The following is a 53933-nucleotide window of genomic DNA, read 5'->3' on the forward strand; positions in this document are numbered from 1 at the left end:
AGCCGATAGGCGCGACCCTGACGAACCTGTGGTTCTGGACCGGCATCGGCCTGGTGCTGGCCTTCTTCCTGGCCACCCTCGCGGTCGAGCGCAAGGCGGTCGGCCAGGCCGTCCTGAGCGGTCTCGACCGGGTCAGCGCTCCCCTCTGGAGCCGCTCGGACGATTTCATGCGGGCGTCCATCGGTGCCTTCTTCGTCGCGATCTTCGCGGTCGGCGGCATCTATCTCACCCCTGACCTCAAGACGGATTCCGAGCTCTTTTCGTGGGCCCAGCTTCTGATCGCGGCCTGCGTGTTCTCGCGCCGGACCATGCCCGTCGCGGCCGCCGGCATCATCACGCTCTGGATCGTCGCGCTCAGGGAGTACGATTTCTTCCACCTGCTCGACTATCTCGCCCTCGGCGTCGGCGTCGCCGCCTATCTGGTGCTCGCTTCCGTGGACGATCCGAAATGGCGCGAGCGCCGCTTCCTGGCCCTGCGCTGGGGCATCGCGATCGCCCTCATGTGGTCGAGCCTGGAGAAGTTCGCCTATCCGAACTGGTTCTACCCCCTCGTCGAGGAGAAGCCCTTCCTGACCTTCGGCATGCCCCGCGACGTGTTCATCCCCATGGCGGGTGTGTCGGAATTCACCCTGGGCTTCGGCCTGCTCTGGACCCCGCTGGTGCGTCGCCTCTCGGCTGTGGCCCTGCTCGTGATCTTCTTCACGGCGGTCTACCCCTTCGGACGCATCGACCTCGTCGGCCATGCCCTCATCATGGCGGCCCTCTTCCTGGTGGCGGCCGATCCGACCCGGGGCGTAAAGGTTCCGGCCCTCGTGAAGCTGCCGCGCACCTTGCCGAGAATGGGCAGCTTCGCTTCCGTTCCCGCCGGTCTCGCGGTCGCCCTCATCGTGCTCGTCTCCGGCTATTGGGGCCTGCACGGAGCCTTCTACGGGGCGGAATATGGGATCGAGCGGCCTGCGGAAATGACCACCCATTCCCACAGCAAGGAACATCCGCACGGGCCGCAGGCAACGGTGCCCCAACAGGGGTTGGCGCCCCACCACTAAGGGCGCCTTGCAAACATCAACGTAGAAAAAGGGGACGGGAGCGCAGGCTTCGTCCCTTCATGTCGGAAAGGAGAGGGGCATTGGCCTATTCAGCGACAAACCGGAGCATTTCGATCATCGCGCCGGCCCGGGGCGTCACGGAGGCGCTGATCCGTCGCCTCGTCGAGACATTCTATGGGCGGGTCCTGCAGGATCCTGATCTGGGGCCGATCTTCAAACAGGCCCTGTCCCATCGCTGGGACGAACACCTGGGGATCATGGTCGATTTCTGGTCCTCGATCGCGCTCCGCACCGGGCGGTATCACGGCAAGCCCCATGTGGCCCATGCCGCCTTCGATCTCACGCCGGACCTGTTCGGGCGCTGGCTCGAGCTGTTCGAGGCGACCGCGCGGGATGTCTGCGAGCCGGACGTGGCGGCGTTCTTCATCGACCGGGCGCAGCGGATCGCCGAAAGCCTGCAGATCGGCCTGGGCATCGGCCCGAAGGCTCTGAATCTCGCCCCGGCGGGAAGGTCGTGAGGCTGGGCCGCGCGACGGCTACCGCTCCCACCATTCCAGGTCGGAATCGCCCTTGGCGAACAGCGAATAGACGCTGCTGATCAGAAACGCGAAGGCGACGAGCGCCGCGAGGATGAGTTCCGCGCTCCCCAGTCCCGGCGAGACGAGGGCGGTGCCGAGGGTGCCGGCGATGTCTTCGAAGGAATCCTGCATGGATCAATTCTCCATGCAGGATTGATGCACCATCCCGACTGAACGCACGGCCAAGCCGTCGTTCAGCAATCCGTCAGTTTGCGAAGCGGAAATGCAGCACGTCGCCGTCCTGCACGGTGTATTCCTTGCCCTCCAGCCGCAGCTTGCCCGCGTCGCGGGCGCCCGCCTCGCCCTTCAGGGAGACGTAGTCCGGATAGGCGATGGTCTCGGCGCGGATGAAGCCCTTCTCGAAATCCGTATGGATGACGCCGGCCGCCTGCGGGGCGCGGGTGCCCCTGGTGATGGTCCAGGCGCGGGCCTCCTTCGGGCCGACCGTGAAGTAGGTGATGAGGCCGAGAAGCTCGTAACCAGCACGGATCACGCGGTTGAGGCCCGGTTCGGCAAGGCCGATGGCGTCGAGGTAGTCCTTCTGCTCGGCGGCGTCGAGAACGGCGATCTCGCTCTCGATCTTGGCCGAGACGACCACCGCCTTCGCGCCTTCTTCCTTGGCGCGCTGGAAGACGCGTGCCGAGAACTCGTTGCCCTGGTCGGCCGAGGCCTCCTCGACGTTGCACACGTAGAGGACGGGCTTGGAGGAGAGGAGGCCCAGCATCTGGAACAGGCGCTCTTCCTCGGGCTTGCGCTCGACCATGCGGGCGGGCTTGCCCTCGCGCAGCAGCACGAGGGAGCGATTGACGAGGTCGAGGGTCTCCTTCGCCTCCTTGTCGTTGCCCTTGGCCTTCTTTTCGAGGGCGGTGACGCGCTTCTCCAGGCTGTCGAGGTCGGCCAGCATCAGCTCGGTCTCGATGGTCTCGATATCGGCGATGGGGTCGATCTTGCCTTCGACATGGGTGATGTCCGTGTCCTCGAAGCAGCGAACCACGTGGGCGATGGCATCCACTTCGCGGATATTGGCCAGGAACTGGTTGCCGAGCCCCTCGCCCTTGGACGCGCCGCGCACCAGGCCGGCGATGTCCACGAAGGTGAGGCGGGTCGGGATGATCTGGGCCGATCCGGCGATCCCGGCCAGCGCATCCAGCCGGTTGTCCGGCACCGCCACGTCGCCCACGTTCGGCTCGATGGTGCAGAACGGATAGTTCGCCGCCTGCGCGGCCGCCGTCTGGGTCAGTGCGTTGAAGAGGGTGGACTTGCCCACGTTCGGCAGGCCGACGATGCCCATCTTGAAGCCCATGGCCTCACTCCTTGCATGGCCGGCTTCAGCCGGCGTTACTGTTGCTTTGGCCGGCCTTCTCGCCGGGCCGTTTCACGTCCGTCCAGCCCTTCGCCTCCATGGCGAGGTGGACCTTGTTCTGGAAGCTCCCGTCCTCGCCCTTGGCGAGAAGCGAGGCGTTGTCGGCGAGGATGCGGCACAGGTCGTCGACCCAAGCCTCCTCGGACTTGGCAAAATCTCCGAGCACATGGCTCTGGACCAGGGGCTTGTGGCCCGGATGGCCGATGCCGAGGCGCACGCGGCGGTAATCGTTGCCGCAATGTGCCGTGATCGAGCGCAGGCCGTTATGGCCCGCATTGCCGCCGCCGACCTTCACCCGCACCTTGGCGGGGGCTAAGTCGAGCTCGTCGTAGAAAACCGTCACGTCGGAGAGCGGGATCTTGAAGAAGCGCTGCGCTTCCGCCACTGCCCGTCCGGATTCGTTCATATAGGTCTGCGGCTTGAGGAGCAGGACCTTTTCGGAGCCGATGGTCGCCTCGGCCGTCTCGCCCTGGAAGCGGCGCCGCCAGGGGCCGGCATTGTGGGCGCGTGCGATCTCGTCCACTGCCATGAACCCGATATTGTGGCGGTTCTTGGCGTAGCGGGGGCCGGGATTTCCGAGGCCGACGAAGAGGCGCATGACAGGGGGAACTCGCTGGCTCTCTCATGAGAAACGCTCCGGCCTTGCGGTCGGAGCGTCGAAGCCGATCAATGGGCTTGACGCCCGGTGGAGCCCGATCAGGCGGTGGCCGCAGCCTCGCCCTCGGCCGAAGCCTCTGCGTCTTCCTTCATGCCCGTGGGGGCCACGACGGTGACGAGGGTCAGGTTCTCGGCGGAGGTCGCCTTGGCGCCGTTCGGCAGCTTGATGTCCTCGAGGTGGATCGACGAACCGATGTCGAGACCCTCGACCGAAGCCTCGATGTAGTCGGGGATCGCGTCGGACGGGACGAGGAGTTCCACCGAGTGCTCGACGATCTGGAGCGTGCCGCCGCGCTTCACGCCCGGGCACTTCTCCTGGCCGACCACGTGCACCGGAACCACGACCTTGATCGCCTGGCCCTCGGAGAGGCGCAGGAAGTCGATGTGGAGCGGGAAGTCCTTGACCGGATCGAGCTGGTAGTCGCGCGGGATCGCGCGGGTCTTCTTGCCGTCCACGTCGATCTCGAAGATCGTGGTGAGGAAGTGACCGGCGAAGATCAGCTGCTTGGTCTGGTTGAAGTCGAGGGCGATCGTCTGGGCCGGCTGGCCTGCGCCGTAGATGACGGCGGGAACTTGGCCTTGGCGACGAACGGCCCGGGCGGCCCCCTTGCCGGCCCGGTCGCGCGCCACGGCCTTGATTTGCTTGATATCGCTCATGGTCGTGGTCCTTTGAAATACGTTTGTAAAAACCGATGGCCGCCAAGGTCCTGAAACCGTTGGGCGGCCATGAGGCTCGCGCCCGTGCCTCCAAGGGTGTCGAGCGGGCGCGAGGCGGCTTATAGAGAATGAGAGCGGGAAATGCAACAAAAGCTGTTGCATTGGGCTTGCCCGCCGTTCCCGGCGGCGGGGGAGGAGGGTCCTCAGTCGAACAGGCTGGAGACCGAGCTTTCCGTGGCCGTGCGGCCGATGGCTTCGCCCATGAGCGAGGCGATGCTGATGACCCGGATGTTGTGGGCCACCTTCACGGCCTCGGTCGGCATGATCGAGTCGGTGATGACGAGCTCCTTGAGCTTGGAACCGGCGATGCGGGCCACCGCACCGCCGGAGAGCACCCCGTGGGTGATGTAGGCGTAGACCTCCTTGGCGCCGTTCGCCAGGAGGGCTTCGGCCGCGTTCACCAGGGTGCCGCCCGAATCCACGATATCGTCGACAAGGATGCAGGACCGGCCTTCCACGTCGCCGATGATGTTCATCACCTCCGACTCGCCCGGGCGCTCGCGGCGCTTGTCCACGATGGCGAGCTGGGCGTCGATGCGCTTGGCGAGCGCGCGGGCGCGCACCACGCCGCCCACGTCAGGCGACACCACCATGCGGTTGCCGCCGTCGAGCCGCTCCTTGATGTCGCGGGCGAGGATGGGCGCGGAGAAGAGGTTGTCGGTCGGGATGTCGAAGAAGCCCTGGATCTGGCCGGCATGGAGATCCAGCGTCAGCACGCGGTCGACGCCCGCATGGGTGATGAGGTTGGCCACCAGCTTGGCCGAGATCGGCGCGCGCGATGCGGACTTCCGATCCTGCCGGGCATAGCCGAAATAGGGGATCACCGCCGTGATGCGGCGGGCCGAGGCCCGGCGCAGCGCATCGGTGATGATGAGCAGTTCCATCAGGTGGTCGTTCGTGGGGAACGAGGTCGACTGGATGATGAACACATCCTCGCCGCGCACGTTCTCCTGGATTTCGACGAACACCTCCATGTCCGCAAAGCGCTTCACCTGGGCTTTGGCGAGCGGAACGTTGAGGTAGGCGGAGATGGCCTCCGCCAGCGGACGATTGGAATTTCCCGCGACGAGCTTCATGAAAGCAACTTTGGCTCTTCTAGTGTGACCCATGGAGCCCGCCGCGTGACGTTGTTGCCCTTGCGCGGCAAGGCGCATGGGTCTTAGCAGCGATAGGAAACCGTCACAATACTTGTGGCGCGGCGGATGTGCTGCTTTTTCAGTCTCGTCCCAGTCACTGTGCCGCGACCGCCGGCTCGTCGGCGGAGGCATCGGCGGTCTGGAACGGCTCCTCTTCCTTGGACGCGCTCAGGAATTCGGCGATCTCGTCCATGCTGGCGCCGGCGAGCTTGGCGAGGGTCTCCTTGTCGAGGTCGGTCAGGGAGCCCGAGGAGACCTGCGCCGGGCTCGAGCCCGCCAGGCGCTTGGCGCGGCGCCTCTGGGAATCGAACACGTCCCAGACATAGGCGACCTTGGTTTCGCCCCCGGTCGTTTCCGTGGAGAGATAGCCCCGCACCCGGTAGCGGGCATCCGCGCTCGCTCCCACGAGTTCGACCTTGCGGTCGGACGCGGCGGTGTTGAGCTCGTCGATGAGGGCCGTGCGCACGGGAGGCGGGGCGCCGTCGATGCTCTCGAGGGCGATCGGCACGCCTTCCGGCGATCCGCTGAAGGACGTCCCCTGGCATGCACCCAGGGAAACGGCCATCAGCGCGGCGGCGAACCACCCCGCGTGCTGTATCCAAGCCATGAAGCCCCCGTCCTCGCGTTGTTCAATTCTTCGTGTAACGATGTTTTAAGCTTAACGGGAGGTTTCGTCCAGATCAGCTCCGCCTGATGCGCAGGATTGCGGCGTCGAGGGCAAGGGCGACGAGCCCCGCCGCCAGGCCCCAGAAGGCGGAGCCGATGCCGAAGAGGGTGAGGCCGGAGGCCGTGACGGCCAGCGTCAGGACGGCGGGAAAGCGCTTGCCCTCGTCGGAGAGGGCCGATCCGAGCGCGCCCGCGAAGGCGCCCATCAGGGCAAGGCCGGCCACGGTCTTGATCAGCTCCGGCGGAAGCGCCGCGATGAGGCCGATCAGGGCGGCGCTGAAGGCGGCGAAGATCAGGTAGCTCAAGGAATAGAACGGCCCGACGAGCCAGCGCTTGGCCGGATCGGGGTGGGTGTCCGGGCCGGTGCAGATCGCCGCCGAGATCGCGGCGAGGTTGCTCGTATGCGCGCCGAAGAAGGCGCTGACCACGGACGCGAGGCCGGTGACGGCCAGGATCGGGCGCGAGGGCGGCGTGTAGCCCGAGGCGCGCAGGACGGCGAAGCCGGGCAGGTTCTGCGACGCCATGGTGACGAGAAAGAGCGGCACCCCGAGGCCGATCAGGACCGCGGGCTCCCAGGCGGGAGCGATGAAGGTCAGGGACGACAGGGACAGGTCCGAGGGCAGGGGCTGCGCGAGCCCGCCGCCGAAGGCGATGGCGAGCCCGACGAAGAGCACGGCCAGAACCGCCATTGCCGGATTCACGAGCCGCACCAGCAGGAAGACGCCCACGAGCGGCAGGACCAGGCCCGGCGCTCCCTGGGCGCTCACGAAGACCGCGGTGACGAACTGGATCAGGACCCCCGCCAGCATCGCGGCGGCGATGGAGGAGGGAATGCGCTCGATCAGGCGGCCAAACGGCTTGACCGAGGCGGCGAGAACGATGAGGCCGCCCGCCAGCAGGAAGGCCCCGACGGCGGCATGGATGGAGATGCCGCTGGAGGCGCCGATCAGCGCCGCGCCAGGGGTGGACCAGGCGGTGACGACGGGAATGCGGTATCGCACGCTCAAGAACCCGCTCGTGGCCGCCATGCTCAGGCACAACGCCGCCACCCAGGACGAGGTCTGCGCCGCATCGGCCCCCACCGCATCGGCGGCGGCGATGATGAGCGCGATCGTGCTGCCGAACCCGACCAGGGCCGCGACGACGGCGGATGTGATGATCGACAGGCGCATGATGTGGGGCTCCGGATGGGGGAGGAGCTTGGCGGTTTAGACGGACGGAGCACGGTGGTCCAGGCTCTTGCAGCACCGGTTGCATTCAAGACGCGAACATCATCTCTCACTTGCATGTTATAATATCTCGTATTATCACGCTCCCTTCATCGCTGGCCGAACGGATCGGCTCATAAAAAGAGACAGTCTGATGCCTCAAGCCCCCATCCCAGTTGAAGCGGAAACCCGCGTCATTGAAACATTGTCCGGCAGTTGGAGCTTTCCGTATGTCAGAGGCCTTGCCGGCGGGGGGTGGGTCGTCACTTGGTCCGGAAACGGCAACGGAGACGACAGGGGCGTTTTCCAGCAAGTCTACAATGCCGATGGCAGCAAGAAGGGCGGGGAAGTCCTCGTCAATACCACGGTTGCGGGCCGTCAGAGCGGTGGACATACATCGAGTCTCGCGGACGGAGGATGGATCGTAATCTGGTCGGGCAACGGTGAGAGTGCAGGCAATGAGGACGATGCAGGTGCTTTTCTGCAGGTCTACAATGCCGACGGATCGCGAAGGGGTGGAGAGATCCTCGTCAATACCACCAAGGAGGGCAGCCAAGCTGCCTATTCGGTTTCAGTGCTTGCCAACGGCGATTGGGTTGTAACTTGGACTGGACCTGATCCGGAAAGCAGCAACCCTGAGGACCGGCTAATTTTCCAGCAGCTCTTGAATCCTGACGGATCGAAGAAGGGCAATGAAATCCAGGTCAGCACGGACTCGCGCCACCAAAGCTTTCACCAGTTGGCCGCCCTATCCGATGGAGGATGGGTGGTGACTTGGTCAGGATATTCTCCTGGTGCCGACCCGCAGTACGACGTTGACGTCTTTCAGCAGGTCTTCAATGCCGATGGGTCGAGAAGAGGCGCGGAGACGCTCGTCAATACCACGACTGCGGGACAGCAGTTCGGCAGCGGATTGACTGCTCTCAGTAACGGCAAATGGGTCGTTACTTGGTACAGACTGGATTTGTTCGGGATGGATGATCCGAATGCTGTAGACCCTAAGGGAGTCTATCAGCAGGTTTATAATGCCGATGGATCGAAGAGTGGCGGTGAAATCCTGGTCAACACTACTACAGTGGGAACTCAGCAGGTTCCAAGCGTCACTGCGCTTGCCAATGGCGAATGGGTTGTAACGTGGATCGGCCCCGACTCCGGACTAACGGGAGAAGCCGGATTCAACGATCACGGAATCTATCAGCAGGTTTTCAATGCTGATGGATCGAAGAAAGGCGGCGAGATCCGAGTCAATACCACGACCGTCGGGGTTCAGACATCCCCGAGCATCGCGACGGTGTCGAGGGGAGAGTGGGTCGTTGTGTGGCAAGGAGACGGTGCTGGAGACGACACCGGCATCTTTCAGCAGCGATTCAGGCTTGAAGGTGCCACAGCTCCTGTTCCTCCGGCCGATCTCGTTCTGGTCGGCACCAAGCGGACGGACAAGCTCGTGGGCGGTGCCGGCCACGACAAGCTCTACGGCAAGAGCGGCAAGGACGTGCTGACCGGCGGCGCCGGCCAGGACATCTTCGTGTTCGACACCAAGCCGAACAAGAAGAAGAACCTGGACACAATCCGCGACTTCTCTGTGGCCGACGACACGATCTGGCTCGACAACAAGATCTTCAAGAAGCTGGGCAAGAAGGGCTCGGAAGCCAAGCCGGTCAAGCTGAACAAGAAGTTCTTCAGCCTGGAGAAGGCCAAGGGCAAGGACGACTACCTCGTCTACAGCAAGAAGAAGGGCATCCTGTATTACGATGCCGATGGATCGGGCGCCGGCAAGGCGGTCGAGATCGCCAAGATGACCAAGAAGCTCAAGCTCACCGCAAACGACTTCTTCGTCGTCTGACCGCCTGTGATATCAGGGCGGGCGGGGGCGCTTGCGCCCGCTCGTCAGGCGCGAACAGAGCGGGTTTTCGCCTCAGGCTCTTCCCCATGGAATCGCGAGACCTTAAATCTCGCTTATGAATCGCAACACCTATAACGACGTCCCTCCGGAGATCCTGACCGACGAGGATGATGACTCCGTCTCCGTCGAGAGCGGTTCCGATGTGGAGTTCGACCTCGAGGCCAATCCGGGGTCGGTCCAGCGCGGGACGGAGGTCATCCGGCGGTTCTGGACCACCCTGCCCAACGCGCCGGGCGTCTATCGCATGTTCGATGCCAAGGGCGACGTCCTCTATGTGGGCAAGGCCAAGAGCCTGAAGGCCCGCGTGGGCTCCTATGCGCGCGGGCAGGCCCATTCCAACCGCATCGCCCGGATGATCGGCGAGACCTCCTCCATGGAGTTCGTCACCACGGCGACGGAGACCGAGGCGCTGCTGCTGGAGGCCAACCTCATCAAGCAGCTCAAGCCCCGCTACAACGTGCTGATGCGGGACGACAAGTCTCTGCCCTACATCCTGCTGACGGCCGATCACGAGGCGCCGCAGCTCGTCAAGCATCGCGGGTCGCGCAAGCGCAAGGGGGATTATTACGGCCCCTTCGCCAGCGTGTGGGCGGTCAACCGCACCATCAACGCCCTGCAGCGCGCGTTCCTGCTGCGCTCCTGCAACGACAGCTATTACGAGAACCGCACGCGTCCGTGCCTGCTTTACCAAATCAAGCGCTGCTCCGGCCCCTGCACCAAGGAGATCCCGCTCGACGAATACGCCAACCTCGCGGCGGAGGCGCGCGCCTTCCTGTCCGGCAAGTCCAATGCCGTGAAGGCACGCATCACGGAAGAGATGCAGCAGGCGGCGGAGGAGCTGGAATTCGAGCGCGCCGCGCGCTGCCGCGACAGGCTCGCCGCGCTCTCGGCGATCCAGGGCGTGCAGGGCATCAACACCCAGTCGGTGGAGGAGGCGGACGTGTTCGCCCTCGATGAGCAGGCCGGGCAGTTCTGCGTCGAGGTCTTCTTCTTCCGCAACTGGCAGAACTGGGGCAACCGCGCGTATTTCCCGAAGGCGGACAAGTCCATATCGCCGGAGGAGGTCCTCACCTCCTTCCTGGCCCAGTTCTACGACGACAAGCCCGCTCCCCGCACCATCCTGCTGTCGCACGAGATCGAGGACGCGGAGCTGATGGCCGCGGCCCTCTCCACCCGGGTGGAAGCGAAGGTGGAGATCCATGCGCCCCAGCGCGGCGAGCGGCGTCAGCTGATCGAATACGCCCTGCGCAACGCCAAGGAGGCGCTGGGCCGGCGCCTCGCCGACACGGCCTCGCAGCAGAAGCTTCTCGTCTCCCTGGGCCAGGCCTTCGGCATGAGCCGGGCGCCGCGGCGCGTGGAGGTCTACGACAATTCCCACATCATGGGCACCAACGCGGTCGGGGCCATGATCGTGGCCGGTCCGAACGGCTTCATGAAGCAGCACTACCGCACCTTCAACATGAAGTCGGAGGACCTGAAGCCCGGGGACGATTACGGCATGATGCGCGAGATGCTGCAGCGCCGCTTCGCACGGCTGGTCAAGGAGGAGCCGCGGATGCCCGATGCGCCGGACGCGGAGGCGGGCCGGGGAAACGACGACAGCTTCCCCGCCTGGCCGGACCTCGTCCTGATCGACGGCGGCAAGGGACAGCTGGAGGCCGCCCGCCAGGCCCTGGCGGAGGTGGGCGTGAGCGAGCAGGACGTGGCGCTCGTCGGCATCGCCAAGGGGCGGGACCGCGACGCCGGGCGCGAGACCTTCTTCAAGCCGGGCGAGGCGCCGTTCAAGATGCCGCCGCGCGATCCCGCGCTCTATTTCGTGCAGCGCCTGCGCGACGAGGCGCACCGCTTCGCCATCGGGGCGCACCGCGCCAAGCGCAAGCGCGAGCTCGTGAAGAACCCCCTCGATGAGATTCCCGGCATCGGCCCGACCCGCAAGCGGGCGCTCCTGCACCATTTCGGGACCGTCAAGGCCATCCAGCGCGCCGCGCTCGAGGATCTCATGAAGACCCCCGGGGTGAATGCCGCCACGGCCAGGGCGGTGTTCGACTTCTTCCACGACCGGGGGTGAGGAGTGCGCCCGTCCTCACGTTTCCGTATCCCGCAGTGTCCACAACAAAGTTGCGTTGCTCCGGTTGCCGGGCCCTCGACGTCCCCCAAGTACAAGGAAGTCGGCCTGGTCAGGTTGACGGACCATCCCTCGGCATGTTTCCTGCCGAACTTATGAGCACCGCTCCCACCATGCGCCGGTCGAAGGCTTTCAATCTCGCGAATCTGCTGACCTACGGTCGGCTTGCGGCGGTTCCTGCCGTGGTGGCCCTGCTGTTCTGGCCCGAGGACCACTGGTCCCGCTGGTTCGCGCTCATCGTCTTCGCGGTTGCCGGCATCACCGACTACCTCGACGGTTACGTTGCGCGAACCTATGCGCAGCAATCCGCCCTGGGTCGCATGCTCGACCCTATCGCGGACAAGCTCCTGGTCGCGGCCTGTCTCCTGATGCTCGTGGCGGACGGGACGATCCACGGCTGGGCTCTGTGGGCGGCCATCGTCATCCTGTGCCGCGAGATCCTGGTCTCGGGCCTTCGCGAGTTCCTGGCCGAATTGAAGGTGGGCGTGCCCGTCAGCCGGGTGGCCAAGTGGAAGACCACGCTCCAGCTTCTCGCCGTCGGCTTTCTCATCGCCGGTCCTGCCGGAGAGGCGGTGATGCCGGGAACGATGCTGATCGGCATCGTCCTCCTGTGGGCCTCTGCGATCCTGACGATCTATACCGGGTGGGACTATCTCAAGACCGGCATTCATCACATGATCGACGAGGGCTGACGCCATGAAGCTCGTCTACTTCGCCTGGGTGCGCGAACGGGTCGGCAAGCCGGACGAGGACGTGGAGCTCCCCCAGGGGGTCGCGACCGTTGCCGATCTCGTGCGGTGGCTGAGGTCCCGCGGCGAGGAATACGAGCACGCCTTCGAGAACGAGGCCGTCATCCGAGCCGCCGTCGACCACGTTCACGTCAAGCCCGAGACCGTCATTGCTGGGGCGCGCGAGGTCGCCTTCTTTCCGCCGATGACCGGGGGCTGAGCCCCAGAGAGGGAGCCCGGGATCCGTGATCGTTTCCATCAGGATACAGGCCGAGAGCTTCGACGTGGCCGCTGAGACGGCCGCCCTCACGGACGGGCGTGCGGATATCGGGGCGGTCGTGGCCTTCACGGGCCTGTGCCGGGACGAGGGAGGGCGCCTGTCGGCCCTGGAGCTCGAACATTATCCCGGCATGGCCGAGGCCGAGATCGGCCGCATCGCCGTCCAGGCGGCGGAACGCTGGCCGCTCCACGGGCTCACGGTCATCCACAGGTTCGGCAAGATCCGCCCCGGGGACGAGATCGTCCTGGTCCTCACCGCCTCCTCGCACCGCCGGGCGGCCTTCGAGGCCGCGGAGTTCCTGATGGACTACCTCAAGACCCAGGCGCCGTTCTGGAAGCGCGAGCACCTCAAGGACGGGACGGCCGGCACATGGGTGGAGGCGAAAGGGATGGACGACGAGGCCGCCGGGCGGTGGGGCTGATCCCTGCTTGACCTCGGACAGTGACAGGAGGAGCATCCTTGCCGGAATGACGGACGGAGATGCAGCATGCGTGGCGTCATTGTCTTTCTCGGCCTGACGATCGCGGCGCCTGCCGGCGCCATGGACGAAGCCAGGATTCACCGGGCGCAGGGCCCGGCGCACAATCCGCTCGACTGCTACTGCCGCGCCCAGGGGCGCATCTTCGCGCCCGGCGAGCAGGTCTGCCTCAGGACAGCCGATGGGCCGAGGCTGGCTCAGTGCCGGATGGAGATCAACGTCATGTCCTGGAGCTTCACGGAAACGCCCTGTCCGGAAACATGAAAGCTGCCGTGGAATCACGACAGCTTCGAGGAATTGAGTTCTGTATGGGGATGGGGCCGTCTGCGGCCCGCGAAAAGGGCCGTTCAGAAAGCGCCGACGACAATGGCGCAGATGAAGCTCAATGAAACGCAGGCTGCGGCGATATTCAGTCCGTACATCCAGTCCAGATTCGACGTCAGGTTCATGGCAATCCCCTGTCTGAATAGAGAGGACGCTAACAAAAGGAACCCGACCTGGAAAGGCCGACTCGGCCAGAGCACGCTGCCGGGGCGACGGTCGAAATGGTTAACGATCTGTTAACCTCTTGTCCTGGCAGCGAAGAAATCGTCGGGTCCCGAGGCGAAAATTTTTTCGCCGTCGGCCGGAAGGTAGCCCCTCTTTCAGGAAAGAACCCGGTCCGCGAGGCCGGCCGGAGGCAGGGGCTCCGCCATGATTCGGCGCGGGGCCTTGCCGGAACACGCCCCGCTGCACCAGGATTTCCTTTCGCGCCTACGCATCGTGCAAAGGCGGATCCGTTCGGAGTGCAGGGCGGCGGGACTCCTCGCCGGGAAAGGTTTCATGGTTGAAGTTCTCGACGTGTTCGGCACGTTCAAGGTCCTGCCCCATTTCATCGCCCTTGCCGTGGCCTATGCCCTCGCATTTCCCGTCGGCTGGGACCGCGAGAAGGAGGAGCGCAGCGCAGGGCTCAGAACCTTTCCCCTCGTGGCGGTCGCGAGCTGCGGCTTCATCCAGGCGACCGAGCAGTTCACCCAGGGCGATGCCGATGCCATGGCCCGCATCATCGAAGGGCTCATCACCGGCATGGGCTTCATCGGCGGCGGAGCGATCCTGCGCCTCAAGGACTCGGTCAAAGGCACCGCTACCGCGGCAAGCCTGTGGGCAACGGGGGCGGTCGGCGTCTCCGTGGGGCTGGGAGCCTACGACGTGGCCGTCGTCGTCTCGGCCATGACCTTCCTGACGCTTCGCCTGCTCAAGCCGCTGAAACAGCAGGCAAGCGCTCTGGAGGACGAGGAGCCGAGACGGCGCTCCTCCTGAAGGAGCCATCCCGGCCGTTGACGGGATGTTTACGCACGGCCGGCTAGTCTGCCGCCATGCGTCATGGGTTCGTTGCGTTTTTCGCCCTATCGCTTGTCGGACTTGGGCTCACGGGGTGCGGGTTGTTCCGTTTCGAACAGCGCGAGCCCTGGCGTGCGCAGGCCGAGGAAGCGTGCCTGTCTCAGCGGATGGTTCAGCCTTCCGCCTATATGGCCCTGTCGTCCAAGATCGACGGCCCCGGCGTCTGCGGAATGGATTACCCGTTCAAGGTTTCGGCCTTCACCAACGGCTCCGTGGGGCTGAAGTCGAAGGTGACGCTGGCCTGTCCGATCATCCCCCGCATCGATGCGTGGCTGGACGAGATCGTGAAGCCTGCCGCCATGATGTATTTCGGCATTCCGCTCGCCGACCTGAAGGCGGGCTCCTATTCCTGCCGTCCGCGCAACAACCAGCGGGGCGCGAAATATTCCGAACATGCCTTCGGCAATGCCCTCGACGTGATGGGCTTCGCCCTTGCCGACGGGCGGGAGGTCACGGTGGTGAAGGGCTGGAAGGGAAGCCCGGCCGAGCAGGAGTTCCTGCGCGAGGTCTTCGTCGGCGCCTGCCGCTATTTCACGACCGTTCTCGGCCCGGGCTCGGATGCCTTCCATTACGATCACCTGCACATCGACCTCGCCCGCCACGATCCCAAGGGCCAGCGGCGCATCTGCAAACCGATCCTCAAATTCGAGCCGCGAATCGATCCCGAACAGAGCCGGCAGGTCTATCAGGCCGCGGCGCCATCCTACCTGGCTCCCATCGACATGGAGCAGGACGTGCCGCAGGAGGGATACTCCGCCGCCTCGCCCATTCCCGGAGGATATTCCGCGGATCTGCCGCCGTCCGGAGCCGGATATCCCAGGGCGCCGATGCAACAGGCTCCCGCCCAGACCTATGCGCCGCCGGGCTATGCGAGACCGCAGGCGGGCCAGCCGCTCGCCCTGACCGGCTCGGGAATCTATTAAACCAGCAAGCGGAGCCTTGACCTTGTCGCGCGCCGCCCACATGGTCGAGAATGAGGTCAACGGATCTGTTGGAGCATGGACGATGAAGTGGCTGGCGGCTTTCCTAACCTGCGCGCTGTTGAGCGCGCCCGCGCTGGCTCGTGAGGTAACGCCTGCCGAGCGGCGCGATCACCCTTTCTATGCCAGCCTACCGGCGTGCAGCGATCCTTCGGTGCTTCAGGACATTTCGTCGACCTTCGCGACCCGCGAGCGCCGGTTCTGGAATTCCAGCCTGTCGATCGTCGGTTTCGAGCGGGTGCAGCAGGTCGCTTGGCGCCCCTGGGGGCTGGACTACATTCCGCGCCGGTTCTGCTCCGGGACCGTGATCGTGTCCGACGGCTATAAGCGGCGCATCAACTACTCGATCGGCGAGCAGCTCGGGTTCATCGGCATCGGCTGGGGCACCGACTTTTGCGTCGACGGCCTCGACCGTCACTACGCCTACGCGCCGCACTGCAAGCAGGCCATGCCTTGATCCGTCGCCGGTGCCTGGCCCTGGCAGGCGCCTTGTGGCTCGCGGTGCTTCCCGCCACGGCGCAGCCGGTGCGGGAGGTGAGGGGCGCCCCGGCGGGCGCCTTCGACTTCTACGTCCTCGCCCTGTCCTGGTCGCCCGGTTTCTGCGAAACCAGCGGCAGCGCCGGCAAGCGCCGGCAATGCGACGAGGGAAGCGGCCTCGGCTTCGTGGTTCATGGCCTGTGGCCGCAGAACGAGCAGGGATATCCGAGCTTCTGCGAGCCCGGCGGGCGCTTCGCTCCTCGCGCGGCGGTCGAGGAGGCGAGCGGGCTTTTCCCTGACGACAACTTGGCCCGCTATCAGTGGCGCAAGCACGGGACCTGCACCGGGGAAAGCCCGAGCGGCTACTTCCGGGCGGTGCGGCGTGCACGGGAGCTCGTGCGGATCCCCGACAGTTTCAGCAATGTGACGTCCGGCGCCAAGGTCATGCCGGTGGAGGTCGAGCGGGCCTTTGCCGCAGCCAATCCCAACCTGCGCCCGGATATGATCGCGGTGTCGTGCGGCCGGCGCGTCCTTCAGGAGGTCCGGATCTGCCTCGACCGCGACCTGCGCGGCTTCCGCACCTGTCCCGAGGTCGACCGAAGCGGCTGCCGCGCCGGCGAGGTTACGATCCCGCCGGTCCGATAAGGCACGGGTTATGAATTACCGTCACGCATTCCACGCCGGCAATTTCGCCGACGTCATGAAACACGCTCTCCTGGTGCGGATCCTCGCCTATCTCCAGCGCAAGGAGACGCCTCTGCGCGTCGTCGACACCCATGCGGGGATCGGGCTCTACGATCTCGCGGGCGACGAGGCCGGCCGCACGGGGGAGTGGGTCGACGGAATCGGCAGGCTCGACGATCCCTTCTCCGCCGACGTGGAGGAGGTGCTGGAGCCCTACCGCAAGGTGGTGGCCGACGTGCGGGCGCGGCATGGCGAGACCGCGTATCCCGGTTCGCCCGCCATCGTCCGCGAGCTCCTGCGGCGGCAGGATCGCGGGGTCTTCGTGGAGCTTCACCCGGCGGATCACGCGGTTCTGAGCGAGGCCTTCAACGCGGTCGCGAATCTGAAGGTGATGCATCTCGACGGCTGGACCGCGCTGCACGCGCTCATCCCGCCGAAGGAGAAGCGCGGGCTCGTGCTGATCGATCCGCCCTACGAAAAGCCGAACGAGCTGGAGCGCCTGGGCACGGAACTGCTGACGGCTCTCAGGAAGTGGCCGACCGGAGTCTATGCCGGCTGGTATCCGATCAAGGCGCTGGAGCCCGTGGATGCGGTGGCCGCACGGCTCCACGCGGAAAGCCCGCGTCCGGGCCTTCGCCTCGAACTGCTCGTGGACGATCCGGCCGATCCGACCCGCCTGAACGGCAGCGGCCTCTTCGTGCTCAATCCTCCCTGGGCCCTGCAGAAGGAGGCGGAAGTTCTTCTGCCGGCTCTCGCCGAGCGCCTGTCCCGGGGGCGCTACGGCGGCTATCGCTGCGAGAACTTCGGACAGGCGGCATAAATCCGTTGCTGCCCGAGCGCCGAGCGGTCATGAAGGCATCCGTTCCTTTGGCAGGATGTCTCGCATGCTCACTCTTCGCACCTCTCCCGCATCTCCCTTCGGCCGCAAGGTCAAGATCGCGGCGTCGCTCGTCGGATTGTCGGATCGTATCGAAGCCGTCGAGGCCGACACGACCAACCCGGACGACACGCTGCGCCAGCAGAACCCCCTGGGGAAAATCCCGACGCTCGTCCTGGAGAACGGGGAGACCCTCTACGACTCGCGCGTGATCGTGGAATATATCGACCATCTTGCCGGCGGCGGGCGGATCCTGCCGACCGGTTGGGAGAGGTTCGTCGCCCTGCGCCAGCAGGCTCTCGCCGACGGAATCATGGATGCGGCGCTGCTGCAGGTCTATGAGGGCCGCTGGCGGTCCGACGACAAGCGCGAGCCGAAATGGGTCGAGCATCAGGTCGGCAAGGTCCAGCGCGGCCTCGACTATGCGGAGGAACACTTCTCGACCCCCTCCGCGAACCTTCATATCGGCCACATCGCCCTGGCCTGCGCCCTCGGCTATCTCGACCTGCGCATGGGCGGAAGCTGGCGGCAGACCTATCCCAGGCTGGTCGCCTGGCTGGCGGATTTCGAGGCGCGCGTTCCGGCCTTCAGTAAGACGAAGATGCCGGCGTAAGGCACAACAAAAAGGCCCGGGTTTCCCCGGGCCTTTCCGTTTGCCGAAACGGCAGGTCTTAGTAGGTGCCGAACTTGAAGTTCAGCTTGGCGCGCGCCACGAAGAAGTCGGCGTCGTCGTCGTTGTCGGCGCCCGGCACGAACACCGCCGTGCGGTCGGCGCCCGCGGCCGGAACGTAGCTGCCGACGAAGGTGCCGTTGTTGTCGCCGTTCAGGTTGACCCACAGACCTTCGATGCCTGCCGTCAGGTTGTTGGTGAAGGCATATTCCATGCCCGCGCCGAGCACCCAGCCGGTACGCACGTCGTTGTTGCCGTTGTTGTTGAAGAAGATGCCGTTGAACTCATCGTTGGTGTCGCCGCCGCCGTAAGCGAAACCGCCGGTGGCGTAGATGAGAGCGCGGTCGAAGGCCACACCGAGACGGGCGCGGACCGTGCCGAACCAGTCGATGCCGCCAGCCGTGCCGGCCGCGACGAAGCTCGGCGGGAAGGTGCCCGGGAAGGTGGCCAGGCCACGGTCAGCACCGAGATCGGCCCACTGCAGGTCGGCCTCGACACCGGCCACGAAGGAGCCGAACTGATAGTTGTAGCCGATCTGGCCGCCGCCGACGAAGCCGTCGCCGCTCTCGTCGCCGAACGCGACGACGCCGCTGGCGCCGGCGAAGGGCGCCGCGAAGGTGCCGGCAGGCACGAAGACGGAGTTCTGGTTGTTATCCTGCCAGCCATAGCCGGCGTTCACGCCCACGTAGAAGCCGGTCCAGGTGAAGATCGGAACAGCTGCAACGATCGGAGCCGGAGGAGCCGTCCGGACGGGCAGATCCGCAGCCGAGGCAACGCCGGCAAAGCCGAAAAGGGCAACACTGGCGAGAAGAAGTTTCTTCATAATTACATTCCTATCGATGTCCTGGCCTACACGACCCTGGAGAACCCGAGGCCGAGTCAGACAACACGTCTGTTATAGAGCGAGAGCCGCATGAGGGCTGTGACATGACAACCACAGCGCGCGAAGGCACTATGGCAGCATTGTGGCGGTTGATTGCGTGCTATTCCCCTTTGGCATCGCTTGCGACTCCAAACGCCCAGCTCGATTTTTTGTTCGACGGCCAAAATCGAAAATGTTCTTTTCGGGGCACCCGTTGTGCTTTCGACACACACCCTAACCGGCCCTTAAGGAAAACCATGATGCAGACTGCGCTCGTGACCGGAGCGGCACGGAGGATCGGCCATCGCATCGTCGAGCGGCTCGCCCGGGAGGGCTACGCCGTCGCCATCCATTGCAACCGCTCGACCTGGGAGGCCGAGGATCTCGCCGCGCGGATCCGGTCCGATGGCGGCTCGGCCGCCGTCGTGCGGGCGGATCTGGCGGATTCCGTGGCCGTCGGCCGGCTGGTGGACGATGCCGCGCGGGCGCTGGGACCCCTGACCCTTCTCGTCAACAACGCCTCCGAGTTCGAGCCCGACGAGGTCGGAAGCCTCACCCATGCCCGATGGGACCGGCACTTCGCCGTGAACCTGCGAGCCCCGGCCTTCCTGGCGCAGGACTTCGCCCGCCAGCTGCCCGCCGACCGGGATGGCTGCATCGTCAATATCGTGGACCAGCGCGTCTGGAAGCCGACGCCGCAATTCTTCTCTTACACCCTGACCAAGGCCGCCCTCTTCACGGCAACGCAGACGATGGCGCAGGCGCTGGCGCCGCGAATCCGCGTCAATGCCGTCGGCCCGGGGCCGACGCTGGCGAACGAGCGGCAGGAGGATGAGGACTTCGCGAAGCAGAGCCGGGCGGTGCTCCTCGGGCGCGGAAGCGCGCCGGACGAGATCGCCGACGCGGTTCTCTACCTGGCGCGCGCCCGCAGCGTGACCGGCCAGATGATCGCCGTCGACGGCGGCCAGCACCTGGCCTGGGAGACGCCGGACGTGGCCGGCATCAGGGAGTGAAGGCGATGGCCGAGATCAGCCGCCCGTAATCGGGCTCGCCGCGATGGGTCGTGCGGCGATAGCTGAAGAAGCGCTCCTCGTCGGAATAGGTGCACAGGCCGAGATTGGCGAACTCGCCGATTCCCGCCAGTTCGAGGCGCATGCCGATATAGCCGGGAAGATCGAACATGGCATGGTTCTCCCGCTCGCTCGGCACGAAGAAGCGTTCGTTTTCCGCGTCGAGGCCGGTGAGCGTGGAGACGAATTCCGGGCCGACCTCGTAGGCCGCCTGGCTGATGGTGGGTCCGAGCACGGCGACGATCTTCTCGCGCCGGGCGCCGAGCCGCTCCATCGCCTCGATGGTGGATTCCAGCACGCCCGAGGAGGCGCCGCGCCAGCCCGCATGGGCGGCGCCGATGACGCCCACATGCGGATCGGCGAACAGCACCGGGCCGCAATCGGCCGTGGTGATGCCGAGAGCCAGTCCGGGGATCGAGGTCGCCATGCCGTCGGCCCTCGGCCGCTCGCCGGTCCAGGGGCCCTCGACGATCACCGCATCGGCCGAATGCACCTGATGGACGCTGATCAGCGCCTCAGGGGCGAGACCCAGTTCGTCCGTCATGCGACGACGGTTCTCCGCCACCCTTGCCGGATCGTCGGACGAGCCCAGACCACCGTTCAGCGATGCATAGATGCCCTCCGACACGCCGCCGCGGCGGGTGAAGAAGGCATGATGAAGATTGGGATAAGCAGCGAGTTCAGGAGCTTCGATGAACATGGCTTCCGGTTCATGCCGAGAGGGGGGAGCGGGCGGGCAGCCCGGGCAGGGCTTCAAGGTCATTATGGGCTAGCGCCAAAACTTTAAAGAGCTCTCCCATGCCTTTGGGTCCGCGCTCCGTCAGGCGCGCAAGAGCGCGGTCGATGTCGGCCGCCTGCGCGGGCGTCGCCTTCTGCCTCAGCCCCGCCGCCCGCGCCTCGATGCCGAGGGCCAGCAGGAAGTCGGCCTGCGTGACCGGACCGTGGACCCGCACCTTCTCGTCCGATGCGCCCTGGGCAATGCGCTGAAAATCCACATGGGTCGTCAGGTCGGCCTCGCCGGGCTCTGCGAGAGGGTCGGCATAGGCGTGATCCTTCACCGCCTGCAGCGTGTCGCCGAAGGCGGGGCCCTCGTAGCCGTAATCGACGATCAGGGCCGCGCCTCCGTCCTGGGCCAGGCGGCGAGAGAGCGCCTTCGCGACCTCCATCGAGGCCGCCGGCCATTCGAGCACGTCGCCGAGGCGCAAGGGGCGCCCCAGCTCCTTCTCGGGCTCGGCGCGAAGGCCGAAGATCAGCCGATCCTCCTCCAGGCCGACGAGGCGCTCGCACCAGCCGCGCTCGGTGGCCATGAACTGGCGCACGGGAAGGGCATCGAAGAACTCGTTGGCGACGAGAAGGACGGGGCCGGGAGGCACCTCCCCGAAGCGGTCATGCCACTCGATCCGGAAGCCCGATGCCCGCAGGGCTGCACGCTGGCGCTCCCGCAGGGCAGGGCTCGTCTCGACGAGATGGACGGAGACCGCGGAGCGGAAGTCGGGCAGGAGCCGCGATGCGCGCAGCAGGTCGGCCATGAGGGTGCCGCGCCCGGGGCCGAGCTCGACCAGGCGGCAGGAGACCGGGCGGCCCATGCCGTGCCAGACCTCCAGCATCCACAGGCCGATCAGCTCCCCGAACATCTGGCTGATCTCGGGGGCCGTCGTGAAGTCGCCCGCCGCGCCGAGCGGATCGCGACCGGCATAGTAGTGCCGGATGCAGAGGTCCATGTAGCGCTCGACCGTGATCGGCCCTTCGAGGGCGATCAGCTCGCGCAGACGGTCCGCCAGCGGCCTCACGCCGGCTCCGGCGTGGCGGCGGGGCGCGTGTACCCGCGCGCCGCGAACCAGATGAAGGCTGCACCGACGAGCGCCATGGGAACCGAGAGCAGCATGCCCATGGTGATGCCGCCGCCGAGCGCCTGCACGGAGGATCCGAACAGGAATCCGAGCTGCTCATCCGGCTCGCGGAAGAACTCGCAGACGATGCGGGCGACCGCGTAGCCGAGCACGAAGATGCCCCCGAGGAGCCCGGGGCGGCGGAAGCCGAAGCGGCGCACGGCCCACATCATGACGAGGAAGAGCACCAGCCCTTCCCCGAACGCCTCGTAGAGCTGGCTCGGGTGGCGCGGCACCGGGCCCGCATGGGGAAAGACCACCGCATAGGGAAAATCAGGCGCCGGGCGGCCCCACAGCTCGCCGTTGATGAAGTTGGCGATGCGCCCGAAGAACAGGCCGATGGGGGTCACGATGGCGGCGAGATCGAGCATCGCCAGGGGATTCAGGCTGCGGGCGCGGGAGAACAGAACGATCGCCAGGACCGCGCCCGCGAACCCGCCGTGGAACGACATGCCCCCGCGCCAGACGGCGAGGATCTCGAGCGGATGGGCCAGATAATTGCCCAGATTGTAGAACAGCACGTAGCCGATACGCCCGCCGAGCACGACGCCGAGGGCGACCCAGACGATCAGATCGTCGATGTCCACGGGCTGGGGCTGGCGCAGGGGACCCCAGTACGCGCTGCGGGCCGCCAGCCGCTTGGCGTAGAACCAGCCGCCCAGGAGGCCCGCCACATAGGCCAGCGCATACCACCGGATCGCAATGGGACCGATGCTGATGGCGACGGGATCGATGATGGGGAAGGAAAGGGCAGAAAGGGCCATCGGCACGCCTTGATCGAACACGCTGCCATTGGACCCGCAGAACCCGGATCGTCAACCCTGTTGCAGTTTCGCGCGAATGCGCCCATGTGTGAACCACCGAGGCCCCGGCCTGCCCTGAATGATCGCGGACCCCATCATGACCCAGTCTTCCAACCGGATTTTCGACGAACTCGCCCGCTTCGCCACCGATGCGGCCGGCGCAGCCCAGGGGGTCCGGCGGGAGGTCGAGACCATCGTGAAGGGGCAGATGGAGCGCTTCATCAAGGACATGGACGTGGCCACCCGCGAAGAGGTGGACGTCCTGCGCGACATGGTCGCCGCCGCCCGCGAGGAGAACGAGCGTCTGGAGGCCCGCATCAAGGCCCTCGAGGCGAAGCTGGACCAGTCGGGCGCCACGCCTCCGACCACGGCCTGACGCAACTCGATTGCATTACTCCTTCAGGTGAAACCGCCTGTTGTGGACAGGTCATACCGACGCATTGTGGCCCGGGCCAAAATCTAAGACTGTCGATTCATGAGCTGATTCGTGGTTGGGGCGGACGAGGCTGCTGAATACCGAACGTATTCGGCAGGATAGAATCTGACTTATCCCTGAATCTACGTAATGCTATTGCCTGAATATGTTTCAGTATTCAGTGTCCAAGCCCTTTGGATCGATATGTCGCAACTTCACTTCGAAATTGATCGCATGGAACACCCGCTCGACGTGGTCGAGCGGCTCGCGTCCCTGCGTCAGTGGATCTTCGATCGGGCGGCGACGGACGAGATGTCCGTCTCCGTGTCGGGGCAATGGGCCGATTATCACGTCGCCTTCACCTGGATCGAGGACGTGGAGGCGCTCCATGTCGCCTGCGCCTTCGACCTGAAGGTTCCGGAGCGGCGCCGGCAGGAGGTTCTTCAGCTCATCTCCCGCATCAACGAGCAGCTCTGGGTCGGACATTTCGATCTCTGGAGCTCCGAGAACGTGGTGATGTTCCGCCATGCCCTGCTTCTGGCGGGCGGCGCCGATCCGACCCACGGCCAGTGCGAGACCATGCTGCGGGTCGCGGTGGAGGCGTGCGAGCGCTACTTCCAGGCCTTCCAGTTCGTGATCTGGGCCGGCAAGTCGGCCCGCGAGGCCCTCGACAGCGTGCTGTTCGAAACCGAAGGCGAGGCCTGATCCGAGCCTCGACAGGGCCGGGCGGAGGTGGATAGAGTGCGGCCTCCGCCATCATCCCCGCCAGGTTCTCCATGCCCATCGATGCTCACCATCTGCCCTCGTCCCTCGTTCTCGTCGGTGCGGGAAAAATGGGCGGCTCCATGCTGGAGGGATGGCTTTCCGTCGGCATGAAGCCCGCCGGCGTCACCGTCATCGATCCGCGACCTTCCGAGGAGATGACGCGCCTGTGCGCCGACAGGGGCCTTGCGCTCAATCCCGCGAATCCGCCTTCGGCGCCCGATGTGCTGGTGCTCGCGATCAAGCCGCAGATGCTGGACGAGGCCGCGCCGGGCCTGAACGGCCTTGTGGGACCTCACACCCTCATCGTGTCGATTCTCGCCGGGAAGACCATGGGCGATCTGCGCAGCCGCATGCCGGCGGCAAGGGCGGTCGTGCGCGCCATGCCGAACCTGCCGGCCAGCATCGGGCGTGGCGCGACCGGCGCTGCCGCGAGCTCCGACGTGACCGAGGCGCAACGCCTGATGGCCGATGCCCTGCTGCGGAGCAACGGCATCGTCGAGTGGCTGGACACCGAGGATTTGATCGACGCGGTGACGGCGGTTTCGGGCTCCGGACCGGCCTACGTCTTCCACCTCGTCGAGTGCCTTGCCGAAGCGGGCGCCGCGGCCGGCCTGCCGCCCGAACTCGCGCAGCGCCTTGCGCGGGCCACCGTGACGGGCGCGGGCGAATTGCTGTTCCAAAGCGATCTGCCGCCCGCGACCCTGCGCCAGAACGTGACGTCGCCCGGCGGCACCACGGCGGCGGCCCTGGAGGTTCTCATGGCCGATCCGGGCGGCCTCAGGGCGCTCATGCGCGAGGCCGTGGCTGCGGCAAAGCGGCGTGCGGAGGAGCTGTCCGGCTGACGGTGGATGTCAACGGCGCGACGAGCGCCTAGATACTCCCCAGGCCCGTTTTCAGGAGGATGCCATGCCGGCGGAAGCTTCAACCAACAAGCGACAGGCGATCATCGACGCCCTCATGGATCTCGCCGCGAAGCGGTCCTGGAACGACATCGAGCTCAACGACATCGCCCAGGCGGCCGATGTCTCCCTGGCGGAATTCCGCGATCTGTTCCCGTCCAAGGGCGCGGTGCTGGGAGCGCTCTCCCGCCAGATCGACAAGCAGGTCTTGGAGGGAACGACGGACGATCTCGCCGGCGAGCCGGCGCGGGAGCGGATCTTCGACGTGATGATGCGCCGCTTCGATGCGCTGGCGCCCTACAAGGAGGCGCTGCGCCGGATCTCCCGCGACCTGCGCTACGATCCGGCCTCCCTGGCTGCGCTCAACCAGGTTTCCCTCAACTCCCAGCGCTTCATGCTGGCGGCGGCGGGCATCTCGACGGAAGGTCCGCTCGGAGCCCTGAAGCTGCAGGGCGCCGTGCTCGTTTACGCCAACACCATGCGCACGTGGCTGGACGACGACGATCCGACCCTCGCACGGACCATGGCGCGCCTCGACAGGGAGTTGCGCCGGGGCGAGCGCGTGCTGGAGCAGGCCGAGGATGTCCGCCGTCTCACGGCGCCGCTGCGGGCCATCGGCCGCGCGCTGCTGGAAGGGCGCAGATCGTCCCGGCGCGAGCGCAGGCGTCCCGAGGACGGGGATGTGGACAACCCCGCAGCCGCCATCTGAGCTGCGGGAGGAGGGGGCATGATGGATCAAGCGAATTCGGTATCGGGCCAGATCGCGTTCGGCGATTTCCTGAAGGTGGATATCCGAGTCGGCAGGATCGTGGCCGCCGAGGCCTTTCCGCAGGCGAGGAAGCCGGCCTTCAAGCTCACCATCGATTTCGGGCCCGATATCGGCATCAAGCGCTCGTCGGCCCAGATCACGGTCAATCACAAGCTCGAGGAGCTCGTGGGGCAGCAGGTTCTGGCCGTGGTGAATTTCCCGCCCCGCCAGATCGGCCCCTTCATGTCCGAAGTCCTCACCCTCGGCGTGCCGGACGAGAAGGGCGAGGTCATGCTCGTCCGCCCCGACCGCGACGTGCCGCTGGGCGGGCGCCTCTATTGATCAGGCGGGCAGCCGCACGGTTGCCCGCAATCCGCCGAGGGGGCTGTCGCTGAGGCTGATGTCGCCCCCATGGGAGCGGGCGATGTCGCGGGCGATGGCGAGACCCAGGCCCGAGCCGCCTTCGTCCTGGTTGCGGGCTTCGTCCAGGCGCACGAAGGGCTTGAACACCTCCTCGCGCATCTCGGCCGGAATGCCGGGCCCGTCGTCGTCCACGTGCAGCACGAGCCAGCGGGTCTCGTGATTGGCCGAAATCTCCACCTTGTCCCCGTGCCGCGCCGCATTGGCCACGAGGTTGAAGAGGAGGCGTCGGAACGCATCGGGACGGACCGTGATGATCGGATCGCCGACGATGTCGAGGGAAATCCCGTGCCCCTGCCGCTCGGCGTCGGACTGGAGTTCCTGCAGCAGCACGCGCAGGTCGGTCTCGACCGCCTGCTCGCCGGCATCGCCGCGGGCGAAGGCAAGATAGCCTTCGAGCATCCGGCTCATCTCGTCCACGTCGCGCTTGAGGTCTTCGACCTCGGGCGTCTGGTCGAGGAACACCAGCGAAAGCTTGAAGCGGGTGAGGATGGTGCGCAGGTCGTGACTCACGCCGTTCAGCATGGTCGTGCGCTGCTCCATGCTGCGCTCGATGCGCCGCTTCATTTCCAGGAAGGCATGGCCCGCCTGACGCACCTCGCGCGCGCCGCGCGGGCGGAACTCGATCTCGCGCCCCTTGCCCAGCGCCTCGGCGGCCTCGGAGAGGCGCAGGATCGGCCTGATCTGGTTGCGCAGGAACAGGATCGCGATGCCGAGCAGGACGAAGGACGACCCGCCCATCCAGACCAGGAAGATGTGGGAATTCGAGGCATAGGCCTGGCTGCGCCGCGCCAGAATCCTCATCACGTTGTTCTGGTCGAGCTTGATGCGGATCTCCACGTAGCTCGACCGCCCGACCGTGTCGATCCAGTAAGGGCGGTCGACTTGGCGGCGCAGCTCCTCGGAGAGCGTCTCGTCGAGAATGGAGAAGAAGGGTTTCGGCCCGGGCAGCGGCAGGTCAGTGTCGTGGAGAATGTCCACGTCGAGCTGCAGGCGCTCCGCGGCGATGCGCGACAGGGTCGTCGCATCCCGGTCCTGCGGGTAGCTCTCGTAGATGTCGATCAGCGCGGCGATGTCGGCGGTGACGGCCGAGGACAGGCGCCGCGTCACGAGCTGCCAGTGCCGCTCCATGAAGGTGTAGGCCACGATGGACTGCAGCAGCACGACCGGCGCGATGATGATGATGAGCGAGCGGGCATAGAGGCCCTTCGGCAGGTATCTGCCGAGCCAGCGTCCCGCCCAGTCGAGAGGCGAGTGCTTCAGGGCCGCGCTGAACTTCATCGATCGACGACGAGGCGATAGCCGACGCCGCGCACGGTCTGCAGGAAGAGGGGATTGGCCGGATCGGTCTCGATCTTGCGGCGCAGCCGGTTGATCTGGACGTCGACGGTGCGCTCGTTAGCGGCGGCGCCGCTGCCGGCAAGCTCCTCGCGGGGCACGTGGTCGCCGGCCCGCGTGCCCAGGATGGTCAGGATCTCCCGCTCGCGCTCGGTGATCCGGATGACGTCGTCCTCGCGCCGCAGCTCTCCGCGGTCGAAACGGAAGGAGAAGGGGCCGAAATAGATGGTCTCGGGCGCCTCGCCGTTGCCGTTCCCGGCCGTCGGCACGGCGCGCTTGAGAATGTTGCCCAGGCGAAGCAGCAGCTCGCGCGGCTCGAAGGGCTTGGGCAGGTAGTCGTCCGCGCCGATTTCGAGCCCCGTCACGCGGTCGGACGTGTCGGCGCGGGCGGTCAGCATTAGGATCGGGACCTGCGATGTCTGCCGGATGCTGCGGGCATAGTCGAAGCCGCTCTCGCCGGGCATCATCACATCGAGCACGAGGGCGTCGAAGAGGAGATTTTCCGATTTGGCCCGCGCCTCGGCGGCGCTCGCAGCCGTCGTCACCCGGTAGCCGGAACCGGTCAGGAAGCGGGCCAGGAGCTCGCGCAGGCGGCGGTCGTCGTCCACCACGAGGACGTGCGGGGCGTGGTCGGGAATGTCGATGCGTGTTGGTTCCATCGGCTTCGCGCTTCTATCGGACCTCCCCGCCTTATCAGCTTTTCTTCGCTCCGAATACGAGGCGGTCCACGTGAGCCCGGTCGTCGGGGTCGATGAGGCTCAGAAGATACCGGCTCACGTGCTCCTTCGTATCCGAATCCAGATCGGCCAGGGCCCGCATGATCCGGCGTGTCTGAAGCTTCGCGAGCTTCACGGCCAAATCGTGACCCTGTTCCGTAGCGTAAAGAAGGCGCTGGCGGCGGTCGGAGGTGCCCGTGCGGCTCTCGATGAAGTCCTTCTCGATCAGCTCCTTGAGAACCCGGTTGAGGCTCTGCTTGGTGATGCGCAGGATGTCGAGCAGCTCCGCGATCGTCAGTCCGGGATTGCGGTCGACGAAGTGCAGGACGCGGTGATGCGCCCGACCGAAGCCATATTCGTCCAGGATCCTGTCGGGATCGCTGACGAAGTCCCGATAGGCGAAGAAGAACAGCTCGATGAGGTCGTAAGCCGGCGACTCGGCCAGGATGTCCTTGCCGAGCTGCTGGGGTCGAAAAGCCGGGATCGCGTCAGGCACCGTCCTTATCCACTTTAAGTCAGCCTTGTTGACATATCTCAGGACGATTGTTACTCGTCAAGGCGCTTCTGTGAAATGAATGAAACTCAAATCTCGCGGAAGCGCATCGGAAATTTCACGACCCCGGTGAGCCACAAGGTCGGACTTTAAGGAGAAAACGATGTCCGCGACCCCTTTCGATCAACGTGACGGTTGGATCTGGTACGACGGGCAGATCGTACCCTGGAGCGAGGCGAAGCTCCATGTTCTCTCCCACGGACTCCACTACGCGTCCAGCGTCTTCGAGGGCGAGCGGGCCTATGGAGGCGAGATCTTCAAGTCGACCGAGCATTCGGAGCGCCTGAAGAAGTCGGCGGAAATCCTCGATTTCGAGATTCCGTATTCGGTCGCGGAAATCGATGCCGCCAAGCGCCTTGTCCTGGAAAAGAACGGCCAGAAGGATGCCTATCTTCGTCCCGTGGCGTGGCGCGGCTCCGAGATGATGGGCGTCGCGGCCCAAGCCAACAAGATCCACCTCGCCATCGCCAGCTGGGAATGGCCGAGCTACTTCGATCCGGCCCAGAAGATGAAGGGCATCCGCATCGACATGGCGGAGTACCGCCGCCCGGATCCGGCGACCGCGCCCTCGGCGGCCAAGGCGGCGGGCCTCTACATGATCTGCACCATCTCCAAGCACCGCGCGGAGCGCAGGGGCTATGCGGATGCGCTGATGCTCGACTGGGAAGGCCGCGTGGCCGAGTGCACCGGCGCCAACGTGTTCTTCATCCGCGACGGCATCATCCACACGCCGCTCGCCGACTGCTTCCTCGACGGCATCACCCGCCGCACGGTGATCGACCTGGCCAAGCGCCGCGGTTTCGAGGTGGCGGAGCGGCGGATCATGCCGGACGAGCTCCCGAGCTTCAACGAGTGCTTCATCACGGGAACCGCCGCCGAGGTGACACCCGTTTCCGAGATCGGCCCCCACACCTATCAGCCCGGCAACATGACCAAGACGCTGATGGAGGACTACATGGCCGAGGTCCAGCCCAAGACCGCCAAGGCGGCCTGACTCTCGTTCGCCCGACGCGGAGGATCAGAAATCCTCCGCGTCGGGAATCCTGTTGAAGGCGATCTTCGCCCCCGCATAGCCGCCCGGAAGGGTGGTCCAGGGGCCCCAGTGCAGCAGGGTGCCCCGGTAATGGGCGTTGAGCCGGTCGGCCAGCAGGGACAGGTATTCGAGCCGTCGCTTGAGCTGCGCTTCCGGCGTGAAGGCGAAGAGGTCGTTTCCGATCTCGTTCAGAGGCACGAGGTCGTGCAGGGTGACGTGGATGCTGCGGCTCAGGCTCCGCGGCGGCAATTCCCGCTCCGCGAGATCGAACAGCTTGGCCAGACGCGCCAGCAGGGAGGGATCGTCCCAGGTCGGCTGGAAACGCTCCTCTGCATACCAGCCGGCGCTGCGCCGGTCGGTCAGCCACAGGGCGAGGGCTCGGGCGGCGAAGCCTGCTCGGCGCATGCGGCTCGCCGCCTTCACGAGCAGGACCCTGGCGCAGGCATAGGCGCCACCCAGGTGCCGCCAGTCGGCCGGGAGGACGCGCCCGTGGCCGAACATGCGCCGCTGGGTCTCGGGCCGCTCCACCGCATAGCCGTGCAGCCCCATCCAGAGTCTTTCCCCCTCGACGCTGCCCCAGAGGCGGCGCATCTCCTTCGGCTGGAGCCGCCACAGGGCCTCCATGTCGCCCACCCCGGCCCGGGCAAGCCGGGCCGCGTTGCCCTTCGCGATGCCGGGAATGTCCTTCAGCGGAAGCGAGAGGAGCCTTCCAGGCAGGTCGTCCGGATGAAGGGCCACGAGCCCGTCGGGTTTCTCCATCTCCGCCGCGATCTTGGCGAGGAGTTCGTTGGGCCCCAGACCGACCGAGCAGGTGAGGGAAGGACCGATCTCGCGGGCGATGGCGGCTTTCACCCGCCTGGCCAGGGCCACCGCATGAGGCTGCTCGGAGGGGGAGAGCTCACAGACCACCTCGTCGATGGAACAGACCGCCTTGACGGGAATCAGCCGCTCGACGGTCTCGACGATCTTCTTGTGAAGGTCCACGTAGCGTTCATGCCGCGCCGTCACGAGCACCAGGCCGGGGCATTGCCGCTTCGCGTCGCGCACGAAGGTGCCGCGCTTGAGGCCGAGGGCCTTCGCTTCCCGGCTGACGGCGATGAGGCCCGTATGCTCCGACTCGACCGGGATGACCCCGACCGGCCTGCCGCGAAGGCGGGGCTGGAGGTGTTGTTCCGCACTGGCGAAGAAGGAGTCGAAATCCACGTAAAGCCGCTCCAGGCCCGTTGGTCTGCGCATCCCGCCCGCCTCCTGCTCTTTCGAACAAAAAGAGAACATCCGCATTGCCGCCTGTCGAGTCGCTCAGCTGTGGATAACGGGGATGGCCGAAGGGCGCCGGGACAATCTTCTTCTTTTGGGACAGGGCTTCGGGCCCCAATGTTCCTATAGGAGAACAGGAATCGAACAATCCGAGATTCTCCCGGCATCCTGCCGAAATCGGGCCGGCGGCGGCCGGAGGGGTCTTACGAAAAGAGGGCACTCTTCCCACATATCGGGAAAGGAGCGTTCGGCTCCTAGGGATGGAAAGAAACACAGATGATGAAAATTGCTTCTCGCCGAAGCCGCGTCATGATCGCCCTGGCGGCCGCTCTGGTCTTTGCCGGGAGTGCGGCTGAGGCTCGCGTCGGCCGTGGGGGCGGTTTCGGATCGCGCGGCGCCCGCACCTGGAGCGCACCTCCGAGCACGAATACGGCGCCGGGAACGGCTGCGCCGATCCAGCGCTCGCAGGTTCCGAACCAGGGCCAGACGGTCAACCGTCCGGGCATGCCGGCGCCTACGGCCGCGCAGCCGCGCCGCTTCGGTTTCGGCACGGGCCTGATGGCCGGTCTCTTCGGCGCAGGTCTCTTCGGCCTGTTGATGGGCAACGGCTTCTTCGGCGGCCTCGGCGGGCTCGCCTCGATGCTGGGACTTCTGCTCCAGATCGGCCTGGTGGTGCTGCTGGTCCGCTTCGCCATGAACTGGTTCCGCAGGCGGCAGCAGCAGCCGGCCTATGGCGGACCGGGTCAGGGCTACGCCCGCTCTTCGGCGCCTGGCGACGCGCCCCGCGGACCCATGGCCGGCGGGATCGGCGGCATGGGGGGCATTGGCGGCATGGGCAGCGCCCTCGGCGGGCTCGGACGGCAGGCTCCGCGGCCTCGCCCGGGCGTGCGCGACGAGATCGGAATCGGCGAGCGCGATTACGAGGCCTTCGAGCGGGCGCTGATCGAGGTCCAGGAATCCTATTCCCGGGGCGACGTGGCCAATCTCTGGTCGATCACGACGCCCGAGATGGCCGGATATATCCAGGAAGAGCTCAACGACAACGCATCGCAGGGGCTGAAGAACTCGGTCTCGGACGTGCGCCTGCTCCAGGGCGATCTGGCCGAGGCCTGGCGCGAGGGCGGCACGGATTATGCCACGGTCGCCATGCGCTACTCGCTGATCGACGCGATGACCGAGAAGGCGACGGGCCGCGTGGTCGGAGGCGATCCGGCGAACCCGGTGGAGGTCACGGAGCTCTGGACCTTCCGCAGGGATCAGGGCGGACCCTGGAAGCTCTCGGCGATCCAGCAGAGCTGATGCCGGGGCACATCGAGAAATGAAGAAGCGGCCGGTTCGACCGGCCGCTTTTTTTTGTCGTTCGCGCCTAGCGGGCCTACTCGGCCGCCATGCGGCGTCCAGAATGCGAGCCCTCGCGGATCTCCTCGATGATCTTGGACACGAAGGCGTCGAGGTCGCCGGGATTGCGGCTGGTGATGAGGCCGTGATCCGTCACCACCGTCTCGTCGCGCCAGTCGCCGCCGGCATTGATCACATCGGTCTTGATCGAGTGGTAGGAGGTGCACTTCCTGCCCTTGATGATGCCCGCTTCGATGAGAAGCCAGGGCGCGTGGCAGATGGCCGCCACCGTCTTGCCGGACGAGTAGAAGGCGCGGATGATCTCGATGGCCTTCTGCTCCACGCGGAGCTTGTCCGGATTGATCTGGCCGCCGGGCAGCACGAGCGCGTCGTACTCGGCCGGGTTCACATCTTCGATGTCCTTGTCGACCGAGACCGTCTTGCCCCAGTCGCTCTCGTCCCAGCCGTAGATCTTGCCGGATTTCATGCGGGACTTCGGAGCCGCGACCTCGACGGTTGCTCCGGCATCGGCGAGCTTCTCCTGCGGAACCATCAGTTCCGACTGCTCGAAGCCGTCTGTCGCCATGATCAGGATCCTGGCCTGTTTGATGTCAGGCATAGCGCTCTCCATTTTCTCGGGAATGCCTTGGGAACGGGCGAGCGATCCGGGAGTTCCGGGGGCGATGAGCGGAACCCGGCCATCCCCGACCTGTTGACCTGAAAACGGTTCAACGGAACGAGGAGTAGAGCATGGTCAACCCCGGCAACCCGACGAACGAGCCGATCCCAGGCGGCAACGTGCCCAGCGAGGTGCCGCCCGCTCCGCTTCCGGACGAGACCCCGGATCAGGGGCCGACGGGGCCGCGTACGCCTTACCCCGTCAACGATCCCGGCATCACCGATCCGAAGGGTCCGGGCTCGGAGCCCGACTATCTTCCGGGCAATCCCACCAATCCGGGCACCCGGTATTGATGGGGCAACGCGTCGGCGGCAGGGCTGCCGGCGCGTCCTGCCCGAAATCCGGCAGGCGTCAGTCGTTGCGCCATTCCCCTTCGCCGCCCACATCGGCGAAGCCCCACTGCTTCACGTCGATTTCGTAGTCCACGCGGGAGAACATGCGTCCCCGGCAGACCTTCATCTGCGGCGGGGGCAGGTTGAGCTGCTTCGAGAGCCGGTCCAGCAATTCGTCCATCACCCAGCGGGGGATGTTGTCCCGCTCCGTGGGATAGATCCAGCGGAAGTTCAGCAGGTGCATCAGCAGCACCTCCCAATGAACCTCCATGTAGGCGAGCAGCCGCTGCCAGTCGATCTGGTCGTGGGCCTTGAGGATCGTGTGCGCCACGTCGGCGCCGTCGTAGCGGTGGCGCAGCTGGATGAAGCATTTCGACCAGACGAGCTCCGTCGGCCCCACGATCTTCACCGGCGTGCCGAACACCTCGATCTGGCGGGCGTGCTCGAACCAGTGGTCGCCGATCGGCATCGTGCCGTTCGAGGAGGCGAAGATGACGTCGAAGAAGTACTTGCCCTTGTAGACCTTGCCGAGCCAGCGCTCGTCCTCGATCTCGACCGCGTGCCCCAGATTCTTGAAGTGCGAGAGGATGCGGGTGTAGTCCCCGGCCTTGCAGAAGATGTCCAGGTCCTTAGTGGGGCGGGTGATCCCCGTATAGGCGGACAGGGCATAGGTGCCGGCCAGCAGGAACGGCAGACCGAGCTGGTTCAGCTCCCGCAGCGCCTCCGCATAGAAGGCCTCGGATTCCGGATAGGTCAGCGTTGGTTCAGCCTTGGCATCGAAAGCCGGAATGCCCTGCTGATCCGTCGAAGGGAAGTCTGGATGGTGAACCGTCATCAACATTGTCCAAAGCAAGGTCCGTGATGCCTGCGTTCGACAACCGGATGACGGTTACGAAGTTCCTCGGCTCTAGGCGCAATCGCGAGGCTTCCCGCCTTCACCCGCCCGTTCAGTGCCCGCCGAGGGAAAGGCGCACGTCCCGGGGACTGTTGAGAATTTCCAGGAGGCTCGTGGCGATGTGCCGTGCCTCGTCGTCCTTCAGGCGGAGCATGAAGGGCGGCAGCAATCCGGCCTGAAGCGCGACCACGGCCATTCCGTGCTCGTCCATGCCGACATCGATGGTCGGCGAGGTCACATCGACCATTTCCTCGGTGGTCTCGCCGCCTTCCTCGGTGCCTTCGCCGATCGCCGTGAGAAGCTGGCTCAGCGCCTTCACGAGCGAGCGCGCCGCCTGCGGGTCCATGACCACAGCGGTCGATTGGTCGCCCTTCTGGAACGCGAGCTGGATGTTGTCGCCCTCGAGCGTGACGGAAATACCTGCCATGTCGTCCTTGTCCTCCTCGCCAGATATGGGGTTGCAAGCCGGCGAGGGAAAGGCAAGGGCTTTCCGTTCGGTCCACAGCCTCGAATCCCAGGGGAGGGGGCGGGGGCATCCCGTCCCGGGACGCCCCCATCCGAGCGGATCAGGTGCGCGACGAACTGGTGGAGCGCCGGCGCGCGGTACCGGTGCCGGAACCGCCTGTCGCAGGCGTCGAGCGGCTCTCTTCGCCCGACAGCATGCTGCCGGCGATGCCGGCATCGGCGGCCTGCTGGATGCGCAGGTTGTTCTGCACGTGTGTGACGCCGGAGACGCTTTCGGCGAGGTCCTCCGCATGGCGCTTCTCGAACCGGCTGTTGACGGTGCCCGTCAGGGTCACTTCCCGGTTGGAGACGGACACCTCGACCTCGGACGCGTCGAGATGCGGATCGTCCGTGAGGCGGTCGTTCACGTCCTCCCGGATGCGTTCGTCGGAGCGCTGGTAGCCGCGCGGACCGCGTCCGCGATGGGACTCGGCGCGGCGCATGTCCGTGTCCCGGCGCCGGTCGGCATCGTCGTCGCCGAACCAGGACCTGACCTCGTCGCCGGCCCGTTCGAAGAACCCGCGATCCTCGTTGTAATCTCGGGAGCCGCGGCCGAAATAGCCCGTGTCCGAGCGGTCTCCTTCGCGGCGGTAGGAGGAGCCGTAACCTGGATTCTCCCGGCCCCGATCCTGTCCGAAAACCCTGTCGTAGGAGCGACGGTCGGACCTGGTGTCCTCGCCCATGACCTCGCGCCAGTCGAGGGCCGAGCCGCCCGTTCCGTAGCCGGCGGAATCGCCGAAATCCCGTTCGCGTCCCGGTTCGTCGTCGCGCCGCCCGCCCCCGTAGCCCGACCTGTCGTTGCCGAAGCCGCGCCGGGCGATGTAGCCGTCGTCCTCGCTGGCGCTGCCGTACCCGGCATAGCGGCCGCGGGAGGCCTGCTCCTCATTCCTGTCGCGCCAGCCGGTATCCCGATCGCGATAACGGTCCCGCTCATAACGATAACGATCGTTGGCCATGAAATCGCTCCTCGATGTTCTGGTAGGGGAGGCGGCCATCGCCTTCGGATGCCGCCCTGGACCAACGGAGGCGCAAGGACCGGGGTTCCTAAACGCTGCGCGCCGCCCGGTGCCATGCGCGCTTTTTTGACGGCCGCGCTTGAACGCCTGCCGGGCCAAGGCATTGAACGGGAGCGGCGACGATCGCGGGCCGCTCGCATCCGGTTGAGGATCCATGACACAGAGCATTTCGGGCTTGAGCGAGGCCGCGCTGGCCGTCTTCGCTTTCGCGGCGTACCACCAGCTGGCGAGCGGCCAGGCCGTGAGGAGCGTGGTCCAGCGCGACGGCGTCGGTCACAAGGCGAGCGACGCGGCGGTCGCCGAGCTTCGCGACCGCGGTCTGATCGAGGCGGACGGCGAGGAAATCCGCTTCACGCAAGGGGGCGAAGAGGCCCTCCAGGCGGTGATTTCAAGCATCAGGAATGCTTGAGGTACTCAATGAGGCGTAAGGCCGATGCCTTGCCTTTTAAGCCTCCGTCCCCTACTTAAAACGCATCGACATTTGGCCGGACGACTGGGCTACTTCGCTTTGGCACTGCCGGGCGCACGTTGCTTCTCTCTACCAATATCGACTAACGGGCGGACGCCGCCCACGTGCAAACGACAGTGAAAGGAATTCCCATGGAAACGGGAACCGTGAAGTGGTACAATGAAACCAAGGGCTACGGTTTCATCCAGCCGGACAACGGCGGCAAGGACGTGTTCGTCCATGCGACCGCTCTCGAGCGGGCTGGCATGCGTGGCCTGCGCGAGGGTCAGAAGCTCTCCTACGAGCTCCAGACCGACCAGCGCACCGGTCGCACCTCTGCAGTGAATCTGCAGAACGCGTAAGGTTCAATGCTCGGGGGCGCGCCTGTCGCGCCCTCTTGCATGTCGCCGTTCCGGTCAAGGGGCGGCTTTTTTTATTACACGACGAAAGGCTTTGCATGGCAAAGGAAGAGCTCATCACGTTCGAAGGACTTGTGACCGAAATTCTGCCCGACGCGCGCTATCGCGTGCAGCTCGACAACGGGCACGAGGTCATTGCCTACACGGCCGGCAAGATGAAGAAGAACCGCATCAAGACCCTGGCCGGCGACCGCGTGACGGTGGAAATGTCCCCGTACGATCTCGAGAAGGGACGCCTCATCTTCCGCCACAAGGATTCTGGCGCTCCGACCGGTCCCCGTCCGCCGCAGCGTGGCGGTCAGCAGTTCCGGCGTCGCTAAAGGACACGGCCTTTCTCAGGCGACCGCCTGCACCACGGAGAGGGTGACGCGGTCGGGGCCGATGTCCTCTTCCATGTCGGTGAAGTGCATCAGCTCGGCGAGCCGGTTCCGGGCACGGTTGACCCGGCTCTTGATGGTTCCCACGGCGCAGCCGCAGATCTCCGCGGCCTGCTCGTAGGAGAAGCCCGACGCTCCCACCAGAAGCAGCGCCTCGCGCTGGTCGTGCGGCAGCCGGGCCAAGGCCTTCTGCAGATCCTCGAAATCGAGATGCGGCATCTGATCCGGCTGAACGGAGAGGGTGGCGGCGTATTTCCCGTCCGCATCCTCCACCTCGCGGCGGCGCTTGCGGTATTCGGAATGGAACAGGTTGCGCAGGATGGTGAAGAGCCAGGCCTGCATGTTCGTGCCGGGCTGGAAGCGGTGGATGTTGGAGATCGCGCGCATGAGCGTCTCCTGCACGAGGTCGTCTGCGCGATCGACGTTGTTGGTGAGGGAGATCGCGAAAGCGCGAAGGTTCGGCGTCGCCTTGAGTATGGAATCCCGAAGGGTGACGTCGATGCTCATGACTGCTTCTTCTCCGGCTGCCCTTGATCCAAGCGATTGATGATCTCGATGAAGCGGTCGGGTACCGGCTGCTCGCCGAGCGCGAGCGATTCATAGAACTGACGCAGCCGCTGTCCGAGCTGGGCCTGGACGGAGCGGGTGAGCGCAGGGGACTTTTCGAGGCCCGGGACGGGATCGGGATCGAGGTGGGGCATATTCTTGGGACTCTTACTCGCCATTGGGTCATCCTGATCCATTCGGGGGAACGACCTTGTCTCAGGGTCGCACTCACGGCGGCACCCAATCGCCGCAGGAACAACGTTCGGCGCTGAGCGATGTTCCCGCGGGCGCGGGGCCGCGCGCGGGAACTTAATCCTTACCGCCAAGTTTCTCCGGGCAGGCAACCTTGTCACGGAATGGGCCCGCATCCGTCGCCCCGCAAGTGCGGCATTCTGCGGGTGTCCGGCCGCTTTCCGTGCCCTGAAACGGATACTCACATGGCAGTCAGCACTCTTCTCCTCATCATCGTCATCGTGCTCCTCATCGGCGCCGCTCCGGCCTGGCCCTACAGCCGCGGATGGGGCTATGGGCCCAGCGGCGTGCTCGGAGTCATCCTGCTCGTTCTCATCGTCCTGATGCTGCTGGGGCGGCTGTGACACGAGGGCGGCTGCAGGCAGGCGGGAAGCGCCGGTCCGCCTGCGGCCGCCCGTTAAGCTTACCCTGTTCAGATCCGAGTCATCAAACCCTGCCCATGCTAGGATTTCGCATGCGGACACTCCGCATGTCCTCCTGCCCATCCGGGCAATTTCTCAGAGTTGAACATGGCGAAGATCAATGGGGCCCGCGGGCATGACCTGCTCCGCGGCGGCAAGGCGAAGGACGTTCTCAAGGGGTATGGCGGCAACGACCGCCTGTATGGCGGCGACGGAGACAACGTTCTCGACGGCGGCGTCGGCAACGATCGTCTCTTCGGCGGCTCGGGCAACGAGAATCTGATCGGCGGAAGCGGCAATGACCGCATCTCGGCCGGGCTGGGTGACGACGTGCTCGACGGCGGCACCGGCAACGACCGCCTGGACGGCGGCATCGGCAACGACATCCTCGACGGCGGCGCGGGGATCGACAAGCTCTTCGGCGGCGCGGACGACGACGTTCTCAACGGCGGCGCCGGCCGGGACTTCCTCTCCGGCGGCAAGGGTGCGGACACGTTCGTCTTCGACGCCAAGTTCGGTGTCGACCGCATCACCGATTTCACCCAGGGCGAGGACAAGATCGACCTCACGAGCCTCGGCGTGGCGGCTTTCGAGGACCTGACGATCACCTACCGCGGCAAGACGGCCACCATCGTCACGGACGAGGGAACCATCGTCCTGCAGAAGTTCTCCGGCCAGTTGGGCTCGGACGACTTCCTCCTTTGAGCAGGCGGTCGGAACCGTTCCGGTCGAGCCGGGAACCAGGAGGGCGGCCTTGCGGGCCGCCCTTTTTCGAGCGCCGTGCGCCTCGCCCAAGGGGATGGAGGCATGATCATCCCTCGGGATGAGCAGCGCGGCGGCGGAACGTGGGAAAACCGGGTGCCGGACAAAAAGAAAGCGCCCGGAGGGCGCTCTTGGAGGTTTTCGGCCATGGGGGCAGAAAAGGCCGAAGTTGCAAGGATAACGCTGGCGAAGGGTCATTGTTCCCCCACGACCGAAAATTTTAAATTTTTATTTGAAACATTATCACTTGGCCTTACGGCACCAAATCAGATACGGAAGGGGTATCCCATGGGGCAGAAATGGGCCAGAGGGTCGCGAACACGGTCATTCTCAAAGACCGGGCGCGGCCCTTTTCATTGAGGCTCCCCGGCGGACCGGTCTCTTTTGCCGCCAAGGTCCCGCCGCTACCGAATGGGTAGGGACATCTCAGTCTTCGGGGTAGGAGCCGGTGCGGAAGCGGTCAAAAAGAAAGCGCCCGTCGAAGGGCGCTTTGAGTTGTTCGGCCTGTAGGGGCAGAAGGGCCGAAGTGCCCATCAACGCTACCGGCGCCGGATGGTTCCAAATTTTTTCAAAAAAGTTGTACCCCCTCCCTGAATCGGGACTGTCGCTAGGTTACTACGTTGCCTAAAAAAGAGTTGCTCACGGGGGCAGAGTGAGCACGAGGTCGCGCACACGGTCACGCATTTTAAGACCGGGCGCGACCTTTTTTCATGGGCCAAAGCCCGCCCGCGGCCGGGCAGGGACCCGGAATCCGGTTGTTCCTCCCATGACCCCATGCAATCCTGACGTAACGGCACTTGAAAGAAGCCGGAGACGAACGGGGGCAGGGGATGCGGAGAGTTCTGGCGGCGTTTCTCGCCGCGTGCGGCCTGGCGGCGCCGGTGGGCGCGCAGGCCGATATCATTCTCGACAAGGTGGTGATCTTCAGCCGGCACGGGGTGCGCCCGCCGACGGACCAGAAGGCGCTCGATCCGCTCTCGGTCGATCCCTGGCCGACCTGGCCCGTGCCGGACGGCGACCTGACGCCCCACGGGGCCACGGCGGCCATCCTGATGGGTCTGCATTACCGGACCCTCTACGCCGGCCCCGGCTTCCTCGAGCCCGGCACCTGCCCGGCGCCGGGCGACCTCTTCGCTTGGGCTGACAAGGCCGAGCGGACGAAGGCGACGGCGAATGCCATCCTGTCGGGCATCTTCCCCGGCTGCGGCCTCCAGGCCGGGTTCGACCCGAAGGCCGCGGATGCCCTGTTCCATCCTGTCGCGGCCGGCGTGGCGCCCCTCGACGAGGAGGTGGCGAAGGCGGGCGTGCTGGAGGCCATGGGCGGCAGCCTGCAGGCGGCCAAGACGCGCTACGCGGCGGATTTCGCCAGCCTCGCCCAGGTGCTGCACGGCCCCGACCGAGAGACCTGCGCCAAGGAGGGGCTCGGCAAGGTCTGCAAGCTCATCGACCTGCCCTGGGGCATCGACACCGACAAGAGCAAGGGCCGCGATCTCAGCCTCAAGGGCCCGCTCCAGATGGCCTCCACCGTGGCGGAGGTGATCCGGCTCGAATATTCCGGCGGCTTGCCCGAGGCGCAGGTCGGCTGGGGCCGGGTGAAGAATGCCGGGGACGTGAAGACGCTGCTGTCCCTGCACAAGGCGCAGTACGACGTGACCCTGCGCACGCCCTACATCGCCAAGCGCAACGCATCGCAGCTCCTCCACCAGATCGCCGTGGCGCTCCAGCAGGGCACCGACCTGCCGGGCGCGACCGAGGCCGGGCCGCCCCCGTCGAAGCTCCTGCTGCTCGTCGGCCACGACACCAACATCGCCACCATGCAGGCGACGCTGGGCGTGAGCTGGACCCTGAGCGGCTATCCGGAGAACGACACGCCGCCCGCGGGCGCGCTCATCTTCGAGCGCCTGCGCGACACGCAGACCGGCGACCGCTACGTCCGTCTCGTCTACACGGCGCAGACCATGGACCAGATCCGCAGGCTCACGCCGCCGAGCACGGGCGCCATGCCCGAGCGGGCCGTGCTGGCGCTTCCCGGCTGCGCGCCCGCGCCGGTGCCGGAAACCTGCCGCCTGTCGGATTTCGTGCAGACCGTGCAAAGCCGCATCGACCCCACGGCCCTGGCGCCGGTCTCCTGGCGGTGAAGGACGTCACGCTCCGGAACGCTCACCCGCCACGCCCAGGGCAAGGCTCCCGGCTATTCAGGGCCTCGTAGACCCTGAGCCAGAACCGCACGGCCTGCCGGTTCAGGTCCCGCTCCGACAGGAACGCCCGCAGCAGCACCTCGGCCCCGGCCCCGTCGCCATAGCAATCCGCCATGACCCGCGTGGCCTCGGCCGGATCGAGCCTCTGCCAGAGACGGGCTTCGCGGGAGCGTTTCCAGGAGTGTGGCATGGGATATCTGCGCATCGGTTCAGCAAAGATAATCTCCTATAATAGGAGGAATCAACCACTTTGGGGAATTTCCCAAAAAGGGATATTTCGCTGCCGCCTTCATTGGGGCGGACATGAAATCCATTCACACAACCCGGCAGGAGAGGCTCTGTATGCTTCTCCGTCATGCCCGCAAGAAGGCGGGTCTAACCCAGGAAGAGCTGAACCAGCGCCTTGGGAAGTACAAGACGTTCGTGAGCAAGTACGAGAGCGGGGAAAGACGGCTCGATATCATGGAGTTCATAGATATCGCCGAGGCTCTCGATCTCGATCCCGCATCCGTTCTGAAGGCCGTGATGTCGGGCGAGACTTAGCCAAGCTCGCTCTCTCCCGGCAGGGCAACCGATGCAGAAATCCATCTATACGCAGCAGCACCAGCGTCTCTGCGAGCTTCTGATAGAGGCGCGCAAGAAAGCGAGCCTCACGCAGGTAGAAGTGGCTGAACGGCTAGGAAAGCCGCAGTCGTTCGTCGCAAAATACGAGGGCGGCGAGCGTCGCCTCGACGTTGTCGAGTTCGTGGCGGTTGCGAGGGCATTAGGAGCCGATCCGGCGTCTCTACTGCTGGCTTTCGCGGGATAGAACCCATCTGCCGATCCGCTCCCGGCGGATGCCGTCAGCGACCGCCCTGATCCGCGTCAGCCTTCACGGGCCCGAGGCAGCGGTGGAAACCCTGCTTCATAGATGTTATAGCGGGGCAAAACCCAAAGGGCTTCGCTTGCTCACGCGCTTTACCACGCTCAACCCTGTGCCTCGGGAGGTCGCCGTCCTGTCCGCGTTCGCGGCGGTGCTGCTGGCGATGCTCGTGCGCTATGTGCTCGATCCGCTTCTGGGGGATGAGCTGCCCTTCATCACCCTCTATCCGGCCGTCCTGGTGACGGCGATTCTGGCCGGGGGAGAGGCCGGAGTCGCGACCCTGGTGCTGGGAAGCCTGGCGACGTTCGCCTGCCTCACGATCACGCAGAGGCCGGCGCCGTTCGGCCCGCAGACCTTCACGGGGCTCGCGATCTATCTCTTCGGCCGCGGCGCGGCTCGAAGTGGCGCAGGAGAGGCTGGTGGCGGCCCTGGAGGCCTCGGGTGCGGGAACCTGGCGTTGGGACTTCCGCGCCAACGAGGTCGATTGGGACATGGCCCTGGTGCGCCTCTTCAACCTCGATGCCGCGAGCGCACCGCGCAAGCGCGGGGATTTCCGGCGCTACGTCCATCCCGACGATCAGGAGCAGATCAACCGCGCCATGGAAGAGGCCATGGAGAGCGGCGGCACGGCGGATTACGAGTTTCGCGCCGTCCTGCCGGATGGCTCCCAGCGCTGGATGTATACCCGCAGCCGTCTCCTGCGCGATGCCAGGGGCGGGCCGTCCCTGATGGTCGGCGCCTGCCTCGACATCACCGAGCGCAAGCGCGCCCAGGAGCGGCAGGCCCTGCTGGTGCAGGAGCTGAACCACCGGGTGAAGAACACCCTTTCGGTGGTGCAGTCGCTGGCCCTGCACACCCGGCGCGGCAGCAAGGACCTCGACACCTTCCAGGAGGCGTTCGAGTCGCGCCTGATGGCGCTCTCGGCCACGCACAACATCCTCACCCAGGAGCTGTGGGAAAGCGCCTCCCTCAAGGACATCCTCGACGCCGAGATGATCCCCTATGGCGGGCTCGACAACGGCCGCGTGAACGTCTCCGGCGAACCGGTGCGGCTCAAGCCCCAGCAGGCCCTGGGCTTCGGCCTGGCGCTGCACGAACTCGCCACCAACGCGGCGAAATACGGCGCGCTCTCCGTGCCGCATGGCCGCCTCGACATCTCCTGGCGCGCGGAGGCCGACGCCTCGGGACAGACGCGGCTCGCGGTCGATTGGGTGGAGCAGGGCGGCCCCGCCGTCGAGGAGCCCAAACGCCTCGGCTTCGGCTCACGCGGATGGCACCGACCTGCTCTCCTCCCCCTTGTGGGGAGGAGGTGGAGGAGGGGGTGTGGGCGCCATCCTGGTTCCAGTCCTGCGCCGGCACCCCCACCCTGGCCCTCCCCACAAGGGGGAGGGAAAGGGCGTTGCGCCATTGCAGCCAGATCCACGACGGTCGCAACCAAACTCCACCCTCATTCTGAGGAGCCGCGACAGCGGCGTCTCAAAGGAGGTTCCAGTGCATTCCGGAGACGCCCTCGTCCTTCGAGACGGACCTGACGGTCCTCCTCAGGATGAGAGCTGGGGATGCGTCTGTGAACAGCGACGACCGGAACGCCACCGAACCCTTCCGAACAGCGGGACGCGACCTGCGCCCCATCCGGAGACGGCTTGACCTCTCGCCCGGATCTCACGGCCCGACCTCTCCTCCAGGCAGAGGCAAGGGCCGGATCCTTATACGCGGTTCGGCTCCGGCGCCTGTCAGCGCCCCTTGCGACCCTTGTATTTGGGCTTCTGCCCGCCATGCCCCTGCGTGGAACGCGGCAGCGGGCGCTCGCGGAAGTTCAGGGGCACCTCCCGGTCCGTGCCGGGGCCCATCTCGTCGAGGCCGGGCTTGCGGATGCGCGTGCCCTCGTCGGAACGGCCCTGTCCCAATGGGCCGTAGGCGTCCGAGTCCTCGTCGCCGGCGCTCGCGCCCTCGGGCGAAGGCGGCAGCCCCTTCGGCGGCAGGTTGGCATTGCGGCCGTATTTGCGCGAGCCGCCATAGCGGCCCGCATCGCGTTCGACATCGCTCTGTCGCGCCAGCGGATCGTCGCTGACGGCGAGTTCCGTCGCCTGAAGCCGCTTGAGCTCGTCGCGCAGGCGCGCGGCCTCCTCGAACTCCAGATTGGCGGCGGCCTCGCGCATGCGCTTTTCCATGTCGGCGATGACGGCCTTGAGGTTGTGGCCCACAGTCTTCTCGGCGAGGCCCGTATCCACGGAAACGTGGTCGCGTTCGTAGACGCTCTCCAGGATGTCCGCGATGTTGCGCTTCACGCTCTGCGGCGTGATGCCGTGCTCCGCGTTGTAGGCGAGCTGCTTCTCGCGGCGGCGGTTGGTCTCGGCGATGGCACGCTCCATGGAGCCGGTGATCTTGTCGGCGTAGAGGATCGCCTTGCCTTCCACGTTACGCGCCGCGCGGCCGATGGTCTGCACCAGCGACGTCTCGGAGCGCAGGAAGCCTTCCTTGTCGGCGTCGAGAATGGCCACGAGGGCGCATTCCGGAATGTCGAGGCCCTCGCGCAGCAGGTTGATGCCGATGAGCACGTCAAAGGCGCCCAGGCGAAGGTCGCGGATGATCTCGATGCGCTCCAGCGTGTCGATGTCCGAGTGCATGTAGCGCACGCGGATGCCGTTCTCGTGCATGTATTCTGTGAGGTCCTCGGCCATGCGCTTGGTGAGCGTGGTGACGAGTGCGCGGTATCCGTTCGCGGCGAGTTCCTTCACCTCGTGCACGAGATCGTCCACCTGGCTGCGTGCGGGCCTGATCTCCACCACCGGATCGACGAGGCCTGTGGGGCGGATGACCTGCTCGACGAACACGCCGCCGGTCTGCTCCATCTCCCACTTCGCAGGCGTCGCCGAGACGTGGATCGATTGCGGGCGCATGGCGTCCCATTCCTCGAACCGGAGCGGCCGGTTGTCGAGGCAGGACGGCAGGCGGAAGCCGTATTCGGCCAGCGTCGCCTTGCGCCGGAAGTCGCCGCGATACATGCCGCCGATCTGCGGCACGGTCACGTGGCTCTCGTCCGTGAAGATGAGGGCGTTGTCGGGCAGATATTCGAACAGGGTCGGCGGCGGCTCGCCGGGCTTGCGGCCGGTGAGATAGCGCGAATAGTTCTCGATGCCGTTGCACACGCCGGTGGCCTCGATCATCTCGAGGTCGAACTGCGTGCGCTGCTCCAGGCGCTGCGCTTCGAGCAGGCGCCCCATGCGGGTCAGTTCCTGCAGGCGGTGCTGCAGCTCTTCCTGGATGCCCTTCACGGCCTGCTGCAGGGTCGGGCGCGGCGTCACGTAGTGCGAGTTGGCGTAGATCTTCACGAAGGAAAGATCGTTGGTCTTCTTGCCCGTGAGCGGATCGAACTCGACGATGGATTCGATCTCGTCGCCGAAGAGGCCGATGCGCCAGGCACGGTCCTCCAAGTGGGCGGGAAAGAGTTCGATCACGTCGCCGCGCACCCGGAAGGTGCCGCGGGCGAAATCGTTCTGGATGCGCTTGTACTGCAGGGCCACGAGGTCGGCGATGAGCTGGCGCTGCTCGATGCGCTCGCCCACCTTCACCGAGAAGGTCATGGCCGTATAGGTCTCGACCGAGCCGATACCGTAGATGCACGACACGGAGGCCACAATGATCACGTCGTCGCGCTCCAGAAGCGCGCGGGTCGCGGAGTGGCGCATCCGGTCGATCTGCTCGTTGATGGAGCTTTCCTTCTCGATGAAGGTGTCCGAACGCGGCACATAGGCCTCGGGCTGGTAATAGTCGTAATACGAGACGAAATATTCCACCGCGTTGTCGGGGAAGAACGACTTGAACTCCCCGTAGAGCTGCGCGGCCAGGGTCTTGTTCGGCGCCAGGATCAGGGCAGGGCGCTGCGTCTCCTCGATCACCTTGGCCATGGTGAAGGTCTTGCCGGAGCCGGTCACGCCCAGCAGCACCTGGTCGCGCTCGCTGCGGCGCACCCCGTCCACCAGTTCGCGGATCGCCTGCGGCTGGTCGCCGGCGGGCGTGAAGTCGGATTTGATCCTGAACGGAATGCCGCCTTCCGACTTCTCGGGGCGCGGCGGGCGGTGCGGAACCCAGGGCTTGCCGTGCTTGAAGCGCGGATCGCCTTCGGTGAGCAGCTTGGTCAGCGCATCCACCGTGGCGGAGACCCCGCCCGTGCCCAGCGGCCCGGTATCGCCCAGCTCCTCGGGCGCATCCGGCCCGTCGTCCGGGCCCTTGAGGCCGAGCCTTTTCGCCAGCGCCGGGTCCACATCCGTGACGTCGCCGTGGATGAAGGTTTCCTGCGCGCGCTCGGCAAAACCTTCCGCCGCCTCCCGCTCCCGGTTGACCGCCGGGTTGAGGAGATCGGCCAGATAGGTATCCAGCGGCTTCAGGTCGGGCTTGGACGCCTTCCCGGTGGAAAGCTTGGGCTTTTTCGGTGATTTGGCCATAGAACGAATATGGTACAAAGTGGCCCGGATGGGAAGGGTGGGACGCTGTCTCACCCACCGTCATCGGACCGTCATGGGATTGCCGCATCACAGCCCCGCTCACCTTGACCATATCGCGGGGATATCATGCACCGTTCTCTCGCCGCCGGCTCGCTCGCCGCCGTCCTCCTGTCCGCCACAGCCCTCAACGCCTCGGCGGCGGAGTATTTCGACCGCATCGCCAGCTTCCCCATCACCGCCAACCTGCCGGCGGATGCCGACCAGAAGGGCGAGACCGTGGCCGAGATCATCTCGGCGAGCGAGGACGGCAAGCTCCTGGTCTACACGGACAGCCCGCGCAAGGCGCTCGGCTTCATCGACATCACTGACCCGGCGCAGCCGAAGGCCGGCGGCATGCTGGCGCTCGGCGGCGAGCCGACCTCGGTGAAGGTGGTGGGCGGCCGGGCCTTCGTGGCGGTCAACACGTCCGAGAGCTACACCAAGCCCAGCGGAAAGCTCCTCCTGGTCGATCTCGCAGGCCGCTCGGTCGTTGCCGAATGCGCGCTGCCGGGCCAGCCGGATTCGGTGGCCGCCCATGCGGGCGTTCTCGCCATCGCGATCGAGAACGAGCGCGACGAGGATCTCAACGACGGCGCCCTGCCGCAGCTCCCGGCCGGTTCCCTGGTGGTGGCCCCGCTCCAGGGCGACAGGCTGGATTGCGCGAGCCTGAAGACCGTGGATCTGACCGGTCTCGCCGCGGTCGCCGGGGACGATCCGGAACCCGAATACGTCGACGTCTCGGACGAGGGCAAGGTCGTCGTGACCCTGCAGGAGAACAACCACATCGCCATCGTGGACGGTAGGACCGGAAAGGTGGAGGCGCATTTCTCCGCCGGCACGGCAGACCTCAAGAACATCGACACGAAGAAGGACGGGAAGATCGAGCTCACCGGCTCGGCCGAGAAGGTCGCGCGCGAGCCCGACGCGGTGCACTGGATCGACAACAACCGCTTCGTCACCGCCAACGAGGGCGACTGGAAGGGCGGCTCGCGCGGCTTCACCATCTTCAACAAGGACGGCTCCGTCGCCTATGAATCCGGTGCCAGCCTGGAGCACGAGGTCGTGGCGCTCGGCCACTATCCCGACAAGCGCAACAAGAAGGGCATCGAAATCGAGGGCGTCGAGGTCGGCACCTTCGGCAAGGACCGCCTGATCTTCGTAGGCTCCGAGCGCGCCTCGGTCGTGGCGGTGTATCGCGACGCGGGCGCGGCGCCCGAACTCGTCCAGGTGCTGCCGACCGGCATGGGACCGGAAGGCCTGCTCGCCCTTCCGAGCCGCAACCTGTTCGTCGCCACCAGTGAAGCCGATCTCCACGGCGAGGGCGGCGCGGCTCCCCATGTCATGATCTACCAGCGCGCGGAGCGCCCGGCGCCGGCCTATCCGACGATCCGCTCGACCAAGGACAAGAACGGCCTTCCCATCGCCTGGGGCGCTCTTTCCGGCCTCGCGGCCGACAAGGCGCAACCCGGCAGGCTCTATGCCGTGACGGACAGCGTCTACGGCGCCGCCCCGCGCATCCTCACCATCGACGCCGCCACCAAGCCCGCCACCATCCAGGCCGAGACGCTGGTGACCCGCAACGGCGCCGCCGCCGAGAAGCTCGACCTCGAAGGCATCGCAACGGCGTCGGACGGCGGCTTCTGGCTCGCTTCCGAAGGAAACCCGAAGAAGGAGATGCGCAACCTTCTCGTGAAGGTCGATGCCAAGGGCGCGATCCAGGAAGAGGTCACGCTTCCGGCAGGCCTCGAGGAGGGCGCGCAGAACTACGGCTTCGAGGGCGTGACCGTGACCGGCTCCGGCGCCGACGAGACCGTCTGGCTCGCCGTGCAGCGCGAATGGGCCGACGACGGCAAGGGCATGGTGAAGCTCCTCGCCTACAAGCCCGCGGACAAGAGCTGGAGCGCGGTGCGCTACCCGCTCGACAAGACCGATGCCGGATGGATCGGGCTGTCCGAGATCACCGCCGCCGGCGACCGCGTCATCATCATCGAGCGCGACAACCAGATTGCGGCGAACGCCAAGGTGAAGAAGCTCTACGCCGTCTCCATGGCCGACATGAAGCCCGTGGCGCTCGGCGGCGAACTGCCCGTGGTCAAGAAGACGGAGCTGCGCGACCTCCTGCCCGATCTCAAGGCGCCGAAGGGCTACGTGCTCGACAAGGTGGAGGGCTTCACCATCGACGCGGCGGGCAACGCCTACGCCGTCACCGACAACGACGGCGTCGACGATTCCTCCGGCGAAACGCTCTTCCTCAACCTCGGCAAGCTCTGAATTTTACGCAGAGCAAAAAGGGAAGGGGCCGCGGATGCGGCCCTTTTCTTGTTTTGAAGTCTGCTGCGTAGACCGGAAATTGAACTATCCGTTGAGCTTCGAAAGCATCTGCGTTCTCATATCCTTCCCCTCGACGGCTTCCTCCACCATCAGGAAGAGGCTTTTCCCTCCGCTCAGCTTCTCCCAAAGTTGTCCGACCGTGCGCTTCTCGTTCGTGTTCCTGTTGCCCTCGTCGGCAAGATGAGCGCCCTTGTACTCGACCACGAAGAGGCGGCCGTCCTCAAGCAGGGCCACGAAGTCCGGGTAGAACTTGCCGGAGGCGAGGGGCAGCCAGAAGGCGTTCGGATGCTGGCTTACATTCCTGACCCAGTATCTCACCGCGGACAGACTATCCAGAGCCTGCGCGCACCGTAGCTCCTCGCCCTGCTCGGAGCCGTCGAAGGCAGGCACCTGATCGGAGCCGAGGAAGTGCTTGTTGGGACGCCAATGCCCTCGATAGAGCCGTTGATCGCCGAACATGCCGTCCCGGAAGACGAAGCCATGGTCGAAGGTGATGCTGGCCTTTGCCTCCGTTGCGAACAGGTAGTGCTTGTAGGCCTTCGCCTGCTCGGCCTTTCGGACGTCGGCGATCATCGATTTGAGCGTGCTCGCGAGAAGGAACTTGGCCCGCATCAGATGCGAGATGGGAAGCTTTCGAACACTCGTCAGATATCCGACGCAGTCGCGCACCCAGCGCAGAAGCTCGGACGGGTGGATATCCTGCTCGTGCAATCGGCGTTCGAGCCAGATGGCGAGGTTCTCCGGTGTCCAGCCCTCGACCTCGATGTTCAAGGAGAGTTGCCTGCCCTCCTCGGCGTTTCGCAGCTTCACATCGCCGTCCACGACGTCGATCTCGAAGCCGTGGGCTGCGTCGGGAATGGAAAAAACCCTCTCGTCAGGCCGGGCCGGATGGTCGAGGAGCGACCATTTGTGATGCTCCATGAGCGTTTCGGTCTCGGCAAAGACCAGCTCGCCCTGGATTTCGCTGACGAGACGTGGGACCGTGAACGTCTCGCCGCGCTCGGCAGACGAGAGAAGCGGCACGATCTCAGCGTGATAAGCCCGTGCGGCTTCCGTGAAGCCGATGCGCTCGGAAGAGGGCACCGCTTCCGCGAGGATCTGCTCCACATCCGGTGCAATTCGTCCGGTTACGGCAATCTCGACCCGTCCATCTCCGATCTCGCTCACGGTCACGCCGCGGATCGAGGCATCCCGGACGGCGGCGTAGAGTGCAGGGGAGGCCGGGACGCTGTAGCGGAAGGTGGGCTTCGGCCGCTCGCGGGGTGCGAAGAGCCCGGTCTCGTCGAAGTGCCCTTGTGCGGCCTCGATCATCTCCGGCGCTTCGTCCTCCTTGAAGCCCATGTCCGTGAGCTTGTCGACGAGGGCGTGCGCGGCAGCGGCGAAGCTCGTCTCCGAGACATGCGCATAGGCCTTGTTCAGTTCCGGCACCCTTCGGCGCTGCGCATAGGGCATTCGCAGCACGCGGCCCAGGAGTTGCTCCACGTCGATGGCGCTCTGGATGCGTGAGACGGAGCAGAACACATAGGCGAAGGAGCAGTCCCAGCCCTCCTTCAGGGCCTCGACCGTGATCACGTATTCGATTGGGCATTGCGGATCGAACAGGTCGAGGCCGTCGAGCTCGCGCTGGTCGCCGGTGGCGATGGCGATGCGGTCCTCGGGAATGTGCTCGATCTCGACAAGGTGCTTCTTCAGCACCTCGACCGTGACCTCCCGATCCTTCGGCTGCGCCTGAAACAGCACGATGGGGCGAAGGTACTGGCTTTCGCCTCTGGCCGCTTCTTCAAGCTTCGCACGGGTCGCGATGGCGCCGTTCACCGCGCCCTGCCAGTCCTTGTGCTCGGCCAGGACGATCGGCAGCTTGATCATCTCCTCGTCCTTCAACTCCTGCGCCGTGACGCTGTGGAGGATGTTGGAGTTGAAGCGGGGCGTCGCCGTAAACTCGACGATGGCGCACGGGTTCACCCGGGTCTGCATGTCGCGCGTGAGGCCGGTGACGGCGTTGTGCGCCTCGTCCACGATCATCAGGGGGCGGTGGATGTGCAGCAGGTTCGCGAAGGAGAACTTCACGCCGCCGTTCTCCAGCCGCCCCAATCCCTGCAGGCGAGAAGAGACGCCCGAGAAATGCGGCTCCATGTCCTCATTATGGGCGTAGACCCTGCGCCCCTCGGTGTTGCTCACGCGAAGGGTCTGAATCGTGCCGACGACGATGCAGAGGTTGTCGCGGACGTCGTGCGGGCGGATCTGGGTGAAGTCCGCGATGTCGAACACGCGCACGCGCCCGTCAAAAGATTCGTCCAGCGCCTGTCGATAGGGATGACGCGGATTCTTCAGAGCGTCCGCCGTCTGCAGGCGGATGGTGTTCGACGGCACGAGCCAGAGGACGAGCGGAAAGTCCTTTTCGATCCAGGCGTCGCGCGCCACCGCGACCGCATGGGCGCCGAGGATCGTCTTGCCGCCGCCGGTCGGCAGGCGCAGGCAGACGTAAGGCGTGTCGGGCAGGGCTTCCAGGGCCTTGTAGGAGCCGAGATAGCGGCCGAGGCGCTTCGCCTGTTCTGATGCCTGCGTGATGGCATCGTAGGCGCGGGCCGGCCCTGCCACGCGGGCCGTCTCGAGAAAGTGGCGCAGGACGTCGAGCGTTTCGGCCTGATAGGTCTTGAGCTTCATGAAACCGGCCTCACCGCCGCGCCTTCACGTCGTAGGGCGTCTGCTTGAAGGTGATGTCCTCGCGCGCCAGCGTCGTCGGTCCGAGGCGGGACTGCTCGCCGTAGATCGTCAGCGGACCCGCGAAGGAGGGGGCCTTCCGGGCGACGGCGTCGCGGATGATGTCGAGTGTCGCGCGCGTCAGCACGTTGCCTCCATCGGGGCGCCTGTCGCCGAGGATGCCGTTGTAGAGCAGCGCATAGGCGCGCCCCTCGTGGAGCCCCAGGAACGGCGAGCGGCCCTTGCCCTTCCAGGGCGCGTTCGTCTCGCTGAACCACACATGCGCCGCCAGCGTCGGGAAGCGGATGTCGCCGCGCACATGCCCGTCCTCGTCGAAGACCGGCGGGCCGAGCCGGTAGAACCGGAAGCCGCCGCCGCCCTTCCAGCCGACGCTTTGCGAGATGCCGCCCTGCTCGCCCTCGATCACCTTGTTGAGGCGCGGCGCGCAATGGGTGACCGCATGGTCGCCCATCTCGATGCCGATATAGCGCCGCCCCATCTTGTGCGCGACGGCCGCCGTGGTGCCGGAGCCGAGGAAGGAGTCGAGGACAAGATCGCCGGGATTGGTGGCGATCTCTAGAATGCGATGTAGTATTCGCTCAGGCTTAGGTGTGCCAAACGCATTAGAGGCACCAAACAGCGCATTTATTTCCTTCTTAGACTCCTGGTTGTGGCCCACTTCCTTGTTCGTCCACCAAGTCCAAGCGCTTACGCCTTCGACTTCGCTCAAATAGGTTTTAACACGTGGGCGAGCCTTTCCATCCCGCCCAAACCACATGCGTCCTTCGGAGGATAAACGACGGAATTCGGGCTCTATCGTGCCCCAACATCTCCCTTCTGGAGGTTCATATATCGCGCCTCCCGGTGTATAGATTTTGTACATTTGATTGGGACGCCAGCCTTGAGCTGTAAAATCTGTAGATGCCCAAAGTCCCTTAGGGTCGTTGTCTGGGTTTTTATAATTGGATAATTGTTCCTCAGGTACTGGTAACTTGTTTAATGCGACTAGCCGAGAAACCTTGGCGAATACCAGAACATGATCATGTGCAGCTCCTAGCTGCAATCGAGCCTCAGGTGAGGTTCTTTTCTGCCAAACAACATTGGCAACGAAATTCTTCCGTCCGAACACCTCATCCATGATGACCTTGAGGTAATGCGCCTCGTTGTCGTCGATGGAGACCCAGATCGAGCCGTCCTCGGCCAGCAGGTCGCGCAGCAATTCGAGGCGCGGCCACATCATGGCGAGCCATTGGGTGTGTTCGAGATTGTCGTCGTAGTGCTGGAAGGCGGAGCGCGTGTTGTAGGGCGGGTCGATGTAGATGCACTTCACCTGACCGGCATAGAAGGGCAGCAGCGCCTTCAGGGCCTCCAGGTTGTCGCCCTGGATCAGCATGTTCGGAAAGTCGGGGTCGCCGTAGCTCAGCGACGGCTCTTCCTGCAGGAGGCGGTACGGCACGCGGCGGGTCGCGCGCGTGTCCTCCTCCCGCGTCAGCCAGTGCAGGATCGGCATGGCTCAGAGAGACCGGGCCGTGCCCGGAAGCAGGTGCCGGTCCGACGTCGGTGCGCTTGCAGCGTGTGCTCGTGGAATGGCGGGATGCATCGCGGGTTGTAATCCTGTTTCCCGCGTTTTCGTAACGATATAATGATTCGTCAAGATCGGGGCGGAGCAGAAATCTGGCTCATGCTCCGCTTCGCACGCCTTCCGTTGCGACGTTCGCGAACCGCCTAAGTTATGGATGTCGCTCCCGAGGGGGGATCATCCCCCGCTTCACCGCCCTCAGCGACACCGCCAGCGGAATCGGCACCGCGCCGTCGGGCAGGCGGTACATGCGGTCGCCGGTCGGGACCATGGAGGGGAACAGCTTGGAGGGCAGGGTCTCGTGTTCGCGCAGGTATTCCAGGGTCAGGCCCGCTTCCATCAGGCCGGTGAGGATGTCCGAGAGCGGGTGGATCCAGTTGTAGTCGGTGACCGGCTTCTCGAAGGCGTCGCCGGTATAGGACGTCGCGTCGGTGAAGGCGTCCGGCCTGTCCTTGGGCGTGCGCCAGCCATAGGTCGGGCGGATCACGCCGTCGCGCTCCTCCAGCACCAGGGCTGAGGGGTGGGAATCCGCGAAATAGAAGGTGCCCCCGGGCGCCAGCATGCCGGCGACGACCTGCGCCCAGGCGCGGATGTCCGGCAGCCAGCAGATGGTGCCCCAGCTGGTATAGACGATGTCGAAGCTGCCTTCGACCGCCCTGCGCGCATCGTAGACGTCCGCCTGCACGAAGGTCGCCGGCAGGTTCGCCTTGGCGGCGAGGTCGCGCGCTCCCTCGATGGCGACGGGGGAGAAGTCGAGTCCGGTGACGATGGCGCCGCGGCGGGCGAGGGAGAGGGTGTCCATGCCGAAATGGCACTGCAGGTGCAGGAGCCGCTTGCCGCGAACATCCCCGATTTCCGCAGCGTCAATCGGGAAGAGGGTGTCCTTGCCCGCAAGGAAGGCGTCCACATCGTAAAAGCCGGTGGCATCCCGCATGTGCAGCGCGGCGCGGGCGTTCCAGCTCGACAGGTTGGCCTGCTGCCAGGGCTCGTTCATGGGAGGACTCCAGCTGCGGTCGAGGCTGCGATGAAAATTGGCTGAGCCCGGAGCGGGCGGCGCGTTTCCGGCATGGACATATTCTCTTATAACCG

At 65.6% G+C, this 53933-nt stretch carries 59 protein-coding genes (1 of these 59 running past the window's edge); 33 read left to right on the forward strand and 26 right to left on the reverse strand.

The genetic code is table 11. From position 1 onward, the window contains the following. Nucleotides 1-1046, forward strand: partial view of a hypothetical protein gene (locus ACFOYU_RS09235; protein WP_377033296.1) — the 3' portion only. It extends 175 nt beyond the left edge of the window; only the last 1046 of its 1221 coding nucleotides appear in the window; its start codon lies beyond the left edge, outside the window; its stop codon occupies nucleotides 1044-1046. A gap of 80 nt (nucleotides 1047-1126) precedes the next feature. Beyond that, nucleotides 1127-1564: a group III truncated hemoglobin gene (locus ACFOYU_RS09240; RefSeq protein WP_226736415.1), complete on the forward strand. Its 438-nt coding sequence runs from the start codon at nucleotides 1127-1129 to the stop codon at nucleotides 1562-1564. Between the two features lie 18 nt (nucleotides 1565-1582). Here ACFOYU_RS09240 and ACFOYU_RS09245 read toward each other — a convergent pair whose 3' ends face one another. From ACFOYU_RS09245 to ACFOYU_RS09275, 7 genes are all read right to left on the reverse strand, one after another. Next, complete coding sequence (locus tag ACFOYU_RS09245; RefSeq protein ID WP_377033297.1) at nucleotides 1583-1756, reverse strand: hypothetical protein; 174 nt, start codon at nucleotides 1754-1756, stop codon at nucleotides 1583-1585. A gap of 73 nt (nucleotides 1757-1829) precedes the next feature. Continuing rightward, the gene (gene ychF, locus ACFOYU_RS09250; RefSeq protein ID WP_377033298.1) at nucleotides 1830-2927 is read right to left on the reverse strand and encodes a redox-regulated ATPase YchF; all 1098 of its coding nucleotides are present in this window, start codon (nucleotides 2925-2927) and stop codon (nucleotides 1830-1832) included. A 25-nt stretch (nucleotides 2928-2952) separates the two neighbouring features. Further along, nucleotides 2953-3585 carry an aminoacyl-tRNA hydrolase gene (gene pth / locus ACFOYU_RS09255; RefSeq protein ID WP_226736408.1) on the reverse strand — a complete coding sequence of 211 codons (633 nt, stop codon included), beginning with the start codon at nucleotides 3583-3585 and terminating at the stop codon, nucleotides 2953-2955. 98 nt (nucleotides 3586-3683) lie between these two features. After that, nucleotides 3684-4301 carry a 50S ribosomal protein L25/general stress protein Ctc gene (locus tag ACFOYU_RS09260; RefSeq protein WP_226736406.1) on the reverse strand — a complete coding sequence of 206 codons (618 nt, stop codon included), beginning with the start codon at nucleotides 4299-4301 and terminating at the stop codon, nucleotides 3684-3686. Nucleotides 4302-4504: 203 nt separating this feature from the next. Beyond that, nucleotides 4505-5437 carry a ribose-phosphate pyrophosphokinase gene (locus tag ACFOYU_RS09265; RefSeq protein ID WP_226736404.1) on the reverse strand — a complete coding sequence of 311 codons (933 nt, stop codon included), beginning with the start codon at nucleotides 5435-5437 and terminating at the stop codon, nucleotides 4505-4507. 154 nt (nucleotides 5438-5591) lie between these two features. Then, the gene (locus tag ACFOYU_RS09270; protein ID WP_377033299.1) at nucleotides 5592-6104 is read right to left on the reverse strand and encodes a hypothetical protein; all 513 of its coding nucleotides are present in this window, start codon (nucleotides 6102-6104) and stop codon (nucleotides 5592-5594) included. A 73-nt stretch (nucleotides 6105-6177) separates the two neighbouring features. Next, nucleotides 6178-7335: a benzoate/H(+) symporter BenE family transporter gene (locus ACFOYU_RS09275; RefSeq protein WP_377033300.1), complete on the reverse strand. Its 1158-nt coding sequence runs from the start codon at nucleotides 7333-7335 to the stop codon at nucleotides 6178-6180. Between the two features lie 190 nt (nucleotides 7336-7525). Between ACFOYU_RS09275 and ACFOYU_RS09280 the strand changes: the two genes are divergently transcribed. From ACFOYU_RS09280 to ACFOYU_RS09335, 12 genes are all read left to right on the forward strand, one after another. Continuing rightward, on the forward strand, nucleotides 7526-9214 hold the full coding sequence (locus ACFOYU_RS09280; protein ID WP_377033301.1) for a M10 family metallopeptidase C-terminal domain-containing protein: 1689 nt from the start codon (nucleotides 7526-7528) through the stop codon (nucleotides 9212-9214). A 115-nt stretch (nucleotides 9215-9329) separates the two neighbouring features. Then, on the forward strand, nucleotides 9330-11342 hold the full coding sequence (gene uvrC, locus ACFOYU_RS09285; protein WP_377033302.1) for an excinuclease ABC subunit UvrC: 2013 nt from the start codon (nucleotides 9330-9332) through the stop codon (nucleotides 11340-11342). Between the two features lie 134 nt (nucleotides 11343-11476). Then, nucleotides 11477-12091 carry a CDP-diacylglycerol--glycerol-3-phosphate 3-phosphatidyltransferase gene (gene pgsA / locus ACFOYU_RS09290; protein ID WP_226736393.1) on the forward strand — a complete coding sequence of 205 codons (615 nt, stop codon included), beginning with the start codon at nucleotides 11477-11479 and terminating at the stop codon, nucleotides 12089-12091. A 4-nt stretch (nucleotides 12092-12095) separates the two neighbouring features. Continuing rightward, nucleotides 12096-12347 (forward strand): molybdopterin converting factor subunit 1, encoded by a 252-nt coding sequence (gene moaD, locus ACFOYU_RS09295; RefSeq protein ID WP_226736391.1) that lies wholly within the window; start codon nucleotides 12096-12098, stop codon nucleotides 12345-12347. A 25-nt stretch (nucleotides 12348-12372) separates the two neighbouring features. Continuing rightward, entirely contained in the window at nucleotides 12373-12828 is a 456-nt protein-coding gene (locus tag ACFOYU_RS09300) for a molybdenum cofactor biosynthesis protein MoaE (RefSeq protein ID WP_377033303.1), read from the forward strand. A gap of 66 nt (nucleotides 12829-12894) precedes the next feature. Beyond that, a complete protein-coding gene (locus ACFOYU_RS09305; protein ID WP_226736387.1) occupies nucleotides 12895-13149 on the forward strand; it encodes a hypothetical protein in 255 nt (84 codons plus the stop codon). 558 nt (nucleotides 13150-13707) lie between these two features. Beyond that, the gene (locus ACFOYU_RS09310) at nucleotides 13708-14184 is read left to right on the forward strand and encodes an MgtC/SapB family protein (RefSeq protein ID WP_377033304.1); all 477 of its coding nucleotides are present in this window, start codon (nucleotides 13708-13710) and stop codon (nucleotides 14182-14184) included. Nucleotides 14185-14306: 122 nt separating this feature from the next. Continuing rightward, nucleotides 14307-15188 carry an extensin family protein gene (locus ACFOYU_RS09315; protein ID WP_377033305.1) on the forward strand — a complete coding sequence of 294 codons (882 nt, stop codon included), beginning with the start codon at nucleotides 14307-14309 and terminating at the stop codon, nucleotides 15186-15188. Between the two features lie 82 nt (nucleotides 15189-15270). Beyond that, complete coding sequence (locus ACFOYU_RS09320; RefSeq protein WP_377033346.1) at nucleotides 15271-15702, forward strand: hypothetical protein; 432 nt, start codon at nucleotides 15271-15273, stop codon at nucleotides 15700-15702. Then, nucleotides 15699-16367, forward strand: a complete 669-nt coding sequence (locus ACFOYU_RS09325; RefSeq protein ID WP_226736379.1) for a ribonuclease T2 — start codon at nucleotides 15699-15701, stop codon at nucleotides 16365-16367. The genes ACFOYU_RS09320 and ACFOYU_RS09325 overlap by 4 nt, the downstream gene beginning before the upstream one ends. A gap of 10 nt (nucleotides 16368-16377) precedes the next feature. Further along, the gene (locus tag ACFOYU_RS09330) at nucleotides 16378-17226 is read left to right on the forward strand and encodes a 23S rRNA (adenine(2030)-N(6))-methyltransferase RlmJ (RefSeq protein ID WP_377033306.1); all 849 of its coding nucleotides are present in this window, start codon (nucleotides 16378-16380) and stop codon (nucleotides 17224-17226) included. Between the two features lie 64 nt (nucleotides 17227-17290). After that, on the forward strand, nucleotides 17291-17896 hold the full coding sequence (locus tag ACFOYU_RS09335) for a glutathione S-transferase family protein (RefSeq protein ID WP_377033307.1): 606 nt from the start codon (nucleotides 17291-17293) through the stop codon (nucleotides 17894-17896). A gap of 58 nt (nucleotides 17897-17954) precedes the next feature. Here the strand turns inward: ACFOYU_RS09335 and ACFOYU_RS09340 are convergent, their stop codons facing one another. After that, nucleotides 17955-18776, reverse strand: a complete 822-nt coding sequence (locus ACFOYU_RS09340) for an outer membrane protein (RefSeq protein ID WP_226736372.1) — start codon at nucleotides 18774-18776, stop codon at nucleotides 17955-17957. Between the two features lie 296 nt (nucleotides 18777-19072). Here ACFOYU_RS09340 and ACFOYU_RS09345 point away from each other — a divergent pair, with 296 nt between their 5' ends. Then, the gene (locus tag ACFOYU_RS09345) at nucleotides 19073-19828 is read left to right on the forward strand and encodes an SDR family oxidoreductase (protein ID WP_377033308.1); all 756 of its coding nucleotides are present in this window, start codon (nucleotides 19073-19075) and stop codon (nucleotides 19826-19828) included. Here ACFOYU_RS09345 and pgeF read toward each other — a convergent pair. From pgeF to lgt, 3 genes are read right to left on the reverse strand one after another with little or no spacing between them, the layout of a single operon-like run. Next, the gene (pgeF, locus tag ACFOYU_RS09350; protein ID WP_377033309.1) at nucleotides 19818-20585 is read right to left on the reverse strand and encodes a peptidoglycan editing factor PgeF; all 768 of its coding nucleotides are present in this window, start codon (nucleotides 20583-20585) and stop codon (nucleotides 19818-19820) included. The genes ACFOYU_RS09345 and pgeF overlap by 11 nt on opposite strands. Before the next feature lie 10 nt (nucleotides 20586-20595). Continuing rightward, nucleotides 20596-21675 (reverse strand): class I SAM-dependent methyltransferase, encoded by a 1080-nt coding sequence (locus ACFOYU_RS09355; RefSeq protein WP_377033310.1) that lies wholly within the window; start codon nucleotides 21673-21675, stop codon nucleotides 20596-20598. Then, complete coding sequence (lgt, locus tag ACFOYU_RS09360; RefSeq protein ID WP_377033347.1) at nucleotides 21672-22538, reverse strand: prolipoprotein diacylglyceryl transferase; 867 nt, start codon at nucleotides 22536-22538, stop codon at nucleotides 21672-21674. The genes ACFOYU_RS09355 and lgt overlap by 4 nt, the downstream gene beginning before the upstream one ends. Nucleotides 22539-22674: 136 nt before the next feature. Here lgt and ACFOYU_RS09365 point away from each other — a divergent pair, with 136 nt between their 5' ends. The 5 genes from ACFOYU_RS09365 (at nucleotide 22675) to ACFOYU_RS09385 (ending at nucleotide 25746) form a co-directional block, all read left to right on the forward strand. Continuing rightward, nucleotides 22675-22953 carry an accessory factor UbiK family protein gene (locus ACFOYU_RS09365; protein WP_226736366.1) on the forward strand — a complete coding sequence of 93 codons (279 nt, stop codon included), beginning with the start codon at nucleotides 22675-22677 and terminating at the stop codon, nucleotides 22951-22953. 243 nt (nucleotides 22954-23196) lie between these two features. Then, the gene (locus tag ACFOYU_RS09370; RefSeq protein ID WP_226736364.1) at nucleotides 23197-23697 is read left to right on the forward strand and encodes a YbjN domain-containing protein; all 501 of its coding nucleotides are present in this window, start codon (nucleotides 23197-23199) and stop codon (nucleotides 23695-23697) included. A gap of 71 nt (nucleotides 23698-23768) precedes the next feature. After that, nucleotides 23769-24599, forward strand: coding sequence for a pyrroline-5-carboxylate reductase (proC, locus tag ACFOYU_RS09375; RefSeq protein WP_377033311.1), 831 nt, complete (start codon nucleotides 23769-23771; stop codon nucleotides 24597-24599). Nucleotides 24600-24663: 64 nt separating this feature from the next. Further along, on the forward strand, nucleotides 24664-25365 hold the full coding sequence (locus ACFOYU_RS09380; protein ID WP_226736360.1) for a TetR/AcrR family transcriptional regulator: 702 nt from the start codon (nucleotides 24664-24666) through the stop codon (nucleotides 25363-25365). Nucleotides 25366-25386: 21 nt separating this feature from the next. Next, nucleotides 25387-25746, forward strand: coding sequence for a tRNA-binding protein (locus tag ACFOYU_RS09385; protein WP_226737079.1), 360 nt, complete (start codon nucleotides 25387-25389; stop codon nucleotides 25744-25746). Here the strand turns inward: ACFOYU_RS09385 and ACFOYU_RS09390 are convergent, their stop codons facing one another. From ACFOYU_RS09390 to ACFOYU_RS09400, 3 genes are read right to left on the reverse strand one after another with little or no spacing between them, the layout of a single operon-like run. Next, a complete protein-coding gene (locus tag ACFOYU_RS09390) occupies nucleotides 25747-27105 on the reverse strand; it encodes an ATP-binding protein (protein WP_226736358.1) in 1359 nt (452 codons plus the stop codon). Continuing rightward, nucleotides 27102-27821, reverse strand: a complete 720-nt coding sequence (locus ACFOYU_RS09395) for a response regulator (protein WP_226736356.1) — start codon at nucleotides 27819-27821, stop codon at nucleotides 27102-27104. The genes ACFOYU_RS09390 and ACFOYU_RS09395 overlap by 4 nt, the downstream gene beginning before the upstream one ends. 34 nt (nucleotides 27822-27855) lie before the next feature. Then, nucleotides 27856-28374, reverse strand: a complete 519-nt coding sequence (locus ACFOYU_RS09400) for a MarR family winged helix-turn-helix transcriptional regulator (RefSeq protein WP_377033312.1) — start codon at nucleotides 28372-28374, stop codon at nucleotides 27856-27858. 160 nt (nucleotides 28375-28534) lie between these two features. Here ACFOYU_RS09400 and ACFOYU_RS09405 point away from each other — a divergent pair, with 160 nt between their 5' ends. Then, entirely contained in the window at nucleotides 28535-29425 is an 891-nt protein-coding gene (locus tag ACFOYU_RS09405) for a branched-chain amino acid aminotransferase (protein ID WP_226736353.1), read from the forward strand. A gap of 24 nt (nucleotides 29426-29449) precedes the next feature. Here ACFOYU_RS09405 and ACFOYU_RS09410 read toward each other — a convergent pair whose 3' ends face one another. Next, complete coding sequence (locus ACFOYU_RS09410) at nucleotides 29450-30700, reverse strand: Y-family DNA polymerase (RefSeq protein ID WP_377033313.1); 1251 nt, start codon at nucleotides 30698-30700, stop codon at nucleotides 29450-29452. A gap of 297 nt (nucleotides 30701-30997) precedes the next feature. Between ACFOYU_RS09410 and ACFOYU_RS09415 the strand changes: the two genes are divergently transcribed. Continuing rightward, complete coding sequence (locus tag ACFOYU_RS09415) at nucleotides 30998-32020, forward strand: Tim44 domain-containing protein (RefSeq protein WP_377033314.1); 1023 nt, start codon at nucleotides 30998-31000, stop codon at nucleotides 32018-32020. Nucleotides 32021-32096: 76 nt separating this feature from the next. On the opposite strand, the gene ACFOYU_RS09420 is transcribed toward ACFOYU_RS09415, so the two are convergent. Next, nucleotides 32097-32678, reverse strand: coding sequence for a type 1 glutamine amidotransferase domain-containing protein (locus ACFOYU_RS09420; RefSeq protein WP_226736346.1), 582 nt, complete (start codon nucleotides 32676-32678; stop codon nucleotides 32097-32099). Nucleotides 32679-32809: 131 nt separating this feature from the next. Between ACFOYU_RS09420 and ACFOYU_RS09425 the strand changes: the two genes are divergently transcribed. Continuing rightward, nucleotides 32810-33031 carry a hypothetical protein gene (locus ACFOYU_RS09425; protein ID WP_226736344.1) on the forward strand — a complete coding sequence of 74 codons (222 nt, stop codon included), beginning with the start codon at nucleotides 32810-32812 and terminating at the stop codon, nucleotides 33029-33031. Nucleotides 33032-33089: 58 nt separating this feature from the next. Here ACFOYU_RS09425 and ACFOYU_RS09430 read toward each other — a convergent pair whose 3' ends face one another. From ACFOYU_RS09430 to ACFOYU_RS09440, 3 genes are all read right to left on the reverse strand, one after another. Beyond that, nucleotides 33090-33905 (reverse strand): nucleotidyltransferase family protein, encoded by an 816-nt coding sequence (locus tag ACFOYU_RS09430; protein ID WP_226736342.1) that lies wholly within the window; start codon nucleotides 33903-33905, stop codon nucleotides 33090-33092. 112 nt (nucleotides 33906-34017) lie between these two features. Beyond that, complete coding sequence (locus ACFOYU_RS09435) at nucleotides 34018-34392, reverse strand: hypothetical protein (protein WP_226736340.1); 375 nt, start codon at nucleotides 34390-34392, stop codon at nucleotides 34018-34020. Nucleotides 34393-34531: 139 nt separating this feature from the next. Then, entirely contained in the window at nucleotides 34532-35425 is an 894-nt protein-coding gene (locus ACFOYU_RS09440; protein ID WP_377033315.1) for a BON domain-containing protein, read from the reverse strand. 214 nt (nucleotides 35426-35639) lie between these two features. On the opposite strand from ACFOYU_RS09440, the gene ACFOYU_RS09445 reads away from it, so the two are divergent. From ACFOYU_RS09445 to infA, 3 genes are all read left to right on the forward strand, one after another. Next, on the forward strand, nucleotides 35640-35894 hold the full coding sequence (locus ACFOYU_RS09445) for a hypothetical protein (RefSeq protein WP_226736336.1): 255 nt from the start codon (nucleotides 35640-35642) through the stop codon (nucleotides 35892-35894). 191 nt (nucleotides 35895-36085) lie between these two features. Continuing rightward, nucleotides 36086-36295, forward strand: a complete 210-nt coding sequence (locus ACFOYU_RS09450) for a cold-shock protein (protein ID WP_114770095.1) — start codon at nucleotides 36086-36088, stop codon at nucleotides 36293-36295. Between the two features lie 95 nt (nucleotides 36296-36390). Beyond that, nucleotides 36391-36672: a translation initiation factor IF-1 gene (infA, locus tag ACFOYU_RS09455; RefSeq protein WP_226736334.1), complete on the forward strand. Its 282-nt coding sequence runs from the start codon at nucleotides 36391-36393 to the stop codon at nucleotides 36670-36672. 15 nt (nucleotides 36673-36687) lie between these two features. On the opposite strand, the gene ACFOYU_RS09460 is transcribed toward infA, so the two are convergent. Both ACFOYU_RS09460 and ACFOYU_RS09465 read right to left on the reverse strand, forming a co-directional pair. Next, entirely contained in the window at nucleotides 36688-37236 is a 549-nt protein-coding gene (locus ACFOYU_RS09460) for a sigma-70 family RNA polymerase sigma factor (RefSeq protein ID WP_226736331.1), read from the reverse strand. After that, nucleotides 37233-37454: a NepR family anti-sigma factor gene (locus ACFOYU_RS09465; protein WP_226736329.1), complete on the reverse strand. Its 222-nt coding sequence runs from the start codon at nucleotides 37452-37454 to the stop codon at nucleotides 37233-37235. The genes ACFOYU_RS09460 and ACFOYU_RS09465 overlap by 4 nt, the downstream gene beginning before the upstream one ends. A 258-nt stretch (nucleotides 37455-37712) precedes the next feature. Between ACFOYU_RS09465 and ACFOYU_RS09470 the strand changes: the two genes are divergently transcribed. From ACFOYU_RS09470 to ACFOYU_RS09480, 3 genes are all read left to right on the forward strand, one after another. Next, nucleotides 37713-37871: a DUF3309 family protein gene (locus tag ACFOYU_RS09470; RefSeq protein WP_226736327.1), complete on the forward strand. Its 159-nt coding sequence runs from the start codon at nucleotides 37713-37715 to the stop codon at nucleotides 37869-37871. A gap of 165 nt (nucleotides 37872-38036) precedes the next feature. Continuing rightward, nucleotides 38037-38633: a calcium-binding protein gene (locus tag ACFOYU_RS09475; RefSeq protein WP_377033316.1), complete on the forward strand. Its 597-nt coding sequence runs from the start codon at nucleotides 38037-38039 to the stop codon at nucleotides 38631-38633. Between the two features lie 887 nt (nucleotides 38634-39520). Continuing rightward, nucleotides 39521-40828 (forward strand): histidine-type phosphatase, encoded by a 1308-nt coding sequence (locus tag ACFOYU_RS09480; protein WP_377033317.1) that lies wholly within the window; start codon nucleotides 39521-39523, stop codon nucleotides 40826-40828. Between the two features lie 22 nt (nucleotides 40829-40850). Here the strand turns inward: ACFOYU_RS09480 and ACFOYU_RS09485 are convergent, their stop codons facing one another. Continuing rightward, nucleotides 40851-41078, reverse strand: a complete 228-nt coding sequence (locus ACFOYU_RS09485; RefSeq protein ID WP_377033318.1) for a hypothetical protein — start codon at nucleotides 41076-41078, stop codon at nucleotides 40851-40853. A gap of 152 nt (nucleotides 41079-41230) precedes the next feature. On the opposite strand from ACFOYU_RS09485, the gene ACFOYU_RS09490 reads away from it, so the two are divergent. The 3 genes from ACFOYU_RS09490 (at nucleotide 41231) to ACFOYU_RS09500 (ending at nucleotide 43282) form a co-directional block, all read left to right on the forward strand. Beyond that, nucleotides 41231-41431, forward strand: a complete 201-nt coding sequence (locus ACFOYU_RS09490; RefSeq protein WP_264196265.1) for a helix-turn-helix domain-containing protein — start codon at nucleotides 41231-41233, stop codon at nucleotides 41429-41431. A gap of 31 nt (nucleotides 41432-41462) precedes the next feature. After that, nucleotides 41463-41696, forward strand: coding sequence for a helix-turn-helix domain-containing protein (locus ACFOYU_RS09495; protein WP_377033319.1), 234 nt, complete (start codon nucleotides 41463-41465; stop codon nucleotides 41694-41696). A gap of 473 nt (nucleotides 41697-42169) precedes the next feature. Beyond that, nucleotides 42170-43282, forward strand: a complete 1113-nt coding sequence (locus ACFOYU_RS09500; protein WP_377033320.1) for a sensor histidine kinase — start codon at nucleotides 42170-42172, stop codon at nucleotides 43280-43282. A 201-nt stretch (nucleotides 43283-43483) separates the two neighbouring features. Here the strand turns inward: ACFOYU_RS09500 and uvrB are convergent, their stop codons facing one another. Continuing rightward, a complete protein-coding gene (gene uvrB / locus ACFOYU_RS09505; RefSeq protein ID WP_377033321.1) occupies nucleotides 43484-46195 on the reverse strand; it encodes an excinuclease ABC subunit UvrB in 2712 nt (903 codons plus the stop codon). 126 nt (nucleotides 46196-46321) lie between these two features. Between uvrB and ACFOYU_RS09510 the strand changes: the two genes are divergently transcribed. Further along, nucleotides 46322-48505, forward strand: a complete 2184-nt coding sequence (locus tag ACFOYU_RS09510; RefSeq protein WP_377033322.1) for an esterase-like activity of phytase family protein — start codon at nucleotides 46322-46324, stop codon at nucleotides 48503-48505. Nucleotides 48506-48589: 84 nt separating this feature from the next. Here ACFOYU_RS09510 and ACFOYU_RS09515 read toward each other — a convergent pair whose 3' ends face one another. From ACFOYU_RS09515 to ACFOYU_RS09525, 3 genes are all read right to left on the reverse strand, one after another. Further along, complete coding sequence (locus tag ACFOYU_RS09515) at nucleotides 48590-51229, reverse strand: DEAD/DEAH box helicase (protein WP_377033323.1); 2640 nt, start codon at nucleotides 51227-51229, stop codon at nucleotides 48590-48592. Between the two features lie 10 nt (nucleotides 51230-51239). After that, a complete protein-coding gene (locus ACFOYU_RS09520) occupies nucleotides 51240-52775 on the reverse strand; it encodes a site-specific DNA-methyltransferase (protein WP_377033324.1) in 1536 nt (511 codons plus the stop codon). A 220-nt stretch (nucleotides 52776-52995) separates the two neighbouring features. Beyond that, nucleotides 52996-53838: a class I SAM-dependent methyltransferase gene (locus ACFOYU_RS09525; protein WP_377033325.1), complete on the reverse strand. Its 843-nt coding sequence runs from the start codon at nucleotides 53836-53838 to the stop codon at nucleotides 52996-52998. Nucleotides 53839-53933 lie beyond the last annotated feature (95 nt).

The organism is Microvirga sp. GCM10011540 (assembly GCF_042650665.1).
Taxonomy (GTDB): domain Bacteria; phylum Pseudomonadota; class Alphaproteobacteria; order Rhizobiales; family Beijerinckiaceae; genus Microvirga; species Microvirga lenta.

Bases quoted from the DNA above. Each gene is read 5' to 3' on its own strand.
- ACFOYU_RS09475 (WP_377033316.1), top strand. From the start codon at position 38,037: ATGGCGAAGATCAATGGGGCCCGCGGGCATGACCTGCTCCGCGGCGGC.
- ACFOYU_RS09370 (WP_226736364.1), top strand. From the start codon at position 23,197: ATGTCGCAACTTCACTTCGAAATTGATCGCATGGAACACCCGCTCGAC.
- ACFOYU_RS09305 (WP_226736387.1), top strand. From the start codon at position 12,895: ATGCGTGGCGTCATTGTCTTTCTCGGCCTGACGATCGCGGCGCCTGCC.
- ACFOYU_RS09390 (WP_226736358.1), bottom strand. From the start codon at position 27,105: ATGAAGTTCAGCGCGGCCCTGAAGCACTCGCCTCTCGACTGGGCGGGA.
- ACFOYU_RS09345 (WP_377033308.1), top strand. From the start codon at position 19,073: ATGATGCAGACTGCGCTCGTGACCGGAGCGGCACGGAGGATCGGCCAT.
- ACFOYU_RS09260 (WP_226736406.1), bottom strand. From the start codon at position 4,301: ATGAGCGATATCAAGCAAATCAAGGCCGTGGCGCGCGACCGGGCCGGC.
- ACFOYU_RS09470 (WP_226736327.1), top strand. From the start codon at position 37,713: ATGGCAGTCAGCACTCTTCTCCTCATCATCGTCATCGTGCTCCTCATC.
- ychF (WP_377033298.1), bottom strand. From the start codon at position 2,927: ATGGGCTTCAAGATGGGCATCGTCGGCCTGCCGAACGTGGGCAAGTCC.
- ACFOYU_RS09265 (WP_226736404.1), bottom strand. From the start codon at position 5,437: ATGAAGCTCGTCGCGGGAAATTCCAATCGTCCGCTGGCGGAGGCCATC.
- lgt (WP_377033347.1), bottom strand. From the start codon at position 22,538: ATGGCCCTTTCTGCCCTTTCCTTCCCCATCATCGATCCCGTCGCCATC.
- ACFOYU_RS09450 (WP_114770095.1), top strand. From the start codon at position 36,086: ATGGAAACGGGAACCGTGAAGTGGTACAATGAAACCAAGGGCTACGGT.
- ACFOYU_RS09280 (WP_377033301.1), top strand. From the start codon at position 7,526: ATGCCTCAAGCCCCCATCCCAGTTGAAGCGGAAACCCGCGTCATTGAA.
- infA (WP_226736334.1), top strand. From the start codon at position 36,391: ATGGCAAAGGAAGAGCTCATCACGTTCGAAGGACTTGTGACCGAAATT.
- ACFOYU_RS09515 (WP_377033323.1), bottom strand. From the start codon at position 51,229: ATGAAGCTCAAGACCTATCAGGCCGAAACGCTCGACGTCCTGCGCCAC.
- ACFOYU_RS09510 (WP_377033322.1), top strand. From the start codon at position 46,322: ATGCACCGTTCTCTCGCCGCCGGCTCGCTCGCCGCCGTCCTCCTGTCC.
- ACFOYU_RS09525 (WP_377033325.1), bottom strand. From the start codon at position 53,838: ATGAACGAGCCCTGGCAGCAGGCCAACCTGTCGAGCTGGAACGCCCGC.
- ACFOYU_RS09410 (WP_377033313.1), bottom strand. From the start codon at position 30,700: ATGCGCAGACCAACGGGCCTGGAGCGGCTTTACGTGGATTTCGACTCC.
- ACFOYU_RS09310 (WP_377033304.1), top strand. From the start codon at position 13,708: ATGGTTGAAGTTCTCGACGTGTTCGGCACGTTCAAGGTCCTGCCCCAT.
- uvrB (WP_377033321.1), bottom strand. From the start codon at position 46,195: ATGGCCAAATCACCGAAAAAGCCCAAGCTTTCCACCGGGAAGGCGTCC.
- ACFOYU_RS09405 (WP_226736353.1), top strand. From the start codon at position 28,535: ATGTCCGCGACCCCTTTCGATCAACGTGACGGTTGGATCTGGTACGAC.
- ACFOYU_RS09415 (WP_377033314.1), top strand. From the start codon at position 30,998: ATGATGAAAATTGCTTCTCGCCGAAGCCGCGTCATGATCGCCCTGGCG.
- ACFOYU_RS09495 (WP_377033319.1), top strand. From the start codon at position 41,463: ATGCAGAAATCCATCTATACGCAGCAGCACCAGCGTCTCTGCGAGCTT.
- ACFOYU_RS09425 (WP_226736344.1), top strand. From the start codon at position 32,810: ATGGTCAACCCCGGCAACCCGACGAACGAGCCGATCCCAGGCGGCAAC.
- ACFOYU_RS09395 (WP_226736356.1), bottom strand. From the start codon at position 27,821: ATGGAACCAACACGCATCGACATTCCCGACCACGCCCCGCACGTCCTC.
- ACFOYU_RS09465 (WP_226736329.1), bottom strand. From the start codon at position 37,454: ATGGCGAGTAAGAGTCCCAAGAATATGCCCCACCTCGATCCCGATCCC.
- ACFOYU_RS09380 (WP_226736360.1), top strand. From the start codon at position 24,664: ATGCCGGCGGAAGCTTCAACCAACAAGCGACAGGCGATCATCGACGCC.
- pgsA (WP_226736393.1), top strand. From the start codon at position 11,477: ATGTTTCCTGCCGAACTTATGAGCACCGCTCCCACCATGCGCCGGTCG.
- ACFOYU_RS09335 (WP_377033307.1), top strand. From the start codon at position 17,291: ATGCTCACTCTTCGCACCTCTCCCGCATCTCCCTTCGGCCGCAAGGTC.
- ACFOYU_RS09330 (WP_377033306.1), top strand. From the start codon at position 16,378: ATGAATTACCGTCACGCATTCCACGCCGGCAATTTCGCCGACGTCATG.
- ACFOYU_RS09320 (WP_377033346.1), top strand. From the start codon at position 15,271: ATGAAGTGGCTGGCGGCTTTCCTAACCTGCGCGCTGTTGAGCGCGCCC.
- ACFOYU_RS09430 (WP_226736342.1), bottom strand. From the start codon at position 33,905: ATGACGGTTCACCATCCAGACTTCCCTTCGACGGATCAGCAGGGCATT.
- ACFOYU_RS09275 (WP_377033300.1), bottom strand. From the start codon at position 7,335: ATGCGCCTGTCGATCATCACATCCGCCGTCGTCGCGGCCCTGGTCGGG.
- ACFOYU_RS09445 (WP_226736336.1), top strand. From the start codon at position 35,640: ATGACACAGAGCATTTCGGGCTTGAGCGAGGCCGCGCTGGCCGTCTTC.
- ACFOYU_RS09460 (WP_226736331.1), bottom strand. From the start codon at position 37,236: ATGAGCATCGACGTCACCCTTCGGGATTCCATACTCAAGGCGACGCCG.
- pgeF (WP_377033309.1), bottom strand. From the start codon at position 20,585: ATGTTCATCGAAGCTCCTGAACTCGCTGCTTATCCCAATCTTCATCAT.
- moaD (WP_226736391.1), top strand. From the start codon at position 12,096: ATGAAGCTCGTCTACTTCGCCTGGGTGCGCGAACGGGTCGGCAAGCCG.
- proC (WP_377033311.1), top strand. From the start codon at position 23,769: ATGCCCATCGATGCTCACCATCTGCCCTCGTCCCTCGTTCTCGTCGGT.
- ACFOYU_RS09435 (WP_226736340.1), bottom strand. From the start codon at position 34,392: ATGGCAGGTATTTCCGTCACGCTCGAGGGCGACAACATCCAGCTCGCG.
- ACFOYU_RS09270 (WP_377033299.1), bottom strand. From the start codon at position 6,104: ATGGCTTGGATACAGCACGCGGGGTGGTTCGCCGCCGCGCTGATGGCC.
- ACFOYU_RS09490 (WP_264196265.1), top strand. From the start codon at position 41,231: ATGCTTCTCCGTCATGCCCGCAAGAAGGCGGGTCTAACCCAGGAAGAG.
- ACFOYU_RS09420 (WP_226736346.1), bottom strand. From the start codon at position 32,678: ATGCCTGACATCAAACAGGCCAGGATCCTGATCATGGCGACAGACGGC.
- ACFOYU_RS09340 (WP_226736372.1), bottom strand. From the start codon at position 18,776: ATGAAGAAACTTCTTCTCGCCAGTGTTGCCCTTTTCGGCTTTGCCGGC.
- ACFOYU_RS09520 (WP_377033324.1), bottom strand. From the start codon at position 52,775: ATGCCGATCCTGCACTGGCTGACGCGGGAGGAGGACACGCGCGCGACC.
- ACFOYU_RS09385 (WP_226737079.1), top strand. From the start codon at position 25,387: ATGGATCAAGCGAATTCGGTATCGGGCCAGATCGCGTTCGGCGATTTC.
- ACFOYU_RS09245 (WP_377033297.1), bottom strand. From the start codon at position 1,756: ATGCAGGATTCCTTCGAAGACATCGCCGGCACCCTCGGCACCGCCCTC.
- uvrC (WP_377033302.1), top strand. From the start codon at position 9,330: ATGAATCGCAACACCTATAACGACGTCCCTCCGGAGATCCTGACCGAC.
- ACFOYU_RS09365 (WP_226736366.1), top strand. From the start codon at position 22,675: ATGACCCAGTCTTCCAACCGGATTTTCGACGAACTCGCCCGCTTCGCC.
- pth (WP_226736408.1), bottom strand. From the start codon at position 3,585: ATGCGCCTCTTCGTCGGCCTCGGAAATCCCGGCCCCCGCTACGCCAAG.
- ACFOYU_RS09440 (WP_377033315.1), bottom strand. From the start codon at position 35,425: ATGGCCAACGATCGTTATCGTTATGAGCGGGACCGTTATCGCGATCGG.
- ACFOYU_RS09480 (WP_377033317.1), top strand. From the start codon at position 39,521: ATGCGGAGAGTTCTGGCGGCGTTTCTCGCCGCGTGCGGCCTGGCGGCG.
- ACFOYU_RS09485 (WP_377033318.1), bottom strand. From the start codon at position 41,078: ATGCCACACTCCTGGAAACGCTCCCGCGAAGCCCGTCTCTGGCAGAGG.